General features: G+C 67.2%; 55 protein-coding genes (1 of these 55 only partly in view). 33 read left to right on the top strand and 22 right to left on the bottom strand.

Annotated elements, in window-relative coordinates:
- Positions 1–285 precede the first annotated feature (285 nt).
- The 4 genes from yajC (at position 286) to ACTJKQ_RS09900 (ending at position 5,988) form a co-directional block, all read left to right on the top strand.
- Positions 286–621, top strand: a complete 336-nt coding sequence (gene yajC / locus ACTJKQ_RS09885) for a preprotein translocase subunit YajC (RefSeq protein ID WP_015016243.1) — start codon at positions 286–288, stop codon at positions 619–621.
- Between the two features lie 106 nt (positions 622–727).
- Positions 728–2,611, top strand: coding sequence for a protein translocase subunit SecD (gene secD, locus ACTJKQ_RS09890; RefSeq protein WP_440596719.1), 1,884 nt, complete (start codon positions 728–730; stop codon positions 2,609–2,611).
- 12 nt (positions 2,612–2,623) lie between these two features.
- Entirely contained in the window at positions 2,624–3,574 is a 951-nt protein-coding gene (gene secF, locus ACTJKQ_RS09895; RefSeq protein ID WP_056742880.1) for a protein translocase subunit SecF, read from the top strand.
- A gap of 17 nt (positions 3,575–3,591) precedes the next feature.
- Complete coding sequence (locus ACTJKQ_RS09900; RefSeq protein WP_440596720.1) at positions 3,592–5,988, top strand: DUF1631 domain-containing protein; 2,397 nt, start codon at positions 3,592–3,594, stop codon at positions 5,986–5,988.
- A gap of 127 nt (positions 5,989–6,115) precedes the next feature.
- Here ACTJKQ_RS09900 and dprA read toward each other — a convergent pair whose 3' ends face one another.
- Together dprA and ACTJKQ_RS09910 are read right to left on the bottom strand one after the other, a co-directional pair.
- Positions 6,116–7,282 carry a DNA-processing protein DprA gene (dprA, locus tag ACTJKQ_RS09905; RefSeq protein WP_440596721.1) on the bottom strand — a complete coding sequence of 389 codons (1,167 nt, stop codon included), beginning with the start codon at positions 7,280–7,282 and terminating at the stop codon, positions 6,116–6,118.
- A 79-nt stretch (positions 7,283–7,361) separates the two neighbouring features.
- Positions 7,362–8,564: a LysM peptidoglycan-binding domain-containing protein gene (locus ACTJKQ_RS09910; RefSeq protein WP_156379587.1), complete on the bottom strand. Its 1,203-nt coding sequence runs from the start codon at positions 8,562–8,564 to the stop codon at positions 7,362–7,364.
- 199 nt (positions 8,565–8,763) lie between these two features.
- Between ACTJKQ_RS09910 and def the strand changes: the two genes are divergently transcribed.
- The 12 genes from def to ACTJKQ_RS09970 all read left to right on the top strand — a co-directional run bounded on the left by def (position 8,764) and on the right by ACTJKQ_RS09970 (position 18,857).
- Positions 8,764–9,273, top strand: a complete 510-nt coding sequence (def, locus tag ACTJKQ_RS09915) for a peptide deformylase (RefSeq protein WP_056067873.1) — start codon at positions 8,764–8,766, stop codon at positions 9,271–9,273.
- Complete coding sequence (locus ACTJKQ_RS09920) at positions 9,273–9,779, top strand: hypothetical protein (protein ID WP_440596722.1); 507 nt, start codon at positions 9,273–9,275, stop codon at positions 9,777–9,779. Before def ends, ACTJKQ_RS09920 begins: the two co-directional genes overlap by 1 nt.
- A gap of 68 nt (positions 9,780–9,847) precedes the next feature.
- Positions 9,848–10,822: a methionyl-tRNA formyltransferase gene (fmt, locus tag ACTJKQ_RS09925; protein ID WP_440596723.1), complete on the top strand. Its 975-nt coding sequence runs from the start codon at positions 9,848–9,850 to the stop codon at positions 10,820–10,822.
- 47 nt (positions 10,823–10,869) lie between these two features.
- Entirely contained in the window at positions 10,870–11,643 is a 774-nt protein-coding gene (locus ACTJKQ_RS09930) for an AzlC family ABC transporter permease (RefSeq protein WP_369817443.1), read from the top strand.
- Positions 11,640–11,975, top strand: coding sequence for an AzlD domain-containing protein (locus ACTJKQ_RS09935; protein WP_056742894.1), 336 nt, complete (start codon positions 11,640–11,642; stop codon positions 11,973–11,975). Before ACTJKQ_RS09930 ends, ACTJKQ_RS09935 begins: the two co-directional genes overlap by 4 nt.
- Before the next feature lie 83 nt (positions 11,976–12,058).
- A complete protein-coding gene (locus ACTJKQ_RS09940) occupies positions 12,059–13,258 on the top strand; it encodes a phosphoglycerate kinase (RefSeq protein ID WP_440596724.1) in 1,200 nt (399 codons plus the stop codon).
- A 216-nt stretch (positions 13,259–13,474) separates the two neighbouring features.
- On the top strand, positions 13,475–14,161 hold the full coding sequence (locus tag ACTJKQ_RS09945) for a hypothetical protein (protein WP_056067885.1): 687 nt from the start codon (positions 13,475–13,477) through the stop codon (positions 14,159–14,161).
- Positions 14,158–14,715 (top strand): FlgO family outer membrane protein, encoded by a 558-nt coding sequence (locus ACTJKQ_RS09950; RefSeq protein ID WP_056067887.1) that lies wholly within the window; start codon positions 14,158–14,160, stop codon positions 14,713–14,715. Before ACTJKQ_RS09945 ends, ACTJKQ_RS09950 begins: the two co-directional genes overlap by 4 nt.
- Before the next feature lie 185 nt (positions 14,716–14,900).
- Positions 14,901–15,725 (top strand): orotidine-5'-phosphate decarboxylase, encoded by an 825-nt coding sequence (gene pyrF / locus ACTJKQ_RS09955; RefSeq protein WP_116748285.1) that lies wholly within the window; start codon positions 14,901–14,903, stop codon positions 15,723–15,725.
- Between the two features lie 99 nt (positions 15,726–15,824).
- The gene (locus ACTJKQ_RS09960) at positions 15,825–16,724 is read left to right on the top strand and encodes a LysR family transcriptional regulator (protein ID WP_056742904.1); all 900 of its coding nucleotides are present in this window, start codon (positions 15,825–15,827) and stop codon (positions 16,722–16,724) included.
- A 169-nt stretch (positions 16,725–16,893) separates the two neighbouring features.
- On the top strand, positions 16,894–17,868 hold the full coding sequence (locus ACTJKQ_RS09965; RefSeq protein ID WP_056067894.1) for a Bug family tripartite tricarboxylate transporter substrate binding protein: 975 nt from the start codon (positions 16,894–16,896) through the stop codon (positions 17,866–17,868).
- The gene (locus tag ACTJKQ_RS09970; RefSeq protein ID WP_440596725.1) at positions 17,865–18,857 is read left to right on the top strand and encodes a succinylglutamate desuccinylase; all 993 of its coding nucleotides are present in this window, start codon (positions 17,865–17,867) and stop codon (positions 18,855–18,857) included. The genes ACTJKQ_RS09965 and ACTJKQ_RS09970 overlap by 4 nt, the downstream gene beginning before the upstream one ends.
- Positions 18,858–18,905: 48 nt before the next feature.
- Here ACTJKQ_RS09970 and ACTJKQ_RS09975 read toward each other — a convergent pair whose 3' ends face one another.
- Together ACTJKQ_RS09975 and ACTJKQ_RS09980 are read right to left on the bottom strand one after the other, a co-directional pair.
- A complete protein-coding gene (locus tag ACTJKQ_RS09975) occupies positions 18,906–19,877 on the bottom strand; it encodes an EamA family transporter (RefSeq protein ID WP_440596726.1) in 972 nt (323 codons plus the stop codon).
- On the bottom strand, positions 19,874–20,314 hold the full coding sequence (locus tag ACTJKQ_RS09980; protein ID WP_056742911.1) for an acyl-CoA thioesterase: 441 nt from the start codon (positions 20,312–20,314) through the stop codon (positions 19,874–19,876). The genes ACTJKQ_RS09975 and ACTJKQ_RS09980 overlap by 4 nt, the downstream gene beginning before the upstream one ends.
- Before the next feature lie 278 nt (positions 20,315–20,592).
- Here ACTJKQ_RS09980 and ACTJKQ_RS09985 point away from each other — a divergent pair, with 278 nt between their 5' ends.
- Positions 20,593–22,563, top strand: a complete 1,971-nt coding sequence (locus ACTJKQ_RS09985) for a methyl-accepting chemotaxis protein (protein ID WP_440596727.1) — start codon at positions 20,593–20,595, stop codon at positions 22,561–22,563.
- Positions 22,564–22,646: 83 nt separating this feature from the next.
- Here the strand turns inward: ACTJKQ_RS09985 and ACTJKQ_RS09990 are convergent, their stop codons facing one another.
- Positions 22,647–23,024: a DUF779 domain-containing protein gene (locus tag ACTJKQ_RS09990; RefSeq protein WP_440596728.1), complete on the bottom strand. Its 378-nt coding sequence runs from the start codon at positions 23,022–23,024 to the stop codon at positions 22,647–22,649.
- A gap of 183 nt (positions 23,025–23,207) precedes the next feature.
- Positions 23,208–24,731, bottom strand: coding sequence for an acetaldehyde dehydrogenase ExaC (exaC, locus tag ACTJKQ_RS09995; protein WP_440596729.1), 1,524 nt, complete (start codon positions 24,729–24,731; stop codon positions 23,208–23,210).
- 313 nt (positions 24,732–25,044) lie between these two features.
- Between exaC and ACTJKQ_RS10000 the strand changes: the two genes are divergently transcribed.
- Positions 25,045–27,003 (top strand): sigma-54-dependent Fis family transcriptional regulator, encoded by a 1,959-nt coding sequence (locus tag ACTJKQ_RS10000; protein WP_440596730.1) that lies wholly within the window; start codon positions 25,045–25,047, stop codon positions 27,001–27,003.
- 134 nt (positions 27,004–27,137) lie between these two features.
- Here ACTJKQ_RS10000 and ACTJKQ_RS10005 read toward each other — a convergent pair whose 3' ends face one another.
- Positions 27,138–28,526, bottom strand: a complete 1,389-nt coding sequence (locus ACTJKQ_RS10005; protein WP_440596731.1) for an ATP-binding protein — start codon at positions 28,524–28,526, stop codon at positions 27,138–27,140.
- Positions 28,523–29,287 (bottom strand): osmolarity response regulator transcription factor OmpR, encoded by a 765-nt coding sequence (gene ompR, locus ACTJKQ_RS10010; RefSeq protein ID WP_440596732.1) that lies wholly within the window; start codon positions 29,285–29,287, stop codon positions 28,523–28,525. The genes ACTJKQ_RS10005 and ompR overlap by 4 nt, the downstream gene beginning before the upstream one ends.
- 256 nt (positions 29,288–29,543) lie before the next feature.
- Between ompR and ACTJKQ_RS10015 the strand changes: the two genes are divergently transcribed.
- Together ACTJKQ_RS10015 and ACTJKQ_RS10020 are read left to right on the top strand one after the other, a co-directional pair.
- On the top strand, positions 29,544–30,116 hold the full coding sequence (locus ACTJKQ_RS10015; RefSeq protein ID WP_440596733.1) for a hypothetical protein: 573 nt from the start codon (positions 29,544–29,546) through the stop codon (positions 30,114–30,116).
- A 37-nt stretch (positions 30,117–30,153) separates the two neighbouring features.
- Entirely contained in the window at positions 30,154–31,134 is a 981-nt protein-coding gene (locus ACTJKQ_RS10020) for an alpha/beta hydrolase (protein WP_440596734.1), read from the top strand.
- Positions 31,135–31,140: 6 nt separating this feature from the next.
- Here ACTJKQ_RS10020 and ACTJKQ_RS10025 read toward each other — a convergent pair whose 3' ends face one another.
- Complete coding sequence (locus tag ACTJKQ_RS10025) at positions 31,141–31,842, bottom strand: aspartate/glutamate racemase family protein (protein ID WP_440596735.1); 702 nt, start codon at positions 31,840–31,842, stop codon at positions 31,141–31,143.
- Positions 31,843–31,918: 76 nt separating this feature from the next.
- Positions 31,919–32,845: a LysR family transcriptional regulator gene (locus tag ACTJKQ_RS10030; protein WP_436076794.1), complete on the bottom strand. Its 927-nt coding sequence runs from the start codon at positions 32,843–32,845 to the stop codon at positions 31,919–31,921.
- Between the two features lie 141 nt (positions 32,846–32,986).
- Here ACTJKQ_RS10030 and ACTJKQ_RS10035 point away from each other — a divergent pair, with 141 nt between their 5' ends.
- Positions 32,987–33,784: an SDR family oxidoreductase gene (locus ACTJKQ_RS10035; RefSeq protein WP_110960826.1), complete on the top strand. Its 798-nt coding sequence runs from the start codon at positions 32,987–32,989 to the stop codon at positions 33,782–33,784.
- Positions 33,785–33,962: 178 nt separating this feature from the next.
- Here the strand turns inward: ACTJKQ_RS10035 and ACTJKQ_RS10040 are convergent, their stop codons facing one another.
- Positions 33,963–34,946, bottom strand: a complete 984-nt coding sequence (locus ACTJKQ_RS10040; RefSeq protein WP_440596803.1) for a LysR family transcriptional regulator — start codon at positions 34,944–34,946, stop codon at positions 33,963–33,965.
- Positions 34,947–35,103: 157 nt separating this feature from the next.
- Between ACTJKQ_RS10040 and ACTJKQ_RS10045 the strand changes: the two genes are divergently transcribed.
- Positions 35,104–36,015, top strand: a complete 912-nt coding sequence (locus ACTJKQ_RS10045; RefSeq protein WP_440596736.1) for an oxidoreductase — start codon at positions 35,104–35,106, stop codon at positions 36,013–36,015.
- 103 nt (positions 36,016–36,118) lie between these two features.
- On the opposite strand, the gene ACTJKQ_RS10050 is transcribed toward ACTJKQ_RS10045, so the two are convergent.
- Positions 36,119–36,655, bottom strand: coding sequence for a hypothetical protein (locus tag ACTJKQ_RS10050; protein WP_440596737.1), 537 nt, complete (start codon positions 36,653–36,655; stop codon positions 36,119–36,121).
- A gap of 49 nt (positions 36,656–36,704) precedes the next feature.
- The gene (locus tag ACTJKQ_RS10055) at positions 36,705–37,433 is read right to left on the bottom strand and encodes an NIPSNAP family protein (protein WP_436076798.1); all 729 of its coding nucleotides are present in this window, start codon (positions 37,431–37,433) and stop codon (positions 36,705–36,707) included.
- 138 nt (positions 37,434–37,571) lie between these two features.
- Between ACTJKQ_RS10055 and ACTJKQ_RS10060 the strand changes: the two genes are divergently transcribed.
- Complete coding sequence (locus ACTJKQ_RS10060; protein WP_440596738.1) at positions 37,572–38,558, top strand: helix-turn-helix transcriptional regulator; 987 nt, start codon at positions 37,572–37,574, stop codon at positions 38,556–38,558.
- 127 nt (positions 38,559–38,685) lie between these two features.
- Here ACTJKQ_RS10060 and ACTJKQ_RS10065 read toward each other — a convergent pair whose 3' ends face one another.
- Positions 38,686–39,351, bottom strand: a complete 666-nt coding sequence (locus ACTJKQ_RS10065) for a TetR/AcrR family transcriptional regulator (RefSeq protein ID WP_440596739.1) — start codon at positions 39,349–39,351, stop codon at positions 38,686–38,688.
- A 112-nt stretch (positions 39,352–39,463) separates the two neighbouring features.
- Here ACTJKQ_RS10065 and ACTJKQ_RS10070 point away from each other — a divergent pair, with 112 nt between their 5' ends.
- The 6 genes from ACTJKQ_RS10070 to ACTJKQ_RS10095 all read left to right on the top strand — a co-directional run bounded on the left by ACTJKQ_RS10070 (position 39,464) and on the right by ACTJKQ_RS10095 (position 44,631).
- Positions 39,464–39,892, top strand: a complete 429-nt coding sequence (locus tag ACTJKQ_RS10070; RefSeq protein WP_440596740.1) for a VOC family protein — start codon at positions 39,464–39,466, stop codon at positions 39,890–39,892.
- Positions 39,889–40,596 (top strand): glutathione S-transferase family protein, encoded by a 708-nt coding sequence (locus tag ACTJKQ_RS10075; protein WP_440596741.1) that lies wholly within the window; start codon positions 39,889–39,891, stop codon positions 40,594–40,596. The genes ACTJKQ_RS10070 and ACTJKQ_RS10075 overlap by 4 nt, the downstream gene beginning before the upstream one ends.
- Positions 40,597–40,630: 34 nt before the next feature.
- Complete coding sequence (locus ACTJKQ_RS10080) at positions 40,631–41,119, top strand: DUF1579 domain-containing protein (RefSeq protein WP_440596742.1); 489 nt, start codon at positions 40,631–40,633, stop codon at positions 41,117–41,119.
- Between the two features lie 122 nt (positions 41,120–41,241).
- Positions 41,242–42,687, top strand: a complete 1,446-nt coding sequence (locus ACTJKQ_RS10085) for an MFS transporter (protein WP_440596743.1) — start codon at positions 41,242–41,244, stop codon at positions 42,685–42,687.
- Positions 42,688–42,913: 226 nt separating this feature from the next.
- The gene (locus ACTJKQ_RS10090) at positions 42,914–43,993 is read left to right on the top strand and encodes a pirin family protein (RefSeq protein WP_440596744.1); all 1,080 of its coding nucleotides are present in this window, start codon (positions 42,914–42,916) and stop codon (positions 43,991–43,993) included.
- 161 nt (positions 43,994–44,154) lie between these two features.
- Complete coding sequence (locus ACTJKQ_RS10095) at positions 44,155–44,631, top strand: FKBP-type peptidyl-prolyl cis-trans isomerase (RefSeq protein WP_056067938.1); 477 nt, start codon at positions 44,155–44,157, stop codon at positions 44,629–44,631.
- A gap of 48 nt (positions 44,632–44,679) precedes the next feature.
- Here the strand turns inward: ACTJKQ_RS10095 and ACTJKQ_RS10100 are convergent, their stop codons facing one another.
- Both ACTJKQ_RS10100 and ACTJKQ_RS10105 read right to left on the bottom strand, forming a co-directional pair.
- Entirely contained in the window at positions 44,680–45,813 is a 1,134-nt protein-coding gene (locus ACTJKQ_RS10100) for a thiolase family protein (RefSeq protein WP_440596745.1), read from the bottom strand.
- A 30-nt stretch (positions 45,814–45,843) separates the two neighbouring features.
- Complete coding sequence (locus tag ACTJKQ_RS10105) at positions 45,844–46,671, bottom strand: SDR family NAD(P)-dependent oxidoreductase (RefSeq protein WP_440596746.1); 828 nt, start codon at positions 46,669–46,671, stop codon at positions 45,844–45,846.
- 115 nt (positions 46,672–46,786) lie between these two features.
- On the opposite strand from ACTJKQ_RS10105, the gene ACTJKQ_RS10110 reads away from it, so the two are divergent.
- Positions 46,787–47,380 carry a TetR/AcrR family transcriptional regulator gene (locus ACTJKQ_RS10110; RefSeq protein WP_440596747.1) on the top strand — a complete coding sequence of 198 codons (594 nt, stop codon included), beginning with the start codon at positions 46,787–46,789 and terminating at the stop codon, positions 47,378–47,380.
- A gap of 153 nt (positions 47,381–47,533) precedes the next feature.
- On the opposite strand, the gene ACTJKQ_RS10115 is transcribed toward ACTJKQ_RS10110, so the two are convergent.
- Positions 47,534–47,860: a hypothetical protein gene (locus ACTJKQ_RS10115; RefSeq protein WP_440596748.1), complete on the bottom strand. Its 327-nt coding sequence runs from the start codon at positions 47,858–47,860 to the stop codon at positions 47,534–47,536.
- An 85-nt stretch (positions 47,861–47,945) separates the two neighbouring features.
- The gene (locus ACTJKQ_RS10120) at positions 47,946–48,884 is read right to left on the bottom strand and encodes a LysR family transcriptional regulator (protein WP_440596749.1); all 939 of its coding nucleotides are present in this window, start codon (positions 48,882–48,884) and stop codon (positions 47,946–47,948) included.
- Between the two features lie 117 nt (positions 48,885–49,001).
- Between ACTJKQ_RS10120 and ACTJKQ_RS10125 the strand changes: the two genes are divergently transcribed.
- Both ACTJKQ_RS10125 and ACTJKQ_RS10130 read left to right on the top strand, forming a co-directional pair.
- Positions 49,002–49,643, top strand: coding sequence for a glutathione S-transferase family protein (locus ACTJKQ_RS10125; protein WP_431151159.1), 642 nt, complete (start codon positions 49,002–49,004; stop codon positions 49,641–49,643).
- Positions 49,640–50,641 (top strand): pyridoxamine 5'-phosphate oxidase family protein, encoded by a 1,002-nt coding sequence (locus ACTJKQ_RS10130; protein WP_440596750.1) that lies wholly within the window; start codon positions 49,640–49,642, stop codon positions 50,639–50,641. Before ACTJKQ_RS10125 ends, ACTJKQ_RS10130 begins: the two co-directional genes overlap by 4 nt.
- Here ACTJKQ_RS10130 and ACTJKQ_RS10135 read toward each other — a convergent pair.
- The 4 genes from ACTJKQ_RS10135 to ACTJKQ_RS10150 all read right to left on the bottom strand — a co-directional run bounded on the left by ACTJKQ_RS10135 (position 50,535) and on the right by ACTJKQ_RS10150 (position 54,173).
- Positions 50,535–51,524 carry a TIGR03915 family putative DNA repair protein gene (locus ACTJKQ_RS10135; protein ID WP_440596751.1) on the bottom strand — a complete coding sequence of 330 codons (990 nt, stop codon included), beginning with the start codon at positions 51,522–51,524 and terminating at the stop codon, positions 50,535–50,537. The genes ACTJKQ_RS10130 and ACTJKQ_RS10135 overlap by 107 nt on opposite strands.
- Positions 51,525–51,539: 15 nt before the next feature.
- Positions 51,540–52,832: a putative DNA modification/repair radical SAM protein gene (locus tag ACTJKQ_RS10140; protein ID WP_440596752.1), complete on the bottom strand. Its 1,293-nt coding sequence runs from the start codon at positions 52,830–52,832 to the stop codon at positions 51,540–51,542.
- A 136-nt stretch (positions 52,833–52,968) separates the two neighbouring features.
- Entirely contained in the window at positions 52,969–53,814 is an 846-nt protein-coding gene (locus tag ACTJKQ_RS10145) for a class III extradiol dioxygenase family protein (protein WP_440596753.1), read from the bottom strand.
- 11 nt (positions 53,815–53,825) lie between these two features.
- Positions 53,826–54,173, bottom strand: a complete 348-nt coding sequence (locus ACTJKQ_RS10150) for a protocatechuate 4,5-dioxygenase subunit alpha (protein WP_440596754.1) — start codon at positions 54,171–54,173, stop codon at positions 53,826–53,828.
- A gap of 76 nt (positions 54,174–54,249) precedes the next feature.
- On the opposite strand from ACTJKQ_RS10150, the gene ACTJKQ_RS10155 reads away from it, so the two are divergent.
- Positions 54,250–54,419, top strand: partial view of a LysR family transcriptional regulator gene (locus ACTJKQ_RS10155; protein ID WP_440596804.1) — the start only. 754 nt of this gene lie beyond the right edge of the window; the window shows 170 of its 924 coding nt (coding positions 1–170); its start codon is at positions 54,250–54,252; its stop codon lies off the right edge, out of view.

Raw genomic sequence — 54,419 nt, forward strand, 5'->3', positions numbered from 1 at the left:
GTCAGTGTCTCCCACAAAAGCCCGCCTCTGTGCGGGCTTTTGCTATTAATAGTGTAGCTATTGAGGCATGAATCCCTAGCGCATCACCCGTTTTTGGCCTGTATTTCCGCTGGCGGGCCCTTGTGGGGCCCGCAGGTGGCAAACACCCGCTGCGCGCTTGGGTCTTCCCCCTTGGGCGGCGCTCAAGGCGCCGCATACAATGCCCTGTTCTGCCCCCGCAGGCGCTTTGGCGCTTGGTGTGGGCGGGTTGTGTGAATTTTGACCATCCGTTGTGGAGTCCAGTCCGTGTTTATTTCTTCCGCTTTCGCCCAAACCGCACCTGCCGCAGCCGCTGGCGGCGGTGACATCATGTCCTCTCTGACCGGCATGCTGCCCCTGGTGCTCATGTTTGTGGTGCTGTACTTCGTCATGATCCGCCCCCAGATGAAGCGCCAGAAAGAACACCGCGCCATGATCGACGCCATCGCCAAGGGCGATGAAGTGGCTACCGCCGGTGGCATCGTGGGCAAGGTGACGCGCCTGTCCGAAGGGTTTCTGCACATCGAGATCGCCAGTGGCGTGGAAGTGCAAATGCAGCGCAGCGCTGTGGTGCAGGTGCTGCCCAAGGGCTCCGTCAAGTAATCCATGAACATCCCCCTGAGGCGCTGCGCGCCCCGGCCCGTCCGGGCGCGGGGTCAGGGGGCGCTGGCGCGTAGGGCGCCTGCACAACTGAGGTGAGAGCGCGATCATGAACCGTTATCCGGTCTGGAAGTACGCGATCCTGGTGATCGTGCTGCTGGTGGGGGCCTTGTACACCCTGCCCAATTTCTTTGGCGAGGCGCCTGCTGTGCAGGTGTCGTCGGCCAAGGCCACCATCAAGGTGGATACCGCCGTGCAGCAGCGGGTGGAAGAAGCCCTCAAGTCCGCCGGTGTGACACCTGACTTTGTGGCGCTGGAGGGCAACTCGGTGCGCGCGCGTTTCGACACGCCCGACACCCAGCTCAAGGCCAAGGACGCCATCCAGAAGGCGCTGGTGCCTGACGCCAACGACCCTTCCTACATCGTGGCCCTCAACCTCGTGTCGCGTTCGCCGCTGTGGCTCAAGGCCCTGCACGCCAATCCGATGTACCTGGGGCTGGACCTGCGCGGTGGCGTGCACTTCATGCTGCAGGTGGACATGCAGGCGGCGCTGACCAAGAAGTCCGAGTCCTATGCGGGTGACATCCGCACGGCACTGCGCGACAAGAACATCCGCCATGGCGGCATCAGCCGCGACGGCCAGTCCATCGACATCAAGGTGCGCGATGAAGCCACGGCCACGGCCGCGCGCAACCTGATCGCCGACCAGTTCGCCGATCTCCAGGTCACCACCACGCCAGAAGGCACTGAGTTCAAGCTGCGCGCTTCGATCAAGCCCGAAGCCACACGCCGCGTGCAGGAGCAGGCGCTCAAGCAGAACATGGTCACGCTGCACAACCGGATCAACGAGCTGGGCGTGGCCGAGCCCGTGATCCAGCAGCAGGGTCTGGACCGCATCGTGGTGCAGCTGCCCGGCGTGCAGGACACCGCCAAGGCCAAGGACATCCTGGGCCGCACTGCCACGCTGGAAGTGCGCATGGTGGACGAGGGCACCGAAGCCCGTTCGGCAGAGACAGGCCGCGGCCCCGTGCCGTTCGGCTCCGAGCGCTACCTGGAACGCAACGGCCAGCCCGTCATCGTCAAGAAGCAGGTCATCCTGACCGGCGAAAACCTGACCGATGCGCAGCCTGGCTTTGACGGCCAGACACAGGAACCCACTGTCAACCTCACGCTGGACGCCAAGGGCTCCCGCATCTTCAAGGACATCACGCGCGAGAACGTGGGCAAGCGCATGGCCATCGTGCTGTTCGAAAAGGGCAAGGGCGAGGTCGTCACGGCCCCTGTCATCCGTTCCGAAATCGGTGGCGGCCGCGTGCAGATCTCGGGCCGCATGACCACGGCCGAGGCCAACGACACCGCCCTGCTGCTGCGCGCTGGCTCGCTGGCCGCGCCCATGGAAATCATCGAGGAATACACCATCGGCCCCAGCCTGGGCGCCGACAACATCGAGCGCGGTATCCACAGCGTGGTGTGGGGCATGGTGGCCATTGCGGTGTTCATGTGCATCTACTACGCACTGTTCGGCATTTTCTCCACCGTCTCGCTGGCGGTGAACGTGCTGCTGCTGCTGGCCATCTTGTCCATGCTACAGGCCACGCTCACGCTGCCCGGCATTGCTGCCATGGCGCTGGCGCTGGGGGTGGCGATTGACTCCAACGTGCTGATCAACGAGCGCATCCGCGAAGAGCTGCGCGAGGGTGTGTCGCCCCAGGCGGCCATCCACGCGGGGTATGAGCGTGCCTGGGCCACCATCCTGGACTCGAACGTGACCACCTTGATCGCGGGCTTGGCGCTGCTGGCGTTTGGCTCCGGCCCGGTGCGTGGCTTTGCTGTGGTGCACTGCATCGGCATCCTGACCAGCATGTTCTCGGCCGTGTTCTTCTCGCGGGGTCTGGTGAACCTGTGGTACGGCCGCAAGAAGAAGCTCAAGAGCGTGGCCATCGGTCAGGTGTGGAAGCCTGAGTCCGATAGTGCTGTGGCCAAGACGAACTAAAGGAGGAAGACCATGGAATTCTTCCGTATCCGCAAAGACATCCCTTTCATGAAGCACGCGTTGGTCTTCAACGCGATCTCCTTCATCACTTTCGCTCTGGCGGTCTTCTTCCTGCTTACGCGTGGGCTGCACCTGTCGGTGGAGTTCACGGGCGGCACCGTGATGGAAGTGGCCTACAGCCAGCCCGCCGAACTGGCCAAGGTCCGCGACACCGTGGCCGCACTGGGCTACCCCGACGTGCAGGTGCAGAATTTCGGCACCTCGCGTGACGTGATGATCCGCCTGCCCGTGCAAAAGGGCGTGACGTCCGCACAGCAGAGCGAGCAGGTGCTGGGCGCCTTGAAGGCTGCAGACCCCGCAGTGACCTTGCGTCGCACCGAATTTGTAGGTCCGCAGGTGGGCGAGGAACTGGTGCACGGTGGCCTGATGGCGCTGGCCATGGTGGTCGTGGGCATCGTGATCTACCTGGCCTTCCGCTTTGAGTGGAAATTCGGCGTCGCCGCAATCATTGCCAACCTGCATGACGTGGTGATCATCCTGGGCTTCTTTGCGTTCTTCCAGTGGGAGTTCTCGCTGTCGGTGCTCGCCGGCGTGCTCGCCGTGCTGGGTTACTCGGTGAATGAATCGGTCGTGATCTTCGACCGGATCCGCGAGGCCTTCCGCAAGTACCGCAAGATGACCACGCACGAGGTGATCGACCACGCCATCACCAGCACGATGAGTCGAACCATCATCACCCACGCCTCCACCGAGGCGATGGTGCTGTCGATGTTCTTCTTTGGCGGCCCGAGCTTGCACTACTTTGCATTGGCGCTGACCATCGGTATCCTGTTCGGTATCTATTCCTCGGTGTTCGTGGCGGCGGCTATTGCCATGTGGCTGGGCGTCAAGCGCGAGGACCTCGTCAAGCCCGCCAAAAAGGAGGGGGATCCCAACGATCCCCATGCCGGAGCTACCGTCTGACCCGCTAATATCTGTTCATGCACACCACGCCCCCTTCTGTTCCGCAACGCCGCCTGGCCCGCCAGGCGCGCCAGCGGTTTGTAGAGGGGATCTGTGGAGGGTTGGTGGATCTGGACAAGACCGTCCAGGACTTCCTCACCGCGTTGATGAACCAGACGGGCACAGCCCGCGAGATGCAGTCGCGCCGGGATGCGTGGCTTCTGTACCAGCAAAAACATTCCGCATGGACGGAGCGCGCCGGCAAGGCCTGGCAGGAGGCGCTGGCTCCCCACGTCAGCTCTACACGTGGCCAGCTGGCGGCTGGTGGTGGGCTCAGTCAGTTCGAGCTGCTCAGCGACGATGTGGTCGAGAACAAGATCCTCGCCTCGCGCATGGCGTTGACGGTGAACGAGCAGGTCAGCCATCAGTTCGACACCTTGCGCCAGCGCACCCAGTCGCTGGAGGGGCAGGAGCTGGACAGTAGCGACATCCTGCGACCCGACACGGTATGCCTGTTGCTGGTGGAACAATGGGTGGAGGCAGGGCTACCCCGCACGGACCTGCAAACCGTGGTGGATCCCCTGCAGCGCGAGCTGGCCAACCTGCTCCAGAAGCACTACCAGGCGGTCAACGTGTTCTACGTAGAGCAGGGCATCACGCCGCAGGTCGATCTCAAATCCAAGGTGCGCCGCACGCAGGGTGGCACCGCCACGGGCAGTGGCGGGGGCGATTCGGGTTCCGGGGGCCTGGCTTCGCAGGCCCTGGCGCAGACCCGCCAGGCCATGATGGCCGCGCGCGGAGGAGTGCAGCAGCCTCCCGGCATGCCCGCTGGGGCTCGGCCGATGGGGCCACCGGGCACGCAGATGCCGCCCCCCGGACATGGCGGCTACCCCCGGCCACCACACGGAATGCCCACGGCCTTTGCCACGGGCATGACGCCCCTGGCCCGGGCACGCCAGCGTGCGCAGGGTGTGATGGGGCAGTTGCGACGGCTACTCACGCAGCCCGCCACCGGCTTTGACATGGTGAATGCGCCCCCCGCTTCGGCCGCGCTGGCACATGCGCTCACGGCGCACCGCGTGCATGCGGACACCTACTACAGTGGCGTGGCCACGCTGATGGAGGACTACAGCCCTGCAGCCGTGGTCCAGTTGGTGGGCGCCGTGCGGGAGCGCTCCACCGAACTCAAGAAGAAAGCGACCACCTCGGGCGAGAAGGCCATCATCGAGGTGGTGGCGTTGATGTTCCAGAGCATCCTCGCAGAGGACCGGATACCGCCCGCCGTGCGGGTGTGGTTTGCCCGGCTGCAGGTGCCGGTGCTGCGTGTGGCCTTGGCTGAGCCCGAATTTTTCAGCAATCTCGACCATCCCGCCCGCAAGCTGATCGACCGCATGGGTGCCTGCGTACTCGGTTTTGACGCGACCAGCATCAATGGCAGCGCGTTGGAAGCCGAGATTCGCCGTGTGGTGCAGGTGATCGAGCAGTACCCCGAGACCGGACGCCGCGTCTTCCAGCTCGTCTATGACGAGTTCGAGAAATTTTTGGCCAAGTTCCTCACTGAAAAGCAGGTCACCTCGCGCCTGGTGAGCGTCGCCCAGCAGGTCGAGCAACGGGAAACGCTGGCGATCCAGTACACCATCGAGCTGCGCACCATGTTGCGCGACATGCCGGTGCGCGACGAGATCCGCGAGTTCCTGTTCAAGACCTGGGCCGAGGTGCTGGCGCTGTCGGCCGTGCGTGATGGCCCTCAACATGCCGACACGGTGGCCTTCAAGCGCACGGCAGCAGACCTCGTCTGGGCCGCCAGCGCCAAACCCAATCGCAGCGACCGGGCCCAGGTCATCCAGAACCTGCCCGCGCTGCTGCAACGTCTGCGCCAAGGGCTGACCCTGCTGGGCGTGAACGGCGCGGCCCAGGATGCGCAGGTCAAAGTGTTGACAGACACCCTGGCCGACGCCTTTTTGTCCAAGACGGCGTCCATTCCCCAGGCGCACATCGATGCCATGGCCAAACGCCTGGCCAACCTCGAAGACTTCATCAGTGATGCCACACTGGGTGACATGCCGCTCAATGCGGACAACATCGAGATGATGCTCGGCATCGACGCCTCGTCCATCCACGTGATTGCTGACAACGGTGCTCCGGTGGACGATGCCATGGTGGCCTGGGCGCAGGATCTGCAGCCTGGCACCTGGTATACGCTGGACCACAACGGCGCATCGGCCCAGGTGCAGTACGCCTGGCAAAGCCAGCGCAAGCAGTTGCACTTGTTTGCTGCGGTGGATGGCAGCAGTTACCTGATCCAGTTGCGCCGCCTGGCGGCGTACCTGCAGGCTGGCTTGCTGGTGGCCCAGGACGAGGAAGGACTCACGCTGCGCGCCACGCGCGATGCCCTGGCCAAGCTGGACGCCAACCCGGAACGATTGCTGGACTGAGCCCCCGCAGGCGTTGCTCAGAGCCTGTGTGAGATCTCCTGTGAGATCGTCAACAGGCGCTTTTATCCGGGATGCGTGTTGGCATCCCTTGCGCCCCTCTGGCCCCGGGCGATCACTGAGTGATCAGCTAGCCCCTGCCGACCCGCTGAAACAACCCCCCCGGCAACCGCGCAATGCTGCCGTCGAGTTCCAGTTCCAGCAGGGCCACCTGCAAGGCCGATGCGCCTATGCCCGTGCGGGCGACCAGAGCATCCAGCCCCATGGGGTCGTAGCCCAAGGCGGCGAGCACGGGGTCTTCGCTGCCGTCCGATACAGCGACTCCTGCGGCGTTCGCGCCTTCGTGGGGCAGGCCGGACATGGTGGTGGCGGGGATCTTGAGTTCTTCCAGTACATCCTGGGCAGACTCCACCAGCTTGGCGCCTTGACGGATCAGCGCATGGCAGCCGCGTGACTGCGGTGCATGAATGGAACCTGGAATGGCAAACACTTCACGCCCCTGCTCGGCCGCCATGCGGGCTGTGATCAGCGAGCCCGATGCCAGTGCGGCTTCCACCACCAGCGTGCCCTGCGAGAGGCCCGAAATGATGCGGTTGCGTTTGGGAAAGTTGCCTGGCAGCGGTGGAGTACCCAGGGGGTACTCGCTGACGATCAGTCCGTGTGCGGCAATGCGATGGGCCAGGTCCAGGTTCTTGCGCGGATACACGCGGTCGAGCCCGGTGCCTACCACGGCGATGGTGGCGGCCCTTGCGCAAGGGGGCGTCGCCGAGTCCAGCGCGCCTTCGTGGGCGGCAGCGTCTACCCCCAGCGCAAGCCCCGACACGATGGTCAAGCCTGCGCTGTGCAGCGCCCGGGCAAACAGGCGAGCGTTCTCTGCGCCCTGGGCGGTGGGATTGCGGCTCCCGACCACAGCGAGACAGCGATCACTGGGAAAAGGCTGGTGCTCCAGCAGTGATGCCGGGCCCATGAGGTAGAGCAGCAGCGGTGGGTCTTCCGTGTCCAGCAAGGCCTGCGGATAGCGCAGGTCGCCCAGGCTCACGATGGCGCGCGCGGGGCCTAGTGGCACAGCACTGGCAAGCCATTGGGCGGTGGTCTGCCACAGGGCTTCCCACCCCTGCGGAATCTCGCGCAACGCCTTGGCCTGCGCGGCGGGCACACAGAGTTGCAGGGCGGCTTCGGTCTGCTGAAAGATGGATTGCGGCAAGCCAAAGCGTGCCAGCAGACGCCGCGCGGCCCCGTTGCCAATGCCTGGCGTCAAGGTCAGCCGCAGCCAGGCGCCGAGTTCGTCGTGGTCCATGGATACCAGTACGGCGCGGCAACGTGACTACCGCAGCGCAGGAACCCCGCGCGGCGATACGTACTACCGGCCCTCAGCGTTACTTGGGGTTGACCAAGCGGTCGCCGACGCGCACACCGTTGCGGATTTCCAGCAGCAGCACATAGGACACGCGCTCGAAGGTGCGGAACACCATGGCAGTGCCGTTGATTTCACTGGGCAGCTTGACCATCGCCCTGTTGCTGTCGGTCATGTCCTTGATGCGGTCGCCCTTGGTCAGCAGGCTGAGCACATGGCCAGGCTCCAGTCCGTCCTGCGAACCCATATTGATGGCTACCACCTGATTTTGGGCTGCATAGGCCACGGCCGAACTGCCATAAATGGATACCACGCGGGCATCCACTTCCATCTCGGGGGCTCGGGGGGTGTAGCTCAGGAACGGGCGGGCGGGTGCAGGCAGCAGGCGGTCGCCCGCGCGGACTTCCTCCTTGGTGGCCGACAGATCCACGGTGGCGGGGATGTATTCCGCCGTGTATCCACCCTTGCCGTTCGGAATTTCTTCGAACGACTCACCACGCACCAGTTCCGCTTTGCCCAGGTACTGGGCTTCGTATCCCAGCACTTCGGCCGTCACGGGGTCCTTGAGCGCCACGGCATTGCGGAAAACACGGTAGTACCGGGGTTCGCCCGCTTCTGCCAGCATGGGCGACGCGGCGTCCCCACGCACATAGACACGGTCGCCCGCCGCCATCAGCACGCGCTCTTCCGTCGTCGCGATCACGCGCGGGGCGCTCAGCAGCACTTGCTCGTCCACCACGAGGGGCTCGACCAGGAAGGGCTCGATGAGGTGCTGCTTGAGTGTGGGCAACGCGGAATCAGCCAAACTATCGCTGCGGGTGCGGGGCGAGATGCGCACGGTCTCGGGTTCGCTGGAGCGGCTGGTGCTCAGGCGGGCATAGCCGCCTTCCTTAATAAGGTAAAGCGTCTGGCCAGGAAAGATCAGGTGCGGGTTGGGGATGGTTTTGAGGTTCATGCCCCAGAGCTCGGGCCAGCGCCATGGGCGCTTGAGGTACATGCCCGAAATGCCCCAGAGCGTGTCGCCCCGCTTGACAGTGTAGGTGTCTGGGGCGTTGGGCGCCAGCTCCTCCAGCGGTACACCCCGCTCGGACACCTGCTGCGCTGTGGCGCGCTGGCCGCTGGAGATGGGGTAATTCTGCGCCTGGGCCGGCATGACCAGCAGGGCGCCAGCAATGATCGTGAGCGCGCCCAGGGCGGTCCGCCGCACGCTGGTGAATGCCGTCATGTTGTTCCTTTTCTCATGCATTGGGAAACGCCCCCTCGCTGGCACCTCGGCGCACAAAGCAGGCGTGCGGCCGGGCAAATACGTTACAAAGCTTCTTAGATTCTCTGCTCAAGCCCTTGATTCGGCAACGATTATTGGCTCGCAAGGCGGCAGTAGGCCGCAAAAGTGGCGAAAATAGCGACATCTCTTACCTGCAGCCATGGCAATCCTTCCCATTCTCTGTTACCCGGACCCCCGGCTTCACAAGGTCGCCCGCCCCGTCCAGGCGGTGGACGACCGCATTCGCACGCTGGTGGCCGACATGCTGGCCACAATGTACGACGCGCACGGCATTGGCCTGGCGGCCACCCAGGTGGATGTGCATGAGCGGCTGGTGGTCATCGACGTGTCGGAGGAGCGCGACCAGCCCCTGGTACTGATCAACCCCGAGCTGGTCTGGACCAGCGCCGAAAAGCACCTGAACGAAGAAGGCTGCCTGTCGGTGCCTGGCATTTATGACGGCGTGGAGCGTTTTGACGCGGTGCATGTGCGCGCGCTGGACGCTCAGGGCCAGTCCCGCGTCATCGAGGCCGACGGACTGCTGGCGGTCTGTATCCAGCACGAGATGGACCACCTGATGGGCAAGGTGTTTGTGGAATACCTCTCCCCCCTCAAGCGCAACCGCATCAAGACCAAGATGGTCAAGCAGCAGCGGGAGGCGCGCGGCTGATGCGCGCAGCGCTCTGCGTCCGCTGGGGCGTCAGAGTGCTGGCGCTGGTGGCGCTGGCTTGCCAGTTGGCGGGCTGTGTGCTGCCGGCCCGTGAACGGCCCGGCGCGTTGCGGGCCGAAGTGATCGCTCGTCTGGGCCCGCCAACCGCCACGATAGCGCTGCCCTCTGGCGAGCGGCTGCTGTACTCGGAATTACCCGCCGGGTTTGCCGCCTACAACCTCGACTTTGATGCCATTGGCCGGCTGGTGCGCAACGAGCAGGTGCTCACGCAGCAGCGATTCGAGAACCTGCCCGTGGGCACCTGGACCCGTGCCGACCTGCAAAACACCTTCGGAATGCCCTTGCGTGTCGAGCAGGTGGCGCGCTTTGATGGTGATATCTGGACCTACCGCTTCCGGCAGAACTCGGACCTGCGACAGGCCCATGTGCACCTGGATCGCCAAGGGGTGGTGCGCCAGGTGTTGTTCACCGACGAACTGCCGAATTTTGACAACGTGCGCGATTGACTGGTTGGGTGGTCCCGCTGGGCCACCGAGTCCCGCGCGCACCTAAGCCGCTATCTATATCTGCTTTCATGAGAGTCATTTTTGCTGGTACCCCCGAATTCGCCCGTGTGGCCCTGGAGCGGCTGTTGTCTGCAGGCTTCACCGTTCCACTGGTCCTGACGCAACCGGATCGCCCCGCTGGCCGTGGCATGAAGCTGCAGGCTTCGCCTGTGAAGCAATGCGCACTGGAGCACGGCATTGCTGTCGCACAGCCCCGCAGCCTGCGCCTGGATGGCAAATACCCCGAGGATGCCGCAGCAGCGCGCGAAGCCCTGCTCGCAGCCCAGGCCGATGTGATGGTCGTGGCCGCCTACGGGCTGATCCTGCCGCAGTGGACCCTGGATCTACCGCGCCTGGGCTGCCTGAACATCCACGCGAGCCTGCTGCCGCGCTGGCGCGGCGCCGCCCCCATTCACCGCGCCATCGAGGCAGGCGATGCCGAAACCGGCGTCACCATCATGCAGATGGATGCAGGGCTGGACACGGGCGACATGCTGCTGACCGAGCGCCTGCCTATTGCCCCGGGCGATACGACAGCCACCCTGCACGACCGCCTGGCCGCGCTGGGCGGTCGCATGATCGTCGAGGCGCTGGAGCTGGCCGCCTGCGGTGGCCTCACTGCTGTGCCGCAACCGGCAGACGGCATCACCTACGCCCACAAGATCGAAAAGGCCGAGAGCACGATCGACTGGACACTGCCTGCCGCAGTCATTGGCCAGCGCATTCGCGCGTTCGATCCCTTCCCGGGGGCCAGCACCGAGTGCAACGGCGAGACGATCAAGATCTGGAGCTATGCAATTGATAGCGTTCAAGGCAAATCCGACCAGCGCTCCGGGCAGATTTTGGCTGCGGATGGCGCGGGAGTGACCGTCGCATGCGGTAGCGGCACGGCGTTGCGCCTGACCACGCTGCAGCGGGCGGGTGGCAAGCGGCTGGCGGCGGCTGATTTCTTGCGCGGCTTTGACCTGCACCCGGGCATGGTGCTGGGCGCAAACCCTGCATGAGCGTGTCTGCTGCGCTGGGCCGGACACTGCGCCACCCCTCCTTCCGAATGGCCGCCATCGACATGGCCGGTACCTCGCTGGGCATTGCAGCCTGGGGGCTGGTCACCGGGGTGGCCATGGTCAAAAGTGGCATGTCGGTCGGCATGGCCGTGTTCATGTCGCTGCTGGTGTATGCCGGCAGCGCCCAGCTCGCCGTCATTCCGCTGCTGTCCGTGGGCGCGCCGCTGTGGGTGGTGTGGCTCACGGCCGCCTGCGTCAACCTGCGGTTTGTGATTTTCAGCAGCATGTGGCGCAGCTACTTTGCGCACCTGCCGCTGCGCCAGCGCCTGGCCGTGGGGTATTTCAGCGGGGACGTGATCTATGTGGCGTTCATGAAGCGCTTTCCGGAACCCCGGCCGGCCCCGGAGCAGGTGCCGTATTTCTGGGGCGCGGCCTCCACCAACTGGCTGGCTTGGCAGGTGCCGTCCATCGCCGGCATCCTGCTGGCCAACGCGGTGCCCTTGTCCTGGGGGCTGGGTTTTGCGGGGGTACTGGCCTTGCTGGGCGTGCTGCTGTCCCTGCTGTTCGACCGGGCCACCTGGCTCGCCACGGGTGTTGCGGCCACTGCAGCGATTGCTGCGTTTGCCTTGCCGCTCAAGCTCAACATCCTGGTGGCGCTGGCGGCCGCCGTGGCCGCGGGACTGCTGATGGAGGCCGTGGACCGCCGCCGTCGCCAACCCGAGTTGCTACTGGTGCCCGCTGACAGCGTCATGCCGCCCGAGGAGCGCGAGCATGTCGAGGCGGGCGATGTGGTGCCGCTGCGCGAGGAACGCCACCCATGAGCTGGTCCTGGATCTATCCCTTGCTGGCCACTGTGGGCCTGGCGGTGATCACGGTGGTGTCGCGCTCCTTCTTCATGATCCCGGAGCGTGAGTTGCCCCTGCCCGACTGGCTCAAGCGGGGCCTCAAATATGCCCCGCTGGCAGCGCTCACCGCCGTCATTGCACCCGAGATCCTCATGGTGCAGGGCGAGCTGATCGACACCTTCATGGACGCACGCCTGCCGGCCGTGCTGTTCGCCAGCGTGTATTACTTCTGGCGCCGGGGCATCCTGGGCACCATTCTGGTGGGCATGGCGGTGTATCTGCCACTGCACATCGGCTGGGGCTGGTAGGTGCTGGCGGCGGGCGGCCGCGTCAGCAGGGCCGCCTAAAATGGCGCCCCTGATCCACCGGCCCCTCCAGGAAACCTTCCCCCATGAACATCCTTCGCTTTTCCGATCTGTGCGCCCAGGGCAAGGCCCGCAACCAGCGCGTCTTCATCCGCGCCGACCTGAACGTGCCGCAAGACGACGCCGGCAACATCACTGAAGACACCCGCATCCGTGCCTCCATTCCCGCGGTCCGCATGGCGTTGGACGCCGGTGCCGCTGTCATGGTCACCAGCCACCTGGGCCGCCCGACTGAAGGCGAATTCAAACCCGAGGACTCCCTGGCCCCCGTGGCCCAGCGCATGGCCGAACTGCTGGGCCGTGAAGTGCCGCTGGTCGCCAACTGGGTGGATGGTGTGCAAGTGGCACCCGGCCAGATCGTGCTGTTGGAAAACTGCCGCCTGAACGTGGGCGAGAAGAAAAACAAAGAGGAGCTGGCACGCAAGATGGCCGCGCTGTGCGACATCTTCGTGAACGACGCGTTTGGCACCGCCCACCGCGCCGAAGGCACCACTTACGGCATCGCGCAGTACGCCCCCATTGCCTGCGCCGGCCCGCTGCTGTCGGCCGAGATCGATGCCCTGACCAAGGCCCTGGCCCATCCTCAGCGCCCGCTGGCGGCCATCGTGGCGGGCTCCAAGGTGTCCACCAAGCTCACCATCCTGCAAAGCCTGGCCGACAAGGTGGACCAGCTCATCGTGGGCGGCGGCATTGCCAATACCTTCATGCTGGCGGCCGGCCTGCCCATCGGCAAGAGCCTGGCTGAGCCCGATCTGCTGGACGCCGCCAAGTCCGTGATGGCTGCCATGAAGGCGCGTGGCGCCGAGGTGCCGATCCCCACGGACGTGGTCGTGGCCAAGACATTTGCTGCGGATGCCCCCGCCACGGTGAAGGCCGCCACGGACGTGGCGCCCGACGACATGATCCTGGACATCGGCCCCGAGACGGCTGCCCGCCTCGCGGCCCAGCTCAAGTCTGCTGGCACCATCGTCTGGAATGGCCCCGTGGGCGTGTTCGAGTTTGCCGCTTTTGAGAACGGTACCAAGCAACTCGCCAAGGCGATTGCCGAATCCTCGGCCTTCAGCATCGCGGGCGGTGGCGACACGCTGGCCGCCATCGCGAAGTACGGCATCGACAAGCAAGTGGGTTACATCTCCACCGGTGGCGGCGCTTTCCTGGAAGTGCTGGAAGGCAAAAAGCTGCCCGCTTTCGACATCCTGGAGCAGCGCGCAGCCGCTTCCGTGTAAGCAAATGCAAGGCGGGCCACCGCAAAGGTGGCTCTGCCTGCTTACACGCCTTGCATCGGCACACAACTGTGACCAAAAACAACGAACTGTGTACGCCGGAGCGTAGTTAGCGTAATTTTTTCTTGTTTTTGTTGAGGATACCGCCCAGAATTATTTTTCAATCGTGCGGGTCGCATCTGTTCGGATCCTCGCAAATTCAGTCCGTAGGAGGGAATCATGTCGTTTTCAAAGGCAATCAGCTTGGCCGTGCTGGCTGGCGCTGTGGCAACTTTGGTGGGGTGCGCACAGAGGGCGCCTATTCCCGTCGCGGAAAATTTCGAGTACACCTCGCAGCCCAAGGTTCGCTCCGCCGGACATTGGGACCTGGTCTCGCGCGATGTGGTCAATCAGACGCTGAGCACCCTGGACAAGGCCGGCGTGGCCCCCAACACCCCCCTGCATGTGTCATTGCCCGCCAATGCCACGCAGTTTGAAACCGCCTTCCGCGAGTTCCTGATCACCAAACTGGTCCAGAACGGCGCCGTGGTGCAGCAGAACCTGGGCCAGGCCCTGGAAGTCTCCTACGGTATCCAGGTCGTGCGCCACAACAGCGACCGCCCGCATTTCATCCCTGGTCAGTTCACCATGCTTGCTGCAGGCCTGTTTGCCGCGTACGGTCTGCGCCATGAGCACATCGACGCCCAGCTGGCCGCAGGCCTGGGTCTGTCGATCGCCGCCGACTATGCCAACAGCATCAACTCTGGTGGCCCGACCAACACCGAGCTGATCCTGACCACCACTGTCACGCGCGGCGGCCAGTACCTGGCTCGCAAGACCGACGTGTACTACCTGGAAAACGCTGACACCCCGTTGTTCACGCGCCCCTCGTACAAGAACGTCAACATGAAGGTTGTCTCGCAATGAAAACCCCCGCACTTCTTCTGACGGTGCTGGCCGGCGCGGTGCTGGCCGGTTGCGCCAACAACGCTGCGCCGGTGCGCGTCGAGCCCACCTACCAGGAAGCCGCCAGCAGCCAGTTCATCCAGAGCAGCCGCGACGCGGTGAGCAAGCTGACCACCGGTTTCGACATGAACTCGCTGGGTGGCGGGCCCGTGCTCGTGGCCACCGTGGTCAACGTCAACGACCTCAGCCGCGCCGCCCCGCTGGGCCGCACGTTGTCCGAGCAGTACGCCACCAGCATGGCGGCCAGCGGCTTCAACGTGAAGGAAATCAAGCTGCGCGGTGACGTGTTCGTGCGCGAAGGCCAGGGCGAGCTGCTGCTGTCGCGTGAGATCAAGGACATTGCCCGCAACCATAATGCCTCCCTGGTGCTGGTGGGTACCTACTCTGCGGCCGCCAACTACACCTACGTGAGCCTGAAGCTCGTGCGCACCGAAGACAGCCGCATCGTGCGTGGCTACGACTACGCGCTGCCCAACGACCGCGACGTGCAACGGCTGCTGGCTGTGCCCCGCTGATCGTTCTTTCTCACTAGGGACTTGTTGCTCCCTGTGCTACCGAAAAAAGGCCGTCTCGACGGCCTTTTTTGTTGCCCGGTGGCACACCCCGGGGTGCCCGAAACCTCCGCTTCGCAGAGCCTCTCTTCGACGATCACGGTCCCCGGCGGGGGCATCCCGTGCCCACCCACCTAAAATCACGCCCCATGAACTTCACCGACATGCTGCGCGACGCCACGGCACAGAACAACTCCCTGCTGTGCGTGGGCCTGGACCCTGAACCCACGCGGTTTCCCGCTGCGATGCAGGGCGACCCCCGCAAGATCTATGACTTTTGCGCGGCCATCGTGGACGCCACCGCCGACCTGGTGTGTGCCTTCAAGCCGCAGATCGCCTACTTCGCTGCGCACGGTGCCGAGGACCAGCTCGAACGCCTGATGCAGCACATGCGGGCCAACGCACCGCAGGTGCCGGTGATCCTGGACGCCAAGCGCGGCGACATCGGCTCCACGGCCGAGCAGTACGCCAAGGAGGCCTTCGAGCGCTACGGTGCCGATGCCGTCACGCTGTCGCCCTTCATGGGCTTCGACTCCATCGAGCCCTATCTGGCCTACCACGGCAAGGGCGCGTTTTTGCTCTGTCGCACGTCCAACCCCGGCGGCGACGACCTGCAGACCCAGCGCTTGGCCAGCGTCGAGGGCCAGCCGCTCATGTACGAGCATGTGGCGCGTCTGGCGCAAGGCCCCTGGAACAAGAATGGCCAGCTCGGCCTCGTGGTGGGCGCCACCTACCCGCAGGAGATCGAGCGCGTGCGTGCCATCGCGCCCACGCTGCCGCTGCTGATTCCGGGCGTGGGTGCCCAGGGTGGTGATGCCGCCGCCACCGTGCGCGCCGGGCTGCGCAGTGACGGGCCGATCATCGTGAACTCGTCGCGGGCCATTCTTTACGCGTCCAAAGGCGAGGACTTTGCTGCGGCCGCGCGTGCAGAAGCCATGCGCACCCGAGGCGTTCTGGAAGCTGCCCGGGGCTGAGCGCTCTCACTCCGACCGCGGTGTCTGGTCCTCTAACGGGGCTGGCACAGCCCAGGCACCAGCCCACCGACCGGACAGCCGCCCCTTCAGGAGCCGACGATGCAGTTGAAATGGCTGGAAGACTTCATCGTGCTGGCGCAGGAGCGCAGCTTCACCCGCGCGGCGGAGCTGCGGCATGTCACCCACCCCGCGTTTGGCCGGCGCATCCGCGCGCTGGAGGCCTGGGCAGGCACGCCGCTGGTGGAGCGCGGCAGCGGCGGCCCCGTCACCCTCACGCCCGCCGGGCAAAGTTTTCTGGACACCGCCGGGCAAATGGTGCGCAACCTCACCCAGTCGCACGAGGAGCTGCAAAGCCTGGCCGGGCGGCAGGCCCGCACCGTGACTCTGGCCACGGGCCGCACCTTGGCGCGCACCGTGGTGGCCGACTGGCTGGTGCGCCTGCAGCCCATTTTGCAGGGCGGCGAGCTGTGCATTCGCACCCGGGCGCTGGCCGACACCGTGGGCATGCTGGAGCGCAACGAGGCTGATTTTTCGCTCGTGTACCACCACCCGGCCCTGGCCATCCGGCTCGATGCGCGGCAGTTCACGCACCTGACGGTGGCCTCCGACCGGCTGGTGCCCGTCTCGCGCGCCACGGCGCAGGGGCAGGCGCTGCACCGGTTCGGGCCCGACGCCACGCTGGTGCCCTACCTGGCCTACGCGCCCCAGCTCGCCCTGGGGCGGCTGGTGGAAGACCACCTGGCGCACAACCCCCATGCGCCCCGGCTGCAGCGCGTGGTGGAGTGCGACTCGGCCGACGCCCACTACGAATACGTGCAAAAAGGCCTGGGCGTTGCGTGGCTGCCCTGGTCCATGGTGTTTGCCGACTGCAAGGCCCAGCGGCTCGCGCTGGCGGGTGACGCCCGCATGGAGGTGCGTTTTGACGTGCGCCTGTATCGCCCCAAGCGCCGCCTGGGGCCGCTGGCCGAGGCGTTGTGGAAGGCCCTGGCGCAGCGCTGATGAGCGCGCGTCCACGGTGAGAGACCTGCGGGTTTCCCCGTGGCAGGCATCGTGAATCAGCACGACCTGGTGCCGTTTTGGCACCAACAGCCAGGGGCCGGTTTTTCACAATCCAATCCATACCTCACCCGCCCCATTCAGCCCCACGCCTTTGCCAAGGAGTTTCACCATGACCACCGTCCGTCCCCTGCGCCGTGCTGCACTGCTGTGCGGCCTGGCCGTTCTCGCTGCCCCTGCCATCGCGCAAGACGCCTACCCCAGCAAGCCCATCACCATCGTGGTGGGCTATCCGCCCGGCGGCAGCACCGACCTGACCGCGCGCACGGTGGCCACCGAGCTGGGCAACAAGCTCGGCGTGCCGGTGGTGATCGAGAACCTGGGCGGTGCCGGTGGCGCGATCGGTGCGCAGAAGGTGGCCAACGCCGCACCCGACGGCTACACCCTGCTGGTGGGCGCCAACAACGAGATCGCCATCAACAAGCTCGTGACCAAGAAGGTCAAGTACGACATCAAGGACTTCACCGCCATCGGTCTCATTGCCTCCCAGCCGCTGGTGCTGGTGGCCTCCACCGGCGCGGGCGTCAAGAACATGGCGGAGTTCACGCAGAAGGTGTCCAAGAACCCCGGCAAGTTCAGCTACGGCAGCTCGGGCGTGGGCACGGCGCTGCACCTGGCGGGCGAGGCCGTGAAGGAGCAAGGCAAGCTGTTCATGACCCACATCCCCTACCGGGGGGTGGCGCCGCTCACCAGCGACCTCATGGGCAACAACCTGGAGTACGGCGTGTTCGTGCTCTCCAGCGGCCTGCCGCACATCAAGAGTGGCAAGGTGATTGCACTGGGCACCACCGAGGCCAAGCGCTCGGCCACCACACCCGACATCCCCGCGCTGGCCGAGTCGCCGCAGTACAAGAACGTGGACATCAGCGTGTGGTTTGCGCTCATGGCGCCTGCCAACCTGCCCAAGCCAGTGACCGACAAGCTCAAGAAGGCACTGGCCGACAGCCTGCAATCGCCGGACTTCCGCAAGAAGATGGAAGCCAGCGGGTCCACCGTGGCCTCGCCCACCGTGAACATCGACCAGTTCCTGACCACCGAAGTGGCCAAGTACAAGAAGATTGTTGAATTCGCCAAGATCGAAGAATGAGCAGCAGCACTCTCCCCCCCACGTCCGTGCAACCCCTGGTGTTTGCGCTGCCCGCTCCCGACATCGGCGCCTGGCGCGCCGGCAACACCGGCACCGAAGGCGTGTGGCATTTCGACTCGGGCCGACCCGGCCGCCACGTGATGATCAGCGCCCTGGTGCATGGCAACGAGCTGTGCGGCGCCTGGGCGCTCAAAGGCCTGCTCGACGCCGGTGTGCGCCCGCAGCAGGGCACGCTCACGCTTGCGTTCTGCAACCTCGACGCCTTCGACCGGTTTGACCCCGGCAACCACGACGCCTCGCGCTTCACCGACGAAGACCTCAACCGCCAGTGGCTGGACGAGCGCATCGACGCGGCCGACACCAACGAGCGCCGCCGCGCCGCCGCACTGCGCCCGTGGGTGGCGCAGGCCGACTGGCTGCTCGACATTCATTCCATGCACGAGCCCTCGGCGCCGCTGCTGCTCACCGGCATCCAGCCGCGCAACCTGGCGCTGGCGCGTGCCATGCGCTCGCCCGAACACATCGTGGTGGACGCCGGCCACAAGGACGGCATGCGCATGCGTGACTACGGCCGGTTTGGCGACCTGGACGACAACGGCACCCGCTCGCTGCTCATCGAATGTGGCTTCCATGGCGACCCGGCCAGCCGCGCCGTGGCGCAGGACCAGTGTGTGCGCTTCATCGAACAGTCCGGTGCGCTGAGCGCCGACGCGCTGGCGCAGCAGCTGCCCGGCTGGCGCCTGCCCGACGCACCGCGCCAGTGGGCGCTGGAGGTGACCGGCCCCGTGGTTGCCACCAGCAGCGCCTTCCGGTTCGTGGCGCCGTACACGGGCCTGGAAGTGTTCGAGAAGGCGGGCACGGTGATTGGTGACAACGACGGCGTGCCGGTGGTCACTCCGTACGACGACTGTGTGCTGGTGATGCCCTCGGTGCGCCAGGCACGTGCCGGGGTGACCGTGGTGCGCTTTGCGCGGCGCAGGTTGCTGTAGCCGGTGCTGCGGCCGAATGCTATCCAATTGATAGCTGCTGTGGCATATTCAACCAGCGCTACCGGCCCTTCTGGCTTGTAGTCTGGGCCCCAGCACCACACAGGCCAGCGCGGCCACCACCAGCGCAATGCCCGCCCACTGCCAGGGCGCCACGCCCTCGTCCAGCAGCAGCCAGCCTGCGGTGAGGCCCACCACCGGCACCGCCAGGCTGAATGGCGCCACGCGGTTGGCGGGGTAGCGCTGCAGCAGGTTGGTCCACAGCGCGTAGCCCACGATGGTGGCGGCCCAGCCCAGGTAGGCCACGGCGGCCCACGACAGCAGCGGCACGCTGGCCAGCGTTTGCCACTGCAGCCAGCGCGCGGCGTCGGGGTCGAACAGGGCGGACAGCGCCATGAACGGCAGCACCGGCACCAGGCTGCTCCAGATCACAAAGGCCAACGGATCAAACCCCGGGCTGTGCTGCTGCGCCAGCCGCGCCACGATGTTGGACGATGCCCACATGGCCGCACCACACAGCGTGAGCAGCAGGCCCGCCAGCGTGGTGGCTGCCGCCACCCCCATGCCGGACCCCGGACCCACATAGTTCATCGCAAAACACACCAGCCCCAGCGCGGCCAGCCCCATGCCCACGCGCAGCGGCAGCCCCGGGCGCTCGCGCAGCAGCGCAAAGCCCAGCAGCGCCGTGAAGAACACCTGGGTTTGCAGCAGCACGCTGGCCAGCCCGGCCGTCATGCCCACCTTGAGCCCGATGAACAAAAAGCCGAACTGCCCCACGCCCTGGAACAACCCGAACAGCAGCACCCAGCGCCAGTGCATGCGCGGCGGGCGCACCAGCAGCACCAGGGGCAGGGCCGCGCACAGGTAGCGCGCGGCACCCAGCTGGAACGGGCTGAAGCTGCGCAGCCCCCACTTCATCGCCACAAAGTTCACGCCCCAGAGGATCACCACCACCAGCGCCGCGAGCAGATCGCGCGCACGCAGCGGGCTGGTGGCGGCTGCGGTCGGTGCAGCGCCGCTCATTGCGCCGCGCGCGCTGCGTCGATGTGCGCCTTCACGCGCTGGGCCAGTGCAATGTCGCCGGGGGTCTCGGGGCTCCACTTGTCCACGGTGCGCGGCTGGTCGCTGGCATCCACGGCGGTGTACACGGCCACGCAGTGCACCACGTCCTCCAGCGGCGCGCCGTGTACGGCGCCGCTGCGCACCTCCACCGCCAGGCACATGCTGGTATCGGTGGTGTAAGCCAGGCGCGCGTGCACCTCGACCAGATTGCCCGGCCGGATAGGGCGCACAAAGTGGGCTCCGCCCACAAACTCGGTCACGCAATCCCCCTGGGCCCAGGCGCTGGCGCAGGCAAATCCAGCCTCATCCACCCAGCGCAGCACCGTGCCACCGGGTACGCGGCCCGCCTGGGGCAGGGTCGTCTGGGACGCCAGGAAGCGCAGGGTGATCGAGTGCATGCCAGGGGCTCCAAAGGATGGGGAAGCGTTCATTATTCTCCAGCGCCCCGGCCGGTGCAGCCTCCCCCATACCGGCACGCAGGCCAGTGCACGCCGTCAAGCCACGGGGGCGAAGCTCTGCGTGACTTGACCTGAGTCAAAACCCTACTGTGGACACGTCCCTACATTGCGGGACATTCCGTTCGGCCCTCAGGAGGGCCGCCCTCCAGTCGGCGGTGCCGACACCCGCCCCTGGGGCCTACTCTAAAGCGCACGCCGTGTGGCCTGCGTCCACTGCCATGTCATTGCTTCACCGGTTGAACCTGCTCGAAAAATTCCTCATCCTGGGGACCATCGGGCTCATGATGAGCGCCTTGCCCACCTACCTGGTGGTGCGCGACTCCCTCCACGCCATCGACCATGCGCGCCTGGAGGCGCAGGGCGTGGCCCCCGCCCAGGCACTCACGCACCTGGTGCAGCGCATGCAGGTGCACCGGGGCCTGTCGGTGGGCATGCTGGGCGGTGACGAGTCGCTGGCCGCGCGCCGCCCCGCCGCGCGCGATGCGGTCAACACCGCCCTGGACGACGTGAGCGCCCGCTTTGCCGCCGCCAAGGTGCCTGCGGCGCAGATGGCGGCCTGGACCCAGGCGCAGCAGACCTGGCGCACCCTGGAGCAGGCCGTGGCCGCGCGCAGCATCGAACAGGCGCAAAGCACCGCGCAGCACACCCAGCTCATCGCAACGCTGTTGCAGCTCAATGAGTCGCTGGTGCATGCCTATGGCCTGCAGATCGACCCCGAGGCCGACACCCACGCGCTGGTGCAGGCCTCGCTGGGCCAGGCCCCTATGCTCGGCGAAAAGCTGGGCATGCTGCGCGCCCAGGGCGCCAGCGCCTTGGGCAAGCGCGAATTGACGCCCCAGGGCAAGGGCCAGCTGCTGGTGCTGCAGCAGCGCGTGGCTGAACTGCAGGGCGACACCTTCCGGGGGCTGGACCGCGCCTTGCAGGGCAATGCCGAACTGCAGCGCGCGCTGGGCAGCAGCGTGCAGGCCGTGCAAGGGCAGATCCAGCAGTCGCTGCAGATGGTGGAGCGCGACATCCTCAACGCCACGGAGCTGCAGCTGCCGTCCAAGGATTACTTCGACGCGTTCACCCGCACCATCGAGGCGCTGAACGCGCTCAACAACCTGTCCATGACCAGCTTGGACCAGGCGCTGCAGGCGCGCGTGGCAGGGCTGCAGCGCAACCTGCTGTGGGTGGCGCTGGCCCTCGTCATCACGCTGTCGGCCACCAGTGCGATGGCGCTGGTGTTCGTGCGCTCCATGACCGGGCCGCTGTCGCAGGCCGTGGCGCTGTCACGCGCCGTGGCGCAGGGAGACCTGAGCGGCGCCCCCATTGCCCATGGCACCAACGAGGTGGGTCAGTTGCTGGAGGCGTTGCAGCAGATGCGCACACAACTCACACAGGTGGTGCGCAACGTGCGCAGCGGGTCAGAAAGCGTGGCCACCGCCAGCGTGCAGATTGCACAGGGCAACACGGACTTGTCGGCCCGCACCGAGAGCCAGGCCAGCGCGCTGGAAGAAACCGCCGCGTCCATGGAGCAGCTCAACGCCACCGTGCGCCAGAACGCCGACAGTGCCCAGCAGGCCAGCCAGCTGGCCGCCAGCGCCAGCACCGTGGCCGTGCAGGGCGGTGAGGTGGTGGCGCAGGTGGTGGACACCATGCACGGCATCAACGCCTCGTCGCAGAAAATCTCCGACATCATCGGCGTGATCGACTCCATCGCGTTCCAGACCAACATCCTCGCGCTCAACGCGGCCGTGGAAGCCGCCCGCGCAGGCGAGCAAGGCAGGGGCTTTGCGGTGGTGGCCAGCGAGGTGCGCAGCCTGGCCGGGCGCAGTGCCGAGGCCGCGCGCGAGATCAAGACGCTCATCAGCGCCAGTGTGGAGCGCGTGGCCCAGGGCAGCGCCCTGGTGGACCGCGCCGGCGCCACGATGAGCGAGGTGGTGGGCGCCATCCGCCGCGTGACCGACATCGTGGGCGAGATCAGCGCGGCCAGCCACGAGCAATCGCTGGGCGTGGCCCAGGTGGGCGAGGCCGTCACGCAGATGGACCAGGTGACCCAGCAGAACGCTGCACTGGTCGAAGAGATGGCCGCCGCCGCCAGCAGCCTCAAGAACCAGGCCGAAGACCTGGTGCACGTGGTGTCGGTGTTCCGCCTGGGGGATGAAGCGGGTGGCCGTGGTGCCATGGCGGCGCTACGAATTCAATAGCTACCAAGGTATATTTAACTAGCGCTACCAGCCCTTGATGTCCAGAAAACCTCTCAAGGAGCCGATTTAGACCCCCAGGGCGCTCAGGCCGCAGGCCCGTGCGCGATGCCCAGCTCGGTCAGCTCGGCATCGGAGAACACCCGCGAGCGCGTGTGAAAGGCCTTGCCCTCCGGCCCCTCCAGCGAGAAGGTGCCACCCGTGCCTTCGATCACATCGATGATGAGCTGCGTGTGCTTCCAGGTCTCGTACTGCGCACGCCCGATGTAGAACGGGCAGCCGCCAATATCGCCCAGGTACACGTCGCCCGCACCCATCGTGATCTCGCCCGGCAGGTAGCAGTTGGCCGCGCTGTTGTCGCAGCAGCCGCCACTCTGGTGAAACATGAGCGCAGGGCCATGCTTTGCTTGCAGAAAGGCCACCAGCTCCAGCGCGGCAGGGGTGGCGATGACTTTTTCGACCATGGTTGTCTCCAGCGTGCAATGCAAAAGAAGCAAAAAGCGGCGCGTTGGAACAACGCGCCGCCAGCAGCGTGTCCTGCGGTTCACAGGCCGTTTCTGGCTAGGCGCCTCCGTCGCAGACAGTGGCAGCGCCACGGCCAGACGGAGCAACGACGCCAGGGGCGGTTTTTGGACCGCCACCCCAGATCAGAAGAAGCCGAGTTTGTTTTCGCTGTAGCTGACGAGCAGGTTCTTGGTCTGTTGATAGTGGTCCAGCATCATCTTGTGCGTCTCACGCCCAATGCCCGATTCCTTGTAGCCGCCAAACGCCGCATGCGCGGGGTACGCGTGGTAGCAGTTGGTCCACACGCGCCCGGCCTTGATCGCGCGGCCCATGCGGTAGGCCACATTGCCGTTGCGGCTCCACACACCGGCGCCCAGGCCATACAGCGTGTCGTTGGCAATGGCCAGGGCTTCGGCCTCGTCCTTGAAGGTGGTCACGGCCAGCACGGGGCCGAAGATTTCTTCCTGGAAGATGCGCATCTTGTTGTGGCCCTTGAACAGCGTGGGCTGCACGTAGTAGCCGCCTTCCAGGTCGCCGCCCAGGTGGGCCTGGCCGCCACCGGCCAGCACTTCGGCGCCTTCCTGCTTGCCCAGGTCCAGGTAGCTCAAAATCTTGGTGAGCTGTTCCTTCGATGCCTGTGCGCCCATCATGCTGTCGGTGTCCAGCGGGTTCTGGTGCTTGATGGCGGCGACACGCTTGAGCACACGTTCCATGAACTTGTCGTAGATGCTTTCCTGGATGAGTGCGCGCGACGGGCAGGTGCACACCTCGCCTTGGTTGAACGCGAACAGCACCAGGCCCTCAATGGCCTTGTCCAGGAAGGCGTCATCCTTGTCCATCACATCGGCAAAGAAGATGTTGGGGCTCTTGCCGCCCAGCTCCAGCGTGGCGGGGATCAGGTTGTTGGCAGCGGCCTGCGCAATCACGCGGCCGGTGCTGGTGGAACCGGTGAAAGCGATCTTGGCGATGCGCTTGCTCTGCGCCAGCGGCATGCCCGCCTCGCGGCCGTAGCCGTTGACGATGTTGAGCACGCCGGGCGGCAGCAGGTCGGCAATCAGCTCGACCAGGATCAGGATAGAAATCGGCGTGGACTCTGCGGGCTTGAGCACCACACAGTTGCCAGCACCCAGCGCGGGCGCCAGCTTCCACGCGGCCATCAGGATGGGGAAGTTCCACGGAATGATCTGGCCCACCACGCCCAGCGGCTCCTGGATGTGATACGCCACGGTGTTTTCGTCGATGTTGGAGAGGGCGCCTTCCTGCGCACGCACGCAGCCCGCAAAGTAGCGGAAGTGGTCCACGGTGAGCGGGATGTCGGCGTTCAGCGTCTCGCGGATGGCTTTGCCGTTGTCCACGGTTTCGGCGTAGGCCAGGCGCTCCAGGTTTTCTTCGATGCGGTTGGCGATCTTGAGCAGGATGTTGGCGCGCGTGGCGGCATCGGTCTTGCCCCAGGCGTCGGCTGCGGCGTGGGCGGCGTCCAGGGCCAGCTCGATGTCTTCAGCCGTCGAGCGCGCGGCCTGAGTGTAGACCTTGCCGCTCACGGGCGTGATGACATCAAAGTACAGGCCCTTGACGGGCGGCACGAATTTGCCGCCGATGAAGTTGTCGTAACGGGGCTTGTAGGTGATCTTGGCGCCAGCGGCGCCGGGGGCTGCGTAAACGGTCATGGTGTTGTCTCCTGCGATGGTTGTGTGCATCGGGCGGACTCGGTGGAGCCTGTCCGATGCCAACCCCTTACTCAAAACACATGCCAGCAGGCCATGGCGCACGAAGTGTTGATTTCATTGGATTTTTTCGGCCGCCCAGGGCGGACACCTGTTGCAGCCGCCCGCATCGTGATGTGCCGGGCCGCGACACCTGTCACGAAATGGAACAGTTGGCACACCGCTTGCGCCCACACCCTTGCCCCGCGCCGTGGAGCCCGCCATACTGGCCCACACACCACAAGCGGGCCGCCCTGAGCCCGCACGGAGACAAAGCGTGCGCCCCAACACTTCCCCCGTCGCCCTGCGACAGGCCCGCCAGCACCTGCTGGACTCTGGCCAGTGCCCCAGCGGCCTGGTGGACGAGCGCCTGGCGCGCTCCTGGTCGCGCAGCATGGCGGCCGGCCTGCTGCCCACCGGGCGGCCGCAGGCCATCGACCACCCCAGCAGCGGCACGCTGCGCCAGGTGCTGGCCAGCAACCCCGAGCTGCTCGCGCATTCGCGGCCGGTGATGGAATACCTGTTCGAGCAAGTGCGCCACAGCCAGAGCGTGGTCGTGCTGGCCGACCGGCGCGGCATGCTCATGCACACGCTGGGCGATCCGTACTTTGTGGACAAGGCCGAGCGCGTGGCGCTGACCAGCGGTGCCTCCTGGCACGAGGCCCACCGGGGCACCAATGCCATCGGCACGGCGCTGGCCGAGGCCTGCGCGGTGGAGGTGCACGGCGGCGAGCATTTTCTGGAGCGCAACAACTTTCTCACCTGCGCGGCTTCGCCCATCCTGTCGGCCACGGGCGAGTTGCTGGGCATCCTCGACATCTCGGGCGACTACCGCCACGGCCACGCGCATACGCTGGGCCTGGTGAGCACGGCCGCCCGCATGATCGAAAACCGCCTGCTGGCGGCCACCTGCAAACGCAATATCCGGCTGCACCTGCACAGCGCGCCCGAGGGCATTGGCAGCGTGGCCGAGGGCATCGTGGCCGTGTCGGCCGACGGCTGGATCGTGGGTGCCAACCGCGTGGCCCTGGCGCAGCTAGGCCTGCATGCGGGGGACGTGGGCGCCACCTTGCTGGAGCGGGTGCTGGACGTGCGGCTGGATGACCTGCTCTCGCACCACAAGCGCCGCCCCCAGCAGCCGCAGGCTTTGCGCACACTGCAAGGTGCCTTGCTCTTTGCCCAGGTGCAGATGGACGCCGCCTGGGTCGCCACCCCCACACGGCCCACCGCTACGGCTGCCGCAGTGTCCCAGCAAGACGCCCTGGCCCAGCTGGACACCGGCGACGCGCGCTGGCGCGCCGCCGCCGACAAGGCCCGCCGCGTGGTGGGCAAACCGATTGCGGTGCTGGTGCAGGGCGAGTCGGGCGTGGGCAAGGAGGTGTTTGCGCGCGCGCTGCACGCCAGCGGCCCGCGCCGCGATGCGCCGTTTGTGGCCATCAACTGCGCAGCCATTCCCGAGCACCTGATCGAATCCGAACTCTTCGGCCATGTGGCCGGTGCCTTCACCGGCGCGCGCAAGGAGGGCCACTTGGGCCGCCTGCGCGAGGCCCATGGCGGCACGCTGTTCCTCGACGAAATCGGCGACATGCCGCTGGCCCTGCAGACCCGTCTGCTGCGTGTGCTGCAAGAGCGCAGCGTGACGCCCGTGGGCGCCAGCAAGGCCGTGCCGGTGGACTTTGCACTGGTCTGCGCCACGCACAACCAGCTCATGCAGGCGGCGGAACAAGGCCGCTTTCGGCAAGACCTGTACTACCGCATCAACGGCCTCACGGTGCAGCTGCCCGCACTGCGCGAGCGCAGCGACTTTGTGGCGCTGCTGCAGCGCCTGCTGGCCGACCTGGCCACCGAGCAGGGCTTGGGTTTTGAAGTGCAGGTGGCGCCCGACCTGCTGGCCCGCCTGGCCGCCTACCCCTGGCCCGGCAACCTGCGCCAGCTGGCCAATGTGCTGCGCACGGCCTGCGCCATGCTGGCCGAGGGCGAAGACACCCTGGGCTGGGAGCACATGCCCGACGACCTGGTGCAGGCGCTCACGGCGGTGCCCGCCGGTCCGCGCAGCGATGCTGCAGCGGGCGCTGGTGTGGACCGCTTGCCTGCCAGCCTGAGCCTGCAGCAGCTGTCCCAGGCCGCCATCGACCAGGCGCTGCAGGCTGCGCGCGGCAACATGTCGCAGGCGGCGCGCCAGCTCGGCATCAGCCGCCAGACGCTGTACCGCAAGCTGAAGATGCCGGTGGCCTGAGGGCATGCCGGTTTCGGTAAATTGCTATTGATTTGATAGCTGTTGCGGCATAGTGCACTAGTGCTTGCGGCACTTTCGGCTGAATTTTCAGTGCGCAGCACGCCCCAGGCGTGCGCAGGGCGCGCCCGGTGGCATCAGCCGCGCTCGCCCCGTGGCAACACCAGCCGTGCGCGCAGCCCCGTGCCCGGCGCGCTGAACAGCTCCAGCCGCCCGCCGTGGCTGCGCACCACACGTTCCACGATGGCCAGGCCCAGCCCCGCGCCCGGCGCGCCCGAGCGTGCCGCGCCATCGCCGCGCGCAAAGGGCTGGCGGATGCGGTCCAGCTCTGCCGGGGCGATGCCCGGGCCCTGGTCCTGCACCTCCAGCCACACGCCGTCGGCATCCGCCCCCGTGCGCAGCAGCACCGGCGGCGTGCCGTGGCGCCAGGCGTTTTCCACCAGGTTGTCCAGCGCGCGGCGCAGGGCCTGGGGGCGCACTGGCACGTCGGGCAGCGAGCCCAGCGCCAGCCGCACGGTGCGCCCATGGTCGGCCTGCGCCTCGGCCACGGCCTGGGCCAGGTCGTTGAGCGATGCCGTGGTGGGCACCTCGGCCTCGCCTGCGTTGGAACCGACCCGCGCAAACTGCAGGAACTGGCCCACGATGCCGTCCATCTCGTCGATGCTGCGGGCCATGCTCGCGGCCAGGGGGGCATCCACCTGTGCACCGGCAATCTCCACGCCCAGGCGCAGCTTGGTCAGCGGGGTGCGCAGGTCGTGCGACACACCGGCCAGCATCAGCGCGCGCTCCTGCTCGGCAGCCGCCAGGCTGTGCGCCATGTGGTTGAAGCTGCGGCCCACGGTGGCGATTTCTTCGGGTCCGTCTTCGGGCAGCGGTGCTGGGGGCTGGCCCTGCGCCAGCTGCCGGGCCGCCGCCACCACCTGCGCCAGCGGGCGGTTGATGTGCCGCTGCAGCCACCAGGCCCCCAGCAGCGCCAGCAGCATGCTGGCCAGCGTGGCGGCCAGCCAGGCGCCGGTGAACTCGCGCGTGGGGAACACGCTGGGCAGGTTCAGCCAATAAGTCTCCGCTCCCTCCGGCCCCTGGTGCACCACACGCAGGGCCAGCACGCCCGTGCTGTCGCGGCGCCATACGGGTTGCGAAGTGTTCGTTGCCGCATCGTCCGCCCCCAGGCGGCGCGACACCGCCTGCACAAACTGCCGCTCCATGGGCGACAGCAGTGCGCGCCGCGCAGCGCTTTCCGCCGCCACGGGCGGGGCCGACCGCACGGCCTGCTGGTTGAAGGCCTCGACAAATGCGGCCCGCTGTGCCGGGGGCAGCGCCTGCAGCCCTGCGCGCAGCGCGCCCACATTGCGCGCCACGCCATCGGCCACCTGTGCCACGCGGGGCTGAAAGATCATCTGCCGCACCAGCACGGCCGCCACCAGCTGACCCAGCACGATGAGCACCGCTATCAGCAGCAGGTTGCGCCCGAGCAGGCTGCGCGGCCACCAGCCCCCGGCGGCCTGGGGTGTGGCAGGAGGCGTCATGCCCTGCCTCCGCCGCCCGGCGCTGCGCCATCGGGCACAAACACATAGCCCACGCCCCACACGGTGCGGATGTGGCGCGGCTGGGCAGGGTCGGCCTCGATGAGTTTGCGCAGGCGCATCACCTGCACATCGATGCTGCGGTCGGTGGCCGTGTGGTCGGGGCCATAGGCCAGTGCGATGAGCCGGTCACGGCCCAGGGGCCGGTGCGGTTGCTGTGCCAGCGCCTGCAGCAGCGCGAATTCGCCCGTGGTCAGGGGCACGTCTTGCGCACCTTGGCCGTCCTCGCCACCGTTGCGCTCAAGCCGGCGCTCGTCCAGCCACAGCGTGAATGCGCCAAACGCGATGTGCCCGCCCGTCTGGCGCGGCCCGGTGTGCGCACCCAGCAGGCGCTGGCGGCGCACCATGGCCTGGATGCGGGCCAGCAGCTCGCGCGGGTTGAAGGGCTTGGGCAGGTAGTCGTCGGCGCCCATCTCCAGGCCCACGATGCGGTCCACGGGGTCTCCCCTGGCCGTGAGCATCAGGATGGGAATGGTCTCGCCCTGCGCGCGCAGGCGGCGGCAGATCGACAGGCCATCCTCGCCCGGCATCATCACGTCGAGCACCAGCACATCAAAGCGCTCGCGCTGCAGCAGCACATCGAGCGGGCCCGCGCCATCGACCGTGCGTACGCTGTAGCCCTGGTCGCTCAGGTAGCGCTGCAGCAGCGCACGCAGGTCGGGTTCGTCATCGGCGACCAGGATCTTGGCCAAGGCTTCCGTCATGGGGCGGTGTGTGGGTGTGGCAGCGGGTGGGTGCAGCCAAGGCTGCGTGCCAATGGTAGGGCCGAAAACACCGGGTGCCAGCGTGGGTAGGTGCTCCGGTGCATGACAACGCATGACACGCGCTGGTGGTTTGTCATGCTTTGTCATACATCGTGCAGCGGGCGCCACAACTGGCTCATACCTGGCGGCCATAGTTCAGGCCAGAGCAGCACCCCGCTGCTCCGCACCCCTGTTCTGTTGCAAGGAGCCGACCGCCATGTTCCATTCCGTCCCGACACCGACCGCCCCCGTTGCCACTTACCGCGCCATGCTGCTGGCCGCCTTGGCCGTGGCGGCACTGTTGCATCTGGCAGCGAACGATGCCAACGCACGCAGCCGCCACACGGTGGAGCACAACGCCGACGGCAGCACCACCGCCCGCACCGGCGTGGTCCGCGCAGCGCCGGGCGGTGGGGGCGTGCTGCGCGGCCGCAGCGTGACCACCGACGGCCAGGGCCACGGCAGTGTGCGCAGCGGCGCTGCCGTGGTGGGCCCCAACGGCGCCATGGCGGTGCGCCAGGGCCAGAGCGCAAGGAATGCCGATGGCACGGCCAGCCACAGCAGCACCTTGGCCGCACAGGGCGACCGGGGCACGCTGCAGAGCACCGGCGCCGCTACGCGCAGCGCCGACGGCAGCGTGACCCAGGGCCGCACCACCACGGCCACCAGCGCAGCCACTGGCAACAGCGTGCAGACCAGCAGCTCGTACACCGCGGACACCGGCCGCACCCGCAGCGCCAGCTGCTTTGACGCCAGCGGCGCCCCCATGGCCTGCCCTGCGCGGCCCTGATTTTTCATCTCTACTTCATTGAGCCAGGAGATCCCGCATGTCCCGTCCTTCCACCCCACTCTTCGCGTTCGCCTCACTGCGCACAGGCCTCGGCGCATCGCTGTGCGCGCTGGCCGCCGTGTTGACTCCACCCGCCAACGCCCAGCTGCTGGGGCTGGGGCCCTTTGCCCAGTTGCGCGACACCGCTGCGGCCTTGCCCGCCGGTGTGCAGCGCGTGGCCGATGTGCCCTATGGCGCAGACCCGCTGCAGCGCATGGATGTCTACCTGCCCGCTGCTGGCGGCGCCGCCAACAGTGCTGCGGTGGCCAGCGGTACGCGCGCGCCGGTGATCTTCATGGTGCATGGCGGCGCCTGGCGCACGGGCGACAAGGCCATGTCCCGCGTGGTGCAGGAGAAGGTGGCGCGCTGGGTGCCCAAGGGCTTTGTGTTCATCTCGGTGAACTACCGCCTGTACCCCGCCGTGAACGTGCTGCAGGAGGCGCAGGACGTGGCCATGGCACTGGCCGCCGCCCAAAGCCGCGCCGCCAGCTGGGGCGCCGATGCATCGCGGTTCATCCTGATGGGGCACTCAGCGGGCGCGCATCTGGTGTCGCTCATCAATGCATCGCCCACCCTGGCCCAGCGCGAGGGGGCTTGGCCCTGGCTGGGCACGGTGTCGCTGGACAGCGCGGCGCTCAATGTGCCCGTGGTGATGACCGCGCCGCACTACCCGTTCTATGACGAGGTGATGGGTGCCAACCCGTTGTTCTGGGCCGCAGTGTCGCCGTACCACGCGCTGTCGGGGCCGGTGCCGCCGTTCCAGTTGGTCTGTTCCACCGAGCGCCCCGACCACCCCTGCCTGCAGGCCCAGGGCATGGCCCGCCGCGTGCGCGACCTGGGCGGCCGTGCCGAGGTGCTGCCGCAGGAGCTGACCCACGGCGAGATCAACGCGCAGCTGGGCCTGGAGAGCGCCTACACGCGGGCCGTGGAGACCTTCATGGCCTCGCTGGATGCGGTGGTGGCGCAGCGGCTCAAGTAGTTGCGTTTAGTCCGCTTGCACGGCCCGCCGCAGCGCGGCACGGGCCAGCAGGCGGGTGGAGTCCAGGGTGGGCAGCGGGGAGTTGGCGTCGCTCAGGATCAGCGGGATCTCGGTGCAGCCCAGCACCACGGCATCGCAGCCGTCCTCGCGCTGCATGCGGGCGATGATCTGCTGGAACAGGGCCACGCCCTCGGGGCGAATGACGCCGGGCACGAGCTCGTCCATGATGATGCGGTTGATCTCGCTGCGCTCGGCCTCGGTGGGGCGCACCCATTGCAGGCCCCGGGCCTGCAGCGCATCGGGGTACACGCTGCTGTCCACCAGCCAGCGCGTGCCGGTGAGTGCCAGGCGCCGGTGGCCGCGCGCTGCCGCCTCGGCCGCCACCACCTCGGCAATGTGCAGCCAGGGCAGCGGCGAATGGGGCAGCACCCGGTCCATCGCCTGGTGGATGGTGTTGTCGGGGCAGATCAGAAAATCTGCACCTGCACGCGCCAGCTTGTGGGCGGAGGCCAGCATCAGGTCGGCCACGCCTTGCAGGTCATGCCGGTCCAGGCAGTCCACATAGTCGGCCAGCGACGGCGTGTGCAGCGTCACTTCGGGGTGCGCATGCGGGCGGCCCAGCAATGCGGCGCCTTCGGCGCACAGGGTGCGGTAACACAGGGCGGCCCCTTCGGCGGAGCAGCCCACGATGCCGATGTGTTGGGGCATGACGGTGGTCCAGAGCGGTTGCAAAGGCCCATTATTGCCACCGCGCTGCCGCGGCCTGGCACCACCGCTTCGTCCGTCAGTCTCCACGCACCCTTTGCGCAAATCCGCGCGTGCTGAACTGCTCCAGCACAAAGTCCACAAACACCCGGGTGCGGGCGGGCAGCAGCTTCTTGCTGGGGTAGTACAGCGATGTCGGCCCTGCATCGGCCCACCAGCCGGGCAGCACCCGCACCAAGTCGCCCCGCGCCAGCCAGGGCTGCGCAAACGGCATGGGCAGCACGGCCAGGCCCAGGCCCATCAGCGCGGCCTGGCACATGGCCTCGGGGTCGTCGAACACGACGCGCGGGCGCAGCTCCACGGGGGCGGCATCGCCCGCCTTGTTGCGCAGCGTGGTGAGGTTGATGCGCCCGGTGCGGATGTTGCGCCGTGCAATGCCATCCCACTGCGCCAGGTCCGCCGGGTGGCGTGGTGCCCGCTTGCGGCCCTGCAGCAGTGCAGGCGCGGCCACAACCACCAGGTGGATGGGGCCCAGCGTGCGCGCCACCATGTCGGGGTTCAGGTTCAGGCCGCCGCCAATGCCGGCGTCAAAGCCCTCGCCGATCAAGTCCACCTGCCGGTTCTCAAAGCGCCAGTCGGGCTGGATGGCCGGGTAGCGCTGCAAGAACTCGGTGAGCAGCGGCACCAGGTACGCGCGGCCAAAGGCCTGGCCCATGCTGACCTTGAGCGTGCCCGCTGGCTGCTGCTCAGCCTCGGCCGCGTGGTCCACCGCATCGGCCAGTGCGGTGAGTGGTGGGCCCACTTGCGCCAGGAGGCGCTGCCCGCCCTCGGTCAGCGTGAGGCTGCGCGTGCTGCGCTGGAACAGCCGCACGCCCAGGCTGGCCTCCAGCCTCGCCACGTTCTTGCTCACGGCGGCGGGCGTCAGGCCCATGAGCCGTGCGGCGGCCGAAAAGCTGCCCGCCTGGGCGGACTGCACAAACGATTCGAGGTGGCTGAGGGGTTGCATGCGGTGTATTTTCAACCAAGGGTTGAAAGATATACAGCCCATTCATGGCTACCGGAGCATGAGTGTTTTTCTGACACTGCAGGTCTTCCCGGTTCGGTTGCGAACCATTTTCTGCATACATCTTGTTGGAGAAACAACACCATGTCTTCTGTGTCTGAAACATCCCCGGTCTCCGCCCCTTCATCGCCTGGTCGCCCGCTGGCGGGCAAGGTCGCGCTCGTCACCGGCGGCGCGCGCGGGATTGGCGCGGCCATCGTGCGGCGTCTGGCGCGCGACGGGGCGGCCGTGGCCTTCACCTACAGCAGCTCCGCAGCGCCTGCGCAGGCGCTGGTGGCGGACATTGCTGCGAGCGGCGGCAAGGCCCTGGCCCTGCAGGCCGACAGCGCCGATGCCGTCGCCCTCACGCAGGCGGTGGACCGCGCCGCGCGCGAGCTGGGCCGCCTGGACATCCTCGTCAACAACGCGGGCGTCGCCATCGCGGGTGAAATCGGCAGCTTTGCGCTGGCCGACTTTGACCACACGCTCAATGTCAACGTGCGCGCCGTGTTCGTAGCCACCCAAGCCGCCGTGCGCCACATGGGCCAGGGCGGTGCCTATGGCCGCGTGATCACCATCGGCAGCACCAACTCCGACCGCGTGCCATGGGCCGGATTCAGCGTGTACGGCATGAGCAAGGCCGCCATCGTGGGCCTGACCAAGGGCCTGGCGCGCGACCTGGGCCCGCGTGGCATCACGGTGAACAACGTGCAGCCCGGCCCCGTGAACACCGACATGAACCCCGCTGACGGCCCCATGGCGGGCGACATGCACGGCCTGATGGCCCTGAGCCGCCATGCCCACCCCGATGAGATCGCGGGCATGGTGGCTTATCTGGCCGGCCCGGAGTCGGGCATGGTGACGGGGGCGAGCTTGCTGATCGACGGCGGCTTTGCGGCCTGAGAAGGTGTGAACGAACCCATCATGCCCGCTCATCCCGCCAAAACACGCCTGCTCGTCGTTGCAAATGCTCGCCATAGCCCGCGCTATGGCTGTGCTTTGCGCCTAGACCGGCCGTGTTTTAGCGGCCTGCTCGGACACGCCGGATCCGTTCACACCTTCTGAGCTGTCAGCACGGCGCTCACGGCGTGGGCTTTCGCGCCCGGGGCGTTTTCTGCACCGCAGGGCCGTGGGTCGCCAGCTCTTTGGGCGTGAGCAGGTAAGCGGGGTTGTTGGCGAGCATCTCCACCGCCAGGTCGATGAAGGCCCGCACGCGCGCTGGCAGCGCCGTGCGGCTGCCGTAGTACACGTAGAGCGCCAGGTGCTGCGCCACATGCTGGGGCAGCAGCGGCACCAGCTGGCCGCTGCGCACCAGCGGCGCGGCCGTCACGCCCACCAGCTGGCCCACCGCGTGGCCGCCCAGCACCGCACGGGCCTCCACCTCGATGTCGTTGGTGCAGAACGTGGGGTGGATGGTGCGCGCCACGATGTCGTCGCCCACCTGGAACTCCCAGGGCATGGGCTTGCCTGTGGACGCATGGCGAAAGCCGCTGCAGCGGTGCTGCGCCAGGTCGTCGATGCTGGCCGGCGCACCGTGGCGTGCGATGTAGGCAGGCGCGGCGCACACGATGAGCTGCAGCGTGAGCAGCCGCCGCGCCACCACGCCACCCTCGGGCGGGTAGCCCGAGCGGAAGCCGACATCCACGCGGTCTTCCACCCAGTTGCCGATGCGGTCGTCGAGCTGCACATCGGGCTCCACCAGCGGGTGGCGGCGGCAGAACTCGTCAAGCACCGGCCAGATCACCTCCAGCAGGATGGAGCGCGGCGCCACGATGCGCAGCGGCCCCGCCATGGCCTCGCGCCCGCGCCGCGCGCCCTGCACCGCGTGCTGCAGCGTGGCCAGGCCCGGCTGCGCCGACGCCAGGAACTGGCGCCCTTCTTCGGTCAGGCTCAGGCTGCGCGTGGTGCGGTGGAACAGCCGCACGCCCAGGTGCGATTCGAGCTGCACCAGCAGCTGGCTGGACGCCTGCGGCGTGATGCCCTGCGCGGCCGCCGCCCGGCGCAGGCTGCCCAGCTCGGCGGCCTTGACGAAGTTAGCGATGGCGCGCAGTTCATTGATGGCCATGGTGGACAGGCATTGTGCGGGGCGGCTGCGTGGTGGATTGGCAAGCATTGCTTGCGAATGAATCCAGAGATTATGGGCTAGTCGCATGGCAATGGCTTGCCTAAAGTCCACCGCCATGGGCACCGCCCATTGCTCAACACCACCTCAAGGACCAACCATGAACGCCGCACACACCACCCCCACCACAGCCATTCCCACCACCCGTTCTTCCTACCCCAGCGTCTGGCTGATCACCGGCGCCTCGCGTGGCATCGGCGCGCGCATTGCCGAGGCCGCGCTGGCCCAGGGCGATGCCGTGGTCGCCACGTCGCGCGATGCCGCCTCGGTCGAAAAGCGGTTGGGCGCACACGATGCCCTGCTGCCTTTGGCGCTGGACGTGACCGACGAGGCCCAGGCCCGCCATGCCGTAGGCGCGGCGCTCGACCGCTTCGGCCGCATCGACGTGCTGGTCAACAACGCAGGCTACGGCCTGCTCGGCGCGGTGGAAGAGGCCACCGCCGACGAGGTGCGGCGCCTGTACGACACCAATGTGTTCGGCCTGCTGCATGTGACCCGCGCCGTGCTGCCCGCCATGCGCACGCGCCGCGCCGGGCATGTGGTCAACATCTCGTCGCTGGGCGGCGTGCAGTCGGCCGCCGGGTTTGGTCTGTACTGCTCTACCAAGTTTGCGGTCGAGGGCATCACCGAGGCGCTGCATGCCGAGCTGGCGCCGCTGGGAATCCATGCCACGGTGGTGGAGCCGGGGTACTTCCGCACCGAGTTTCTGGACAGCGCCTCGCTGGCCGTGTCGCCCCGGGTGCTGGACGACTACGCCGAGAGCGCCGGTGCCGTGCGCGAGGCTGCCCGCCGCATCAACCTGAACCAGCCCGGCGACCCGGTGCGCCTGGCCCAGGCCGTGATGCAGCTGGTGGCCAGCCCCACGCCGCCGCTGCGCCTGCCGCTGGGCACGGACACGCTGCAGACCATTGCCGACAAACATGCCTTTGTGGCAAAAGAGACGGCGCAGTGGCGTGCGGTGGCGGCGTCCACAGACTTCCCGGTGCAGGAAGCCGCGCTTCAGGCGGCGTGAGTCCCTGCTCCTCTTGGGGTAGCTGGCAGCACCCTGCCGTCAGGCGGCAGGGGCTGTTGTTGGGTCTCCCATTTTTGGGCCTGGTGCTGGGGGCTGACCACGCTCATACAGGCCGTGCAAACTCCATCACCCAGTTCACCTCCCAGGTCGCGCCGCCATCGTCCGAAAACGCCTGCTGCCAGCGCGGGGCGCCGGTGTGCATCTGCGACCACTCGAAGCGCACGCGCACCGGGCGGCCCTTGAACAGCTCCTCGCCTTCAAACAGGCCCACACCGCCCTGGAAGCCGCCCACCACGGGCGGCAGCAGCAGGCCGTTGGCCGGGTCCAGGCCGCCCGTGAGGTTGTCCAGCCAGTAGATGCTCCAGCGCTGCGTCACGGGGTTGAACACACGCAGTGCCATGCCCACGTAGCCGGGCTTCCATGCCAGCGGCGTGAAGTCGTCGAAGTTGCCGATGCCACCGGGCAATGGACGTGCGGTGCCCGTGGCGTCAAACACCTCCCAGTCGTGGCAGCCCGCGAGCCGGCGCACCAGCCGCGTGTTGCGAATGCGCCAGGGGCCCATGAGAAAGTCGAAGTCGCGCGCAGCGCTGGGCGCCACGGTGGGCGACGGGATGGGAGTGAGGCGGGCTGAGGTGGACATGGTGGGGCTCCGTGGTGGTTGATGCGTCAGGGGAGAGGTGTGCGGTGCGTCACGCATGCAGCGCCGAGCGCGCGGTGGGCTGCAGGCGGAGCACCTCGGGCTCTGCCGCCAGCCAGGGCGCAAGACCGGGCACCACGTCACGCGCCCAGACCCCGCTGTCGGTAAACGATGTCAGCGCAGCCTCGTCGCCAAACAGGGCCAGGCCCACCAGAACGGGTTCGCCTTCGCGTACCGGCAGGCGGGCAAACGTGTTGGGGCTGGGCTCGGTGCAGAACCAGGCGATCTGGCGCGCGCCACCGCGCTGCAGGGTGGGCGTCATGCGGTGGCGGCAGAAGTCCAGCAGTGGTGGTGTGGCGGGCTCACGCAACGGCAACACGGCGACCTGCAGGACGCCAGCGGTGGCACCCTGCGCGCCGGGCTGCGGCCTTGCATGGTGTGGCAGGGCCGTCGTGGCGCCGGGCCAGGCGGGGCAGAGCAGGTGCACGTTGTCCGAATCGATCATGGTCGCATTGGCGGCGTTGCGGTGTGCCGCCCACACGGGGCCGCCATAGAAGCCCTCCAGCGCGCGGTGGCGCGCCTGCATGTCGGCAAAGCTGCGCAGCCAGACGAACCGGTCGGGCCGGTCCAGGTCGCGGAACTGGCCCAGCACGCGCATGCCGAGCGCCTCCTGGGTTTCCACAAACTCCCGGTCGAACAGGTCGATGAGCACCTCGCGCTGTTGGGGGTGCAAGGTGTACTGGCGCAGTTCGACGATGGCGTGGGGATCGGTGGTGAGCATTGGGGGCTCCTGAAAAGGTAGGGAGGGCAACAAGGCCAAGACAGGCCTGCAGTGTGCGCACCGATACCTGCCAACCCATGGCAGGTATTTGCGCTATCTTTGGTGTCCTGTCTTTTTGCACCACCCCTGCCAAAACCCATGCGCGCCAGCCGTTTGTTGTCCCTTCAGATGCTGCTGGAGACGCGTGGCCGCATGAGCGCGCAGGCGCTGGCCGAGGCGCTGGAGGTGTCGGTGCGCACGCTGTACCGCGATGTGGACCAGCTCAGCGCTGCGGGCGTGCCCATCTATGCCGAGCGGGGGCGCCATGGTGGCTTTGCGCTGCTGCCGGGCTGGAAGACCACGCTCACAGGCCTCACGCCGTCGGAGGCGCAGGCCGTTTTCTTGAGCGGCCTGCCCGGCCCTGCGCAGGACCTGGGCCTGGGCGGCGATGTGGCGGGGGCGCGCCTGAAGCTGCTGGCCGCACTGCCCGCCGCCTGGCGCGACGACGCGCAGCGCGTGAGCACGCGCCTGCACCTGGACCCCGTGGATTGGTACCGCGAGAGCGACCCCACGCCGCATTTGCCCACGGTGGCAGCCGCCGTGTGGAGCGGCCACCAGATCACCCTGCGCTACGAGGGCTGGGCGCGCACGGCAGAGCGCACGGTGAGCCCGCTGGGCCTGGTGCTGAAAGCGGGCATGTGGTACCTGGTGGCCTTGCCCACGGGAGCCGACACGCGCGGACCCCGCACCTACCGGGTGTCGAACATCCTCGCGGCCACAGCGCTGGACCAACCAGCCAGGCGCCCCGCACGCTTTGACCTGCCGGGTTACTGGGCCGCGTCGATCCGGCGTTTTGAGTCAGGCCTGTACACGGGCGAGGCCGCACTGCTGGCCACGCCCGAAGGGTTGCGGGGGCTGCGAGCACTCAGCAGCGCCGTGGCGCGTGCGGTGGCCGCCGCCCCTCCGTCCCGCCGCAAGGACGGCCGCACGGCCGTGACGATCCCCATCGAGTCGGTGGAGCATGCCTGCGGGCAGCTGATGCGGCTGTCGCCGCAGGTGGAAGTGCTGCGGCCCGTGGCATTGCGCCGCGCGCTGGTGGCGCGGGTGCAGGCCACGGCGCGGCTGTATGGGCTGGCGGCCGGATGAGGCACGGGAAGTATCTGCTGCAAATTAGATAGCGGCAAAGGCATTGTTTGTGGGCGCTACCGGCCCATAGGACCATCGAAGCCTGTTCCAGGGCAGTTCTTGAGTGGACTCGGCGTGCGCGGTGCGCTCAAAGCCCCCGTTCCACCATGTCCAGCAGGCGCTGGCCCAGCAGGTCCAGCATCTGTTGGGGCGTGCCGCGCAGCGGCCCGTCGATGGCCAGCAGCGCCATGCCATGCACGGTGGACCAGGCCAGGTATTCGGCGCCGGGGCGGCGCCCGGGCGGCAGGGCGCCCGCGGCCACCAGGTCGTCCAGTGCGGCGCTCAGGTGCTGGAAGGGGTTCAGCCCCGTGGCACCGCCCATGGCGGGGTCGGGGGTTTGTTGCACCGTGAAGCGGCCACCGAAGGCGGTGCGAAAGAGCCCCGTCTCGGTGTGCGCAAACCGCAGGTAGCCGGCGCCCACGGCGCGCACCTTGGCGTGGGCCTGCTCGGTGGGTGTGCCGGTGGTGGGCACAAGGGCCAGCTCGGCCTCCATGGACCGCGCGGCGGCGGCCACGGCAGCGGCGCGCACCGCGCCCAGCAGGTCGTCGCGGTTCGCGAAATGGCGGTAGGCCGCATTGGGCGCCACACCCGCGCGGCGTGTGGCCTCGCGCAGCACCACCGCATCCGGCCCGCCCTGGCGCGCCAGTTCGATGCCCGCGTCCAGCAGCGCACGGTGCAGATCCCCGTGGCGGTAGGTGGCGCGTGCGGCGGGTGCGCTGGAGGAGGCAGCTTTGTTGCGGGTGCTTACGGTCATGGATCGTTGGGATGTGGACACTGTCCATTATCTTTGTTATTGTTTGTGGACGGTGTTCACAATTGCACGCCGAAACCCTTCCTGCCCCGTCCATGTTCCCCAGAAGACCCCCATGAAAGTCGAGCCCTACCTGATGTTCGAAGGCCGCTGCGATGAAGCGCTGGAGTTTTACCGCCACGCTTTGGGCGCCCAAGTCACCATGCTCATGCGCTACAAGGACAACCCCGAGCCCGCCGCCGACGAGGGCTGCGCCGATGGCAGCGGCCCGGGCCCCACGCCCGAGATGGTCATGCACGCCTCGTTCACCGTGGGCGACACGCAGATCATGGCGTCGGACGGCATGGGCTCGGGCCACGCCAGCTTCCAGGGCATCTCGCTGGCGCTGAGCCCCGCCACTGCGGCCGATGCCAAACGCTATTTCGACGCGCTGGCCGATGGTGGCAAGGTGCAGATGCCGCTCACCAAGACCTTTTTCTCGCAGGCGTTTGGCATGGTGGCCGACCGCTTTGGCGTGCCCTGGATGGTGGTGGCCCCTGAATGAGTGCAACCGCCATCACCCCCACCGACTCCCCCACAGGAACCCGCATGCTCTCTCTCTATGGCCACCCTTTTTCGTCCTACACCCAGAAGGTGCTGATCGCGCTGTACGAGAACGGGACACCGTTCGAACTGCTCAATCTCGACCCGGCAGAGCCCGTCAGCCATTCGGCCGACTGGTTGCGCCACTGGCCGCTGGCCAAGTTTCCGGTGCTGGTGGACGGTGACCACACGGTGGTCGAAAGCAGCATCGTGATCGAGCACCTGCAGCTCGCGCACCCGGGGCCCGTGCCGCTGATTCCCGCCGACCCCCGGGCGGCACTGGACGTGCGGTTCATGGACCGCTTCTTTGACCTGCACGTGATGGCCCCGGTGCAGCACGCGGTGAATGCCGCGCTGACCGGCAACGCCGAGCGCAAGGCCGAAGGCGTGGCCTGGGCCACCGAGAAGTTGGAGAAAGCCTACGCCTGGCTGGAGGGCATGTGGGCAGGACGCACCTGGGCGGCGGGCGAGTCGTTCTCGCTGGCCGACTGCGCTGCGGCGCCGTCGCTGTTCTATGCCGACTGGACGCACCCCATCGCAGCCACCTACCCGCAGCTGCGCACCTACCGTGCCCGGTTGCTGGCACGCCCCTCGTTTGCACGCGCGGTGGAGGGCGGGCGCCCCTACCGCCACTACTTTCCGCTCGGAGCGCCCGACCGCGACTGAGCAGCGCCCGCAACACGGCACCAGGAGACCCCCCATGATGAACCCCGAACCCCACGCCATGCACCGCTGGCTGCAGCAGCTGCTGGGCGACTGGACCTGCGAGTCCCTGGCCGACATGGGCCCGGGCGACCCCCCCGCGCAAAGCCGGGGCACCGAGCAAGTGCGCGCGCTGGGCAGTCTGTGGGTGCTCTGCGAAGGGGCGGGCTCCATGCCCGGCGGGGGCGGCGAGGCCCGCATGCTGATGACGCTGGGCTACGACCCGGACCAGCAGGCGTTCGTCGGCACCTGGGTGGGCTCGATGATGACCCACCTGTGGGTGTACCGTGGCACGCTCGATGCGGACCAGAAGGTGCTGACGCTGGAGACCGAAGGCCCCAGCTTCAAGAACGATGGCGTCACCGTGCGCTACCGGGACGTGATCACCCTCGTCAGCGCCAATGAGCGCACGCTCACCTCATTCGGCCAGCAGCCGGACGGCAGCTGGAAGCAGTTCATGCAAGCCAAGTACACGAGAACCCCCTGAGCCGCTGCGCGGCTTCCCCCTGGTGGGGGAGCACCCGGTGGACTGGCGTGGAACTCCGCCAGTCGCAAGCGCAACGCGCGTGACACACTGCGCTGTCCATCTCTTCTGATTTCCGCTGTCCCATGACCCTCCGCATCGAAGGCCGCGCTCGCTGGCCCGCACTCATCCTGCTGTGCCTGGGCGAGCTGATGATCGTGCTCGACACTACCATCGTGAATGTCGCGCTGCCCAGCATCAAGGCCGACCTGGGCTTTACCGAAACCTCGCTGGTGTGGGTGGTCAACGCCTACATGCTCACCTTTGGCGGCTGCCTGCTGCTGGGTGGGCGGCTGGGCGATCTGTACGGCCACCGGCGGCTGTTCCTGGCGGGCATCACGCTGTTCACCATCGCATCGCTGGCCTGCGGGCTGGCCAATACGCAGGGGCTGCTGGTGGCGGCGCGCGCGGTGCAGGGCGTGGGCGGCGCGGTGGTGTCGGCCGTGGCGTTGTCGCTCATCATGAACCTGTTCACCGAGCCCGGCGAGCGTGCGCGCGCCATGGGTGTCTACGGCTTTGTGTGTGCCGGGGGTGGCAGCATTGGGGTGCTGTTGGGCGGGGTGCTCACCAGCGCATTGAGCTGGCACTGGATCTTTCTGGTCAACATTCCCGTGGGCGTGGCCATCTACCTGGCCTGCCTGGCGCTGCTGCCGGGCGGCAAGGGGCAGGCCCACGGGCAGCGGCTGGACGTGGCGGGCGCCCTCACCATCACCGCGTCGCTGATGCTGGCGGTGTACGCCATCGTCAACGGCAACGCGGCGGGCTGGACCTCGCTGCAGTCGCTGGGGCTGCTGGGGGCTGCGGCGGCACTGCTGGCGGCGTTTTTGTTCATCGAGTCGCATGTGGCTGCGCCGCTGGTGCCCCTGCCGCTGTTGCGGCTGCGCAATTTGGCCATCTCCAACGTGGTGGGCGTGCTGTGGGCGGCGTCGATGTTTGCGTGGTTCTTTCTGTCGGCGCTGTACATGCAGCTGGTGCTGGGCTACGACGCCATGCAGGTGGGCCTGGCGTTCCTGCCGTCCAACCTCATCATGGCGGGCTGCTCGCTGGGGCTGTCGGCCTGGGTGGTGATGCGTTTTGGCATTTGCCGCACGCTGGGCTGGGGGCTGCTGCTGGCGTCGGTGGGCCTGGCCCTGTTTGCGCTGGCGCCCACCGAGGGGCGGTTTGTGGTCCACGTGCTGCCCGGCATGCTGCTGCTGGGCGTGGGCGCCGGCATTGCGCTCAACCCGCTGCTACTGGCCGCCATGGGCGATGTGAAGCCCGAAGACTCGGGGCTGGCCTCGGGGGTGGTGAACACCGCGTTCATGATGGGCGGCGCGCTGGGCCTCGCCATCCTGGCCAGCCTGGCCGATGCGCGCACCGACCACCTGCGCGAGGCCGGGGCCAGCGTGCAGCAGGCGCTCAATGCGGGCTACCAGCTGGCGTTCTGGGTGTCGGCCTTGTGCTCGCTGGTGGCCGCCGTGCTGGGTGGTTTCGTGTTGCGCCCGGCACCGCAGCCGTCCGCCACCGCGCCTTCCCACGCGGGTGCCGTGTGAAGAGATAAGGCGCTATTTAATTGATAGCTTTTCAGGCATATTCTACTAGCGCATGCAGTCATTTTGGCTTGAAATGGTGACGAAGCTGTGTGCGCACGCTGTGCGGCACTGTCCTGTAAGCCGCACCGCACTGTTCCACACAACGCACTTCTGAATGCGGCCGCTGGCCTTATCTTTGGCAGGCGTGCTGCCCGATAGCCGGTGGCGCAAACCCAAGGAGTCCTTGATGTCGTCCTCCCCCTCCGTGTCTTCGTCTGCCGCCAGCCTGCCCGTCGTGCAGGCCCAGGCGCTGGGTCCGCTGTGGCCCACGATGGACCCGTTCCTGTTCTGCGCCCACCATGACGACGCCTACCCCGCAGGCAATAGCGCGTTTGCGCCCGCCGTGTCGCTGGAGGGCCGCCAGATCGGCAGCGACTTCAGCCGCAAGGACGGTTGGAGCATGTACCACGGCGACACGGTGCCTGGCTTTCCGGGCCATCCGCACCGGGGCTTTGAAACCGTGACCCTGGTGCGCAAGGGCCTCATCGACCATTCCGACTCACTGGGCGCCGCCGCGCGTTTTGGCGGGGGCGATGTGCAGTGGGTCACGGCGGGCAAGGGCATCGTGCATTCGGAGATGTTCCCGCTGCTCAACGCCACCGAGCCCAACCCGCTGGAGCTGTTCCAGATCTGGCTGAACCTGCCCGCGAAGAACAAGATGGTGGAGCCGCACTTCACCATGCTGTGGAACGAGCGCATTCCGCGCCTGGTCCACCACGACGACGCAGGCCGTGCCACCACGGTGACGGTGGTGGCGGGCGCTCTGCCCGGCGCGCCCGCGCCGCTGGCGCCGCCACCCGAGTCCTGGGCTTCGCAGCCCGAGGGCGATGTGGCCATCTGGACGCTGCGCATGGACCCCGGCGCGCAGTGGACGCTGCCCGCCGCGCGCAGCCAGGGCACGCGCCGCATGCTGTACTTCTTTGTGGGCGACAGCCTGCGCGTGGGCCCGCAGGACGTGGGCCAGCACGCTGCGCTGGAGCTGGTGGCCGGGCAGGACTGGCAGCTGACCAACACCGGCGCCACGCCGCTGGAATGCCTGCTGCTGCAAGGCCAGCCCATCGCCGAGCCCGTGGCGCAGTACGGCCCGTTTGTGATGAACACACAGGCCGAGATCATGCAGGCCATGAACGACTACCGCCGTACCCAGTTCGGCGGCTGGCCCTGGCCCGACCAGGACCCGGTGCACGGCACCGAAGCGCGGCGTTTTGCGCGCTACCCCGGCCAGACGGAGGAAGAGCGCCCAGCCGAGGCCTTGTCGGGCGCATAGGGTTGTTCACCAGGCCCTGCCAAGCTTCCACGGGGCGCTGCGGCGGCCGTGCGGCGCCTCGTGGACAATCCAGGGTTTCTTTCTGACCCGCGCGGCGGCTGGTGGCATACCCCTGCCAGCCCCGCGTCGATTCTTCACCGCCTGAAAGCGCAAGCACCACCATGGCCACCACCATCACCAAAGACTCCGCCGTCACCATCACCTACAAGGTCACCACCCCCCAGGGCAAGCCGCTGGATGCGGGGCATCTGTCGTACCTGCACGGTGGCTACGAAAACATCTTCCCCAAGGTCGAGGCCGCACTCGATGGCCAGGCCGTGGGCTTCAGCACCACGCTGCAGCTGGCGGTGGAAGACGCCTTCGGCGCGCGCGATGAAAGCCTGGTGCGCACCATTCCCAAAAGCGAGTTCCCGCCCGGCGTGAAGGTCGGCGGCCAGCTGCAAGGCGTGGGCAACGACGGCCAGCCCGCCGTGTTCAATGTGGTCAAGATCAAGGGCCCCGAAGTGCATCTGGACGGCAACCACCCGCTGGCAGGCCAGGCGTTGACCTTCAGTTGCAAGGTCACTGAAGTGCGCGCTGCCAGCCCCGAAGAAGTTGCGCACCGCCATGTGCATGGTGCGCATGGCCACCACCACTGATAGTCATTCCAGAGACCGCTGCGCGGGCCTCTGATTTGCCTCTGCTGGTTATAGGGCCTCCAGCACCGTCGCAATGCCCTGGCCGCCACCAATGCACTGTGTGGCCAGCGCATAGCGGCCCTTCTCGCGCTGCAGCAGCGCAGCGGCCTTGCCCGTGATGCGCGCACCGGTGGCGCCCAGCGGGTGGCCGATGGACAGCCCACCCCCATCCAGATTGACGGTGTCTTCGCGCAGGCCCAGTTCGCGGATGCACGCCAGGGCTTGCGATCCAAACGCTTCATTGATCTCCACGACATCCAGATCACTGACCGACAGCTTCGCGCGGGCCAGTGCCTTGCGTGTGGCGGGTACGGGGCCCATGCCCATGTACGCGGGATCTACGCCCGCAGTGGCCATTGCGCGGATGCGGGCTAGCGGGGCCAGGCCGTGCCGCGCTGCATATGCGTGGGTGGTCACCAAGACAGCCACTGCACCATCGGTCAGCGGCGACGAGGTGCCAGCGGTCACCACACCATCTGCGCGGAATGCGGGCCGCAGCGCCGCCAGTGCTTCCAGTGTGGTGCCGGGGCGGATGCAGCCGTCCTGAGTCACCAGTTCGCCCGACGCCAGGGCAATAGGTACGATTTCAGCCTGCAGCAGACCGGCCTCGCGCGCTGCCGCAGCCTTGTGGTGTGACGACACGGCCAGTGCTTCCTGATCAGCGCGGCTCACCCTGTATCGGTGGGCAACGTTCTCGGCCGTCTCTCCCATGCTGATGTACGCATCGCTGTGCTCGTACAACGTGGGGTGGGCCGAGAAGTTGAAGCCCCCTTGCGGAACCATGGTCATGGACTCGACGCCAATGCACAGAAAGGCCTCGCCCAGGCCCGCCTCGATCTGCGCGGCGGCGATGTGAATAGCGGACATGGACGATCCGCAAAAGCGGTTCACCGTCATGCCGCCCACTTCGTGTGGCAGGCCCGCCAGCAGCGACACGATGCGCGCGATGTTGTTGCCTTGTGCTGCCTCCGGGTACGCGCAGCCGGCAATCACGTCTTCCAGGGTTGCAGGGTCGATTCCGGTGCGTTTCAACAGACCCGTGACCACCTGCGCGGCGAGGGCATCGGGCCGCACATCGGCCAACGCCCCCTTGCGGGCGAAGTGGAACGGGGAGCGGGCATAGGCAGAAATCAGTGCTTGCATGGTCAGACCTCGGTTGTGGTGCAGGAAGGCTCAGGCGCTGGTGGTGACCGCGTAGCGTCGGGCTGGCTGACGCAGCGACAGGAAAGGCCCGAGCGCCCGGCGCGCATCTTCCAGCGCGTTCCACTCGTGCACCGCTTCCAGCGAGGGGATGGTCACCGCCTCGCCCTGATCCAGACCGGCCAGCGCGGCATCCACCATGGCGTCCACGTCCATCAGCATGTCTTGCGGCAGGTGGCTGATGGGTGTTCCCGCGCGGTCCCAGATCTCGGTGCGTGTTGCACCCGGCATCACAGCCTGCACGCGGACGCCTATCGGCCCCAGCTCCTGCTGCAGGGACCGGGTGAGGTTCAGTAGATAGGCCTTGGTGCCGCTGTACGTGCCGTTGAACATCTCTGGCAGCAGTGCCAAAACCGAGGCAATGTTGATCAGCGTGCCCGCCTTGCGCGCCGCAAAGCCCTTGGCTGCTGCCGCAGCGAGCCGGGTGGGTGCCAGCACGTTCAGCGCCACCATGCGTTCCACGGCATCGATATCGGCGTCCAGCAATGTCCCTGTCACCGCAATGCCCGCGTTGTTGAGCAGCAGCGTGATGCTGGCGTCGTTGTGCAGACGCTGCTCCACACGGATCAGGTCGCTGCGGTCGGTCAGGTCCGCCTGCAGCACCTCGGTCTTCACCCCGCTCTCCTGCGCCAGACGGTGGGCGAGTGCAGCCAGGCGTGCGGCGTCACGCGCAACCAGGATCAAATCGTAGCCACGGCGCGCGAGACGGTCCGCGTACACGGCACCAATGCCGGACGAAGCGCCAGTGATGAGGGCTGTGCCCAGAGAGGGGCGAGAGGAATGGTTCTCTGTGGTGGTCATAAGGTTTCCTGAAATTTGTTTTAGATGATGATCGTCACGTTTAAATTATATGATGATCATCATTTAAAATGTCAAGACTAAGTTTCAGGGCTTGCAGTCCGAGGAGAGATACACAATGAAGGTCAGCAAGGAACAGATGGCGGAAAACCGTGAGCGCATCCTTGATGCGGCCGCGCAGTTGTTCCGCGAAAAGGGTTTCGATGGCATTGGTGTGGCCGACCTCATGAAGAGCGCGGGGCTCACGCATGGCGGGTTCTATGGGCACTTTGCGTCCAAGGACGAGCTGATGGCGCAGGCCAGCGCAAGGGCCTTGCACCGGCTGCAGACCGCCTGGGCAGCCATTGCGCGTGACGCTGTGGATCAGGGGCAGGACCCTTTGGCAGCTATCGAGGCGGCTTATCTTTCGCCCCGCCACCGAGATGCACCCGGTCAGGGTTGTCTGCTGGCCGCACTGGGCGGTGATGCAGCCCGGCAGGGGCCGGCCGTGCGTCATGCCGTGACCGAGGGCGTGCGCGCCCAACTGGAAGGACTGGCCACCTTGGTGCCTGGCCGTACCAAGGCTGCGAAGCGCCAGCGTGCGCTGGCCGACTATGCGAATCTGGTAGGCGCCATGGTGTTGGCGCGCGCGGTGGACGATGAAGAGCTGTCGAACGAAATCCTGAATGCAACCGCAGCCTCACTGCGCTTGCCGGAGCCTGTCCCGCGGTGAGTGCCCACGGTGCATGAAATGCAGCGCGCTGGATCTTGCGATCGCATTTCTTGTCCTCGCATTTCTGCGGGTGCTACAGCGACAGCGTGGAGCCCTGAGATAGAAAAACACAAAGCCCGCAGAGCGGGCTTTGTGTAGTGGTCGACTGGGAACTTACTTGGCTGCTTCAGGCTTGGCAGCGTCGGCTTTTTTCTCTGCTGCTGCCTTGGTCTTCTTGGCCTTCGCCTTCTTCTCTGCCTTCTTTTCTGCAGGGGCCGACGCGGTGGCGGTTGGCGTTACTGCGGGCTTGGCTTCGGCTTTGACCGCTGGTGTGGCGGGCGTGGCTGGAGTCGCTGGGGTGGCAGGCATGGCCGATGTGGCAGGGGTCGCAGGCGCCGCGGCCTTCGCGGGGGTTGCTGGCGTTGCGGGGGCCGCAGGGGCTTGGGCAAACGATGCGGTCACAAAGAAACCGGCGAGCAGGGCAGCGAGGAGCTTGTTCATGAGAAATCCTTTCAGATCGGATGACCGCCCGACACAGCGTCGGACTTAGCTATGCAACGGCGCTCGGAGGCGTTGCGATGACAGGTTACGAAGTCATTGGCAACAAGGCGTTACCGCGCCCCAGACCGCGACCGTTCAGCACCGGCTCCTTGGTCAAGCGCTCGCGTGCCCATTCCACAAAGGCGCGCACTTTCGCCGGGGCCCGCCGGCCTGCGGGGTACACGATGTGCACGGGCACGGGGGGCAGTTCGTGGTCGGCCAGCACGATGCGCAAGCGCCCAGCGCGCAGGCTGGCTGCGGCCTGGTAGGCGAGGCAGCGGGTCAGACCAATGCCTGCCTCTGCGGCGGCAATGTCGACCTCGTTGCTGTTGCTGATCCATGTGAATTGCGGCTGGCCGGTGGCGCCATCGCGAAACTTCCAGGGCGCTGGCGTGCGTGCGTCAAAGGCGAAGCCGATGGCCCGGTGGCTGCTCAGGTCGGCCGGGTGGCGTGGCTTGCCGTGTTGCGCCAGGTAGGCGGGAGACGCCACCACCAGGCGGCGCAGCGCGCCCACTTGCACCGCAGTGAGGCCGGAGTCAGGCAGGTGCGCGATGCGGATGGCCACGTCCATGCCTTCTTCGAGCAAATGCACCAGGCGGTTGACGAACAGTGTGCGCACCTGCACGCGCGGCTGGGCCTGCAAAAAGCCCTGCACGATGGGGGCCACATGCTGGATGCCGAACATCTGCGGTGCCGTGATGGACAGCAGCCCCTGGGCCTCGGCCTGTGCACCGCTGGCGGCCTGCTCGGCCTCGAGCAGGTCGTTCAGGAGGGGACGGCAGTCGTGCAAGAAGCGCTCGCCCGCCTCGGTCAAGCGCACCATGCGCGTGCTGCGCTGGAACAGCAGCACACCCAGCCGCGCCTCCAGCGCCGCAATGGCGCGCGTGACAGCCGTGGCCGAGCAGCCCAGCCGCCGGCCAGCCACGGCAAAGCCGCCAGCGTCCGCCACAGCCACAAAACAGCGCAGGGTGTCGAGATAGTCCATGCAACCCATTATTGCGGATGCCGCAATTATGAAAAGCGGTGATTGGTTATTCACATCGTGGCTTGCAATAGATATCGTCGAGCCATCTTTTCACTCACCCACCGACGAGGCTTCACCATGTTCCCTACCACCCCGCTCCAGCTGTACCGCATGCCCATCTCGGGCCATTGCCATCGCGTGGAGCTGATGCTGTCCCTGCTCGGCTTGCCCTATGAACTGATTGACGTGAATCTGCTGCGCGGCGAACACCAGCGCGCGGAGTTTCTGGCACTCAACCCGCTGGGCCAGGTGCCCGTGCTGGTGGACGCGGGCCAAGTGCTGAGCGACAGCAATGGCATCCTGGTGTATCTGGTGCAGCGCTACGCCCCCGGCAGTGCCTGGCTGCCACAAGACGCCGTGGGGCAGGCGCAGCTGCAGCGCTGGTTCAGCCTGGCGGCGGGCTTTCTGGCGCCGGGCATTGGGGGGCCGCGCTTTGCGACGTTGACGGGCCGTGCCGTGAACGAGGTGGCGCAGGCCACCGGCAAGCGCCTGCTCGCCTTCATGGAGGACGAACTGCAGGGGCGGGCCTGGTTGCTCGGGGGCTCAGCGCCCAGCCTGGCCGATGTGGCCATGGTCAGCTACACCTCGCAGGCCCATCTGGCAGGGCTGCCGCTGGATGCCTACCCGCGCATTGCGGCCTGGGTGGCGCGCATGCAGGCCTTGCCGGGCTACCCGGTGCTGGCCGACCAGCTGCCCACTGCCGAGCAGGTGGCGGCATGACAGCCACCGTGCCCGCTGCACCGGTTGGGGTGCCGGTGCCGCCCGAGGCATTCCACCCCGGTGAGCAGGCCTTGCAGGCGCGCGTGGGCGTGCGCGAGCGCATGGCGGCCGTGGGTGCGATGGTGCTGCGCGACCACATGCCCGACCAGCACCGCGAGCTGTTTGAAAAGCTGCCCACCTTGCTGCTGGGGACTTTGGATGAACAAGGCCAGCCGTGGGCCACGATGCTGGCCGGACCGCCAGGGTTTGTGCACACCCCCGATGCGCAGCGCATGCAGATCGCGACTGCGCCGGATTCCAAGGACCCAGTGCTCGCACACCTGGCGCCAGACGCGGCCGTGGGCGTGTTGGGGCTGGAGCCGCACACGCGGCGGCGCAACCGCATGAACGGGCGGGTGGCAGCGTTTGGCGATACCGGCCTGGGCGTGCAGGTGGTGCAGAGCTTTGGCAACTGCCCCAAATACATTCAGGCGCGACAGCCCGGCCTGCGCGCTGCGTTGGTCGCTCCAGGCCCGGTGCAGTGGCTGGGGGCCGGACTGGACGACGACGCCATCGCGCGTGTGCAGCGTGCCGACACCCTGTTCATTGCCAGTGCCTCGGCGCCCCGCCCTGGTGCCGGGCACAGCGAAGGCGTGGATGTATCGCACCGGGGCGGTGAGCCGGGCTTTGTGCAGGTGGCGCGCACGGAGGCCGGCGTGGTGCTGAGCCTGCCGGACTACCCTGGCAACCAGTTCTTCAACACCCTGGGCAACCTTGCGCTGCACCCGCTGGCAGGCCTGCTGGTGGTGGAATATGAAGAGGGCGGCTTGCTGCACATTGCCGCGCAGGCCGAGGTGCTGTGGGACCGCGCTGCGCGTGCTGCCTGGCCCGGCGCACAGCGTGTGCTGCGGCTCACGGTGCTGCGCGCCCTGTGGCGGCCGCAGGTGCTGCCGTGGCGCTGGACACCGCCGGTGTCGGCCCCTCAGTTCCGGGTGATGCGCGAGGCAGCGCTGGACTGAGTGGCGCACCACCAGCGGGCCGCGCACGGGGTGTTGTTGTCCCCGCGATGCGCCTGCGCGGCACGGTGGCCTCGGCCTCCACCATCTTGGCGCTGCGCTCATGTGCTGTCTGCGCCAGCTCGGTGATGAGCGCGGCCTCGGGCAGGTTGTGCCAGTAGCGCGTAGGCATCTCCTTTTTCATCATGGCCCGCTTGAGCCGCGCGGGGTTGAAGATGTGGCGGTAGTAGGTGAGCCAAAGCGCCTCGCCCGCATCGGGCGGCGGCGCGTCGCTGCGCTGCGCGCCGGGGCCGGTGTGCAGCTGCTGGCCGTCCCAGCGCACGCTGGCGTCGGGGGTGAGGATGGCCCAGCGCATCTGTGTGAAGCGGCGGATGAAGAAGCCCGCGTTGGCCACGGTGATGTAGTGGTCGGGCTCGAACCAGGCCATGTGCAGAGTCTGTCCGTCGGGTTCCACCACGGGCCGGAAGCGCACAAAGGCGTGCATCTTGTGGATGTCCCGCCGCACGCTGCGGACCATGTGGTGGGCCAACATGCGGTCGGCGTCCAGCGGGTCGTGCCGCGCGCTGTCGGCTTCATGGCCGCCCTGCGCCATGCGCCACAGCAGGCGGTACATCAGCGCAAAGCGGCCCGGGTCGCGGTGCAGGATGAGCTGCTCGCACAGGTGCAAAAAGTCGGGCGGCACGCGCAGCGGCGGCGCATCGGGGGCTGCGCTGGGCCAGGTGTCGCTGACTGCAGGTTCGGGCGCGAACAGGTCTTCGGCGGCATCCGCCAGGCAGCGCCAGTCCACAGCCTGCGGAGGCACGTTGGCTTGCACCAGGGAGCGTGCCGCTTGGCGAAAACCGGGCCAGTCGGTGGCGTGGTCCAGCGTGATGGTGTGGCGCTGCATGCGGGCCTCTCCAGCTCAGAACAGGCTGCGCTGCACCGGCGGCGGCGCCAGTTGCGCGGCGAGGTCAGCGGCGTCCAGCGCGCGGCCTGGGCGGTAGTCGGCCGCCTCCACAAAGGGCAGCACTTTCTTCAGCGGCACGTGCAGCCGCGCCAGGTCCGCATGCCGCAGGCGGCGCACGCGGCGCGCGGCCAGCAGGCGGTCCACCGTCTGCACACCAAAACCCGGCACGCGCAGCAGCAGTTCGCGCGGGGCGGTGTTGAGGTTGACGGGAAAACGCTCGCGGTGCGCCAGCGCCCAGGCCAGCTTGGGGTCCATGTCCAGCGCCAGCATGCCCACCTGACCTCCTGGGGCGCCTTGGCTGGGTGGCACGATCTCGTCGTGGGTGAAGCCGTAAAAGCGCATCAGCCAGTCGGCCTGGTACAGCCGGTGCTCGCGCACTGTGGGCGGCGCGGCCAGCGGCAGGGCGTGGGCGGCGTCGGGGATGGGGCTGAAGGCTGAGTAATACACGCGCCGCAGCTGGTGCGCGCCATACAGCCGCGCGCTGGTGGCGAGGATGATGTGATCGCTGGTGGCATCGGCCCCCACGATCATCTGCGTGCTTTGCCCGCCGGGCGCAAAGTGCGGCACGCTAGCCCGGCGCGTGGTGCGCGATTGCGGCATCGACACGATGGCCTGTGCAGCCTTCTCCTTGCGCGCGGCGCGGGATTCGCCAATGTGCACCGCCATGCGGGCCATGGACCGGTCGATGGCGGCGCTGTTTTTCTCAGGGGCCAGCGCCTTCAGGCCTTCGGCCGTGGGCAGCTCGATGTTGATGGACAGGCGGTCGGCATAGCGGCCAGCGCGTTCCATCAGCTCGGGCGACGCGTCGGGAATGGTCTTGAGGTGGATGTAGCCGCGAAAGTCGTGCTCTTCGCGCAGCACTCGCGCCACCTCCACCACCTGCTCCATGGTGTAGTCGGGGCTCTGGATGATGCCGCTGGAGAGGAACAGCCCCTCGATGCAATTGCGGCGGTAGAAATCGAGCGTGAGCCGCACCACCTCATCGACCGTGAAGCGCGCCCGGGGCACGTTGCTGGTCACGCGGTTCACGCAGTACAGGCAGTCGTACTGGCAGAAGTTGGTGAGCAGAATCTTGAGCAGCGAGATGCACCGCCCATCCGGCGCGTAGCTGTGGCAGATGCCCATGCCTTCGGTGGAGCCCATGCCGCGCCCGCCCACAGAGTTGCGCGGCGCAGCGCCGCTCGATGCACACGAGGCGTCGTACTTGGCGGCGTCGGCCAAGATGGCGAGTTTGGACTGTAAATTCACTGGATGAATTTACAGTATTTTGATTGTCTGACGCCAGTCTGGGGTCAAGCGATAGCGGCAATTTGCTCCTGATTTGATAGCTGCAATCGCATGAAAATCATGCGCTTGCAGCCAAAATTACCTGAAAATTGCTGGACTACACCGTTTCGAGGGCCATCACCGCCGTGGCCGTGTTCGAAATGGGGATGTGATAGTTGCTGTGCACCCGCCGCACCCCCGCGCTGGCGGTGGACAGCGCCCCGCGCATGGCCAGCCACATCAGCAGTTCCACGCCCTGGGTGCCGGTCTTTTCCACCAGCTCGTGCACGCTGAACTGCGTGGCCCATTCGGGGTTGCTGGTCAGGCTCTCGATGAACTGCAGGTCAAACGCCTTGTTGATGAAGCCCGCGCGCTCGCCGTCGAGCTGGTGACTCAGCCCGCCCGAGGCGATCACCGCCACCTTCTTGTCGCTGTTCCAACTGCTGATCGCCTGACCCACGGCCTTGCCCAGGGCGTAGCAGCGCTTGGCCGAGGGCAGCGGGAACTGCACGGTGTTGATACACACTGGCACCACCGTCACGGGGCAATCGCCCTCGGGCCAGAAGAGTTTGAGCGGCAGGGTGCAGGCGTGGTCCACCAGCATCTCCTGGCAGGTGGTCACGTCAAACTCTTGCTCGATGAGTGTGTTGATGAGGTGCCACGACAGGTCCACCTCGCCCGGGAACGGCGGCAGCGTGGGGATGCCCCAGCCTTCGTCGGCGTTGTTGTATTGCGCCGCCGCACCCACGGCAAAGGTGGGCATCTTGTCGAGGAAGAAGTTCAGACCGTGGTCGTTGTAGAACATCACCACCACGTCAGGCTGCTTCTCGCCCAGCCACTGGCGGATGGGTGGAAAGCCGTCGAAGAAGGGCTTCCAGTACGGATCGTTCTGCAGGCCCTTGTGGATGGCGTTGCCGATGGCCGGGATGTGCGAGGTGCCGAGGCCGCCGATGAGTTGTGCCATGTGATGTCTCCTTATTTGCCCGCTGCGACCAGCATGGCCTTGAATTCGTCTTTGGTCATGCCCGTCTGCTGCGCGCCGATGTCCTGCATGTCCAGCTTGAAGATGCCCGCGAACTTGGCCAGGTAATAGGCGTTGCCGCCCGCGGCAATCAGCTGCAGCACGTTCTTGGCGCGGATGGCGGCGGCCTGCTGCTCGTTCAGGCCGTACTTCTTCATGTACGCCTCTTCGTCGGCCAGAAAGGCCTTGCGGTTGGCCTCGTCGTTGAACGAGAAGCACATCTTGTTCAGCGCATAGCCCTTGCGGGCCTGGTCGCCATCGAACGGCGTGGTGCCGGGGATCGGGGGCAGTCGGGAAGGCATGGAAGTCTCCGGGGCTTGATGTAAGTCAGCCCGCAGTGTCGCGACGCCATTGCCAAAGATGAAGCCTCAAAACATCATCGAATGCATGAGCAATTTCGATGGATCAGCGCTGGACGGACACCTGCTGAAGCTGCTGCTGGCCGTGCTGGAGACGGGCAGCATCACGGCGGCGGCTAATCGCCTGGGCGTCACCCAGTCGGCCGTGAGCCACCTGCTCGACAAGCTGCGCGCCATTACCGGCGACCC

This window comes from Acidovorax sp. 22279, assembly GCF_052045435.1.
Classification (GTDB): domain Bacteria; phylum Pseudomonadota; class Gammaproteobacteria; order Burkholderiales; family Burkholderiaceae_C; genus Acidovorax; species Acidovorax delafieldii.

Bases quoted from the DNA above. Each gene is read 5' to 3' on its own strand.
- secD (WP_440596719.1), top strand. From the start codon at position 728: ATGAACCGTTATCCGGTCTGGAAGTACGCGATCCTGGTGATCGTGCTG.
- secF (WP_056742880.1), top strand. From the start codon at position 2,624: ATGGAATTCTTCCGTATCCGCAAAGACATCCCTTTCATGAAGCACGCG.
- ACTJKQ_RS09900 (WP_440596720.1), top strand. From the start codon at position 3,592: ATGCACACCACGCCCCCTTCTGTTCCGCAACGCCGCCTGGCCCGCCAG.
- dprA (WP_440596721.1), bottom strand. From the start codon at position 7,282: ATGGACCACGACGAACTCGGCGCCTGGCTGCGGCTGACCTTGACGCCA.
- ACTJKQ_RS09910 (WP_156379587.1), bottom strand. From the start codon at position 8,564: ATGACGGCATTCACCAGCGTGCGGCGGACCGCCCTGGGCGCGCTCACG.
- def (WP_056067873.1), top strand. From the start codon at position 8,764: ATGGCAATCCTTCCCATTCTCTGTTACCCGGACCCCCGGCTTCACAAG.
- ACTJKQ_RS09920 (WP_440596722.1), top strand. From the start codon at position 9,273: ATGCGCGCAGCGCTCTGCGTCCGCTGGGGCGTCAGAGTGCTGGCGCTG.
- fmt (WP_440596723.1), top strand. From the start codon at position 9,848: ATGAGAGTCATTTTTGCTGGTACCCCCGAATTCGCCCGTGTGGCCCTG.
- ACTJKQ_RS09930 (WP_369817443.1), top strand. From the start codon at position 10,870: ATGGCCGCCATCGACATGGCCGGTACCTCGCTGGGCATTGCAGCCTGG.
- ACTJKQ_RS09935 (WP_056742894.1), top strand. From the start codon at position 11,640: ATGAGCTGGTCCTGGATCTATCCCTTGCTGGCCACTGTGGGCCTGGCG.
- ACTJKQ_RS09940 (WP_440596724.1), top strand. From the start codon at position 12,059: ATGAACATCCTTCGCTTTTCCGATCTGTGCGCCCAGGGCAAGGCCCGC.
- ACTJKQ_RS09945 (WP_056067885.1), top strand. From the start codon at position 13,475: ATGTCGTTTTCAAAGGCAATCAGCTTGGCCGTGCTGGCTGGCGCTGTG.
- ACTJKQ_RS09950 (WP_056067887.1), top strand. From the start codon at position 14,158: ATGAAAACCCCCGCACTTCTTCTGACGGTGCTGGCCGGCGCGGTGCTG.
- pyrF (WP_116748285.1), top strand. From the start codon at position 14,901: ATGAACTTCACCGACATGCTGCGCGACGCCACGGCACAGAACAACTCC.
- ACTJKQ_RS09960 (WP_056742904.1), top strand. From the start codon at position 15,825: ATGCAGTTGAAATGGCTGGAAGACTTCATCGTGCTGGCGCAGGAGCGC.
- ACTJKQ_RS09965 (WP_056067894.1), top strand. From the start codon at position 16,894: ATGACCACCGTCCGTCCCCTGCGCCGTGCTGCACTGCTGTGCGGCCTG.
- ACTJKQ_RS09970 (WP_440596725.1), top strand. From the start codon at position 17,865: ATGAGCAGCAGCACTCTCCCCCCCACGTCCGTGCAACCCCTGGTGTTT.
- ACTJKQ_RS09975 (WP_440596726.1), bottom strand. From the start codon at position 19,877: ATGAGCGGCGCTGCACCGACCGCAGCCGCCACCAGCCCGCTGCGTGCG.
- ACTJKQ_RS09980 (WP_056742911.1), bottom strand. From the start codon at position 20,314: ATGCACTCGATCACCCTGCGCTTCCTGGCGTCCCAGACGACCCTGCCC.
- ACTJKQ_RS09985 (WP_440596727.1), top strand. From the start codon at position 20,593: ATGTCATTGCTTCACCGGTTGAACCTGCTCGAAAAATTCCTCATCCTG.
- ACTJKQ_RS09990 (WP_440596728.1), bottom strand. From the start codon at position 23,024: ATGGTCGAAAAAGTCATCGCCACCCCTGCCGCGCTGGAGCTGGTGGCC.
- exaC (WP_440596729.1), bottom strand. From the start codon at position 24,731: ATGACCGTTTACGCAGCCCCCGGCGCCGCTGGCGCCAAGATCACCTAC.
- ACTJKQ_RS10005 (WP_440596731.1), bottom strand. From the start codon at position 28,526: ATGACGCCTCCTGCCACACCCCAGGCCGCCGGGGGCTGGTGGCCGCGC.
- ompR (WP_440596732.1), bottom strand. From the start codon at position 29,287: ATGACGGAAGCCTTGGCCAAGATCCTGGTCGCCGATGACGAACCCGAC.
- ACTJKQ_RS10015 (WP_440596733.1), top strand. From the start codon at position 29,544: ATGTTCCATTCCGTCCCGACACCGACCGCCCCCGTTGCCACTTACCGC.
- ACTJKQ_RS10020 (WP_440596734.1), top strand. From the start codon at position 30,154: ATGTCCCGTCCTTCCACCCCACTCTTCGCGTTCGCCTCACTGCGCACA.
- ACTJKQ_RS10025 (WP_440596735.1), bottom strand. From the start codon at position 31,842: ATGCCCCAACACATCGGCATCGTGGGCTGCTCCGCCGAAGGGGCCGCC.
- ACTJKQ_RS10030 (WP_436076794.1), bottom strand. From the start codon at position 32,845: ATGCAACCCCTCAGCCACCTCGAATCGTTTGTGCAGTCCGCCCAGGCG.
- ACTJKQ_RS10035 (WP_110960826.1), top strand. From the start codon at position 32,987: ATGTCTTCTGTGTCTGAAACATCCCCGGTCTCCGCCCCTTCATCGCCT.
- ACTJKQ_RS10040 (WP_440596803.1), bottom strand. From the start codon at position 34,946: ATGGCCATCAATGAACTGCGCGCCATCGCTAACTTCGTCAAGGCCGCC.
- ACTJKQ_RS10045 (WP_440596736.1), top strand. From the start codon at position 35,104: ATGAACGCCGCACACACCACCCCCACCACAGCCATTCCCACCACCCGT.
- ACTJKQ_RS10050 (WP_440596737.1), bottom strand. From the start codon at position 36,655: ATGTCCACCTCAGCCCGCCTCACTCCCATCCCGTCGCCCACCGTGGCG.
- ACTJKQ_RS10055 (WP_436076798.1), bottom strand. From the start codon at position 37,433: ATGCTCACCACCGATCCCCACGCCATCGTCGAACTGCGCCAGTACACC.
- ACTJKQ_RS10060 (WP_440596738.1), top strand. From the start codon at position 37,572: ATGCGCGCCAGCCGTTTGTTGTCCCTTCAGATGCTGCTGGAGACGCGT.
- ACTJKQ_RS10065 (WP_440596739.1), bottom strand. From the start codon at position 39,351: ATGACCGTAAGCACCCGCAACAAAGCTGCCTCCTCCAGCGCACCCGCC.
- ACTJKQ_RS10070 (WP_440596740.1), top strand. From the start codon at position 39,464: ATGAAAGTCGAGCCCTACCTGATGTTCGAAGGCCGCTGCGATGAAGCG.
- ACTJKQ_RS10075 (WP_440596741.1), top strand. From the start codon at position 39,889: ATGAGTGCAACCGCCATCACCCCCACCGACTCCCCCACAGGAACCCGC.
- ACTJKQ_RS10080 (WP_440596742.1), top strand. From the start codon at position 40,631: ATGATGAACCCCGAACCCCACGCCATGCACCGCTGGCTGCAGCAGCTG.
- ACTJKQ_RS10085 (WP_440596743.1), top strand. From the start codon at position 41,242: ATGACCCTCCGCATCGAAGGCCGCGCTCGCTGGCCCGCACTCATCCTG.
- ACTJKQ_RS10090 (WP_440596744.1), top strand. From the start codon at position 42,914: ATGTCGTCCTCCCCCTCCGTGTCTTCGTCTGCCGCCAGCCTGCCCGTC.
- ACTJKQ_RS10095 (WP_056067938.1), top strand. From the start codon at position 44,155: ATGGCCACCACCATCACCAAAGACTCCGCCGTCACCATCACCTACAAG.
- ACTJKQ_RS10100 (WP_440596745.1), bottom strand. From the start codon at position 45,813: ATGCAAGCACTGATTTCTGCCTATGCCCGCTCCCCGTTCCACTTCGCC.
- ACTJKQ_RS10105 (WP_440596746.1), bottom strand. From the start codon at position 46,671: ATGACCACCACAGAGAACCATTCCTCTCGCCCCTCTCTGGGCACAGCC.
- ACTJKQ_RS10110 (WP_440596747.1), top strand. From the start codon at position 46,787: ATGAAGGTCAGCAAGGAACAGATGGCGGAAAACCGTGAGCGCATCCTT.
- ACTJKQ_RS10115 (WP_440596748.1), bottom strand. From the start codon at position 47,860: ATGAACAAGCTCCTCGCTGCCCTGCTCGCCGGTTTCTTTGTGACCGCA.
- ACTJKQ_RS10120 (WP_440596749.1), bottom strand. From the start codon at position 48,884: ATGGACTATCTCGACACCCTGCGCTGTTTTGTGGCTGTGGCGGACGCT.
- ACTJKQ_RS10125 (WP_431151159.1), top strand. From the start codon at position 49,002: ATGTTCCCTACCACCCCGCTCCAGCTGTACCGCATGCCCATCTCGGGC.
- ACTJKQ_RS10130 (WP_440596750.1), top strand. From the start codon at position 49,640: ATGACAGCCACCGTGCCCGCTGCACCGGTTGGGGTGCCGGTGCCGCCC.
- ACTJKQ_RS10135 (WP_440596751.1), bottom strand. From the start codon at position 51,524: ATGCAGCGCCACACCATCACGCTGGACCACGCCACCGACTGGCCCGGT.
- ACTJKQ_RS10145 (WP_440596753.1), bottom strand. From the start codon at position 53,814: ATGGCACAACTCATCGGCGGCCTCGGCACCTCGCACATCCCGGCCATC.
- ACTJKQ_RS10150 (WP_440596754.1), bottom strand. From the start codon at position 54,173: ATGCCTTCCCGACTGCCCCCGATCCCCGGCACCACGCCGTTCGATGGC.